30 protein-coding genes and 1 tRNA gene (1 of these 31 cut by a window edge) are annotated in these 47796 nt (G+C 48.8%); 17 read left to right on the plus strand and 14 right to left on the minus strand.

Features of this window, described 5'->3' with window-relative positions; genetic code table 11:
• Positions 1-194: the start of a DUF1559 domain-containing protein gene (locus tag AAC022_RS21705; protein WP_339734384.1), read on the minus strand. 796 nt of this gene lie to the left of the window's left edge; the window shows 194 of its 990 coding nt (coding positions 1-194); the start codon lies at positions 192-194; the stop codon falls past the left edge of the window.
• Positions 195-895: 701 nt separating this feature from the next.
• Between AAC022_RS21705 and AAC022_RS21710 the strand changes: the two genes are divergently transcribed.
• Positions 896-2215, plus strand: coding sequence for a PQQ-binding-like beta-propeller repeat protein (locus tag AAC022_RS21710; RefSeq protein WP_339734386.1), 1320 nt, complete (start codon positions 896-898; stop codon positions 2213-2215).
• Positions 2216-2418: 203 nt separating this feature from the next.
• On the opposite strand, the gene AAC022_RS21715 is transcribed toward AAC022_RS21710, so the two are convergent.
• The 9 genes from AAC022_RS21715 to AAC022_RS21755 all read right to left on the minus strand — a co-directional run bounded on the left by AAC022_RS21715 (position 2419) and on the right by AAC022_RS21755 (position 16639).
• Complete coding sequence (locus tag AAC022_RS21715; protein ID WP_339734388.1) at positions 2419-3267, minus strand: DUF2262 domain-containing protein; 849 nt, start codon at positions 3265-3267, stop codon at positions 2419-2421.
• 113 nt (positions 3268-3380) lie between these two features.
• Positions 3381-6563 (minus strand): efflux RND transporter permease subunit, encoded by a 3183-nt coding sequence (locus AAC022_RS21720; RefSeq protein ID WP_339734390.1) that lies wholly within the window; start codon positions 6561-6563, stop codon positions 3381-3383.
• An 80-nt stretch (positions 6564-6643) separates the two neighbouring features.
• On the minus strand, positions 6644-7921 hold the full coding sequence (locus AAC022_RS21725) for an efflux RND transporter periplasmic adaptor subunit (RefSeq protein ID WP_339734392.1): 1278 nt from the start codon (positions 7919-7921) through the stop codon (positions 6644-6646).
• A gap of 51 nt (positions 7922-7972) precedes the next feature.
• Positions 7973-8728, minus strand: coding sequence for a TetR/AcrR family transcriptional regulator (locus tag AAC022_RS21730; RefSeq protein WP_339734394.1), 756 nt, complete (start codon positions 8726-8728; stop codon positions 7973-7975).
• A gap of 305 nt (positions 8729-9033) precedes the next feature.
• Positions 9034-10467, minus strand: a complete 1434-nt coding sequence (locus tag AAC022_RS21735; RefSeq protein ID WP_339734396.1) for a sigma-54 dependent transcriptional regulator — start codon at positions 10465-10467, stop codon at positions 9034-9036.
• Between the two features lie 178 nt (positions 10468-10645).
• The gene (locus tag AAC022_RS21740; RefSeq protein ID WP_339734398.1) at positions 10646-11380 is read right to left on the minus strand and encodes an ATP-binding protein; all 735 of its coding nucleotides are present in this window, start codon (positions 11378-11380) and stop codon (positions 10646-10648) included.
• Between the two features lie 159 nt (positions 11381-11539).
• Positions 11540-13675 carry a polyribonucleotide nucleotidyltransferase gene (gene pnp / locus AAC022_RS21745; RefSeq protein ID WP_339734400.1) on the minus strand — a complete coding sequence of 712 codons (2136 nt, stop codon included), beginning with the start codon at positions 13673-13675 and terminating at the stop codon, positions 11540-11542.
• Between the two features lie 55 nt (positions 13676-13730).
• Positions 13731-14000 (minus strand): 30S ribosomal protein S15, encoded by a 270-nt coding sequence (gene rpsO / locus AAC022_RS21750; protein ID WP_339734402.1) that lies wholly within the window; start codon positions 13998-14000, stop codon positions 13731-13733.
• Between the two features lie 326 nt (positions 14001-14326).
• Positions 14327-16639 (minus strand): NfeD family protein, encoded by a 2313-nt coding sequence (locus AAC022_RS21755; protein ID WP_339734404.1) that lies wholly within the window; start codon positions 16637-16639, stop codon positions 14327-14329.
• Positions 16640-17119: 480 nt separating this feature from the next.
• Between AAC022_RS21755 and AAC022_RS21760 the strand changes: the two genes are divergently transcribed.
• From AAC022_RS21760 to csrA, 13 genes are all read left to right on the plus strand, one after another.
• On the plus strand, positions 17120-21715 hold the full coding sequence (locus tag AAC022_RS21760; RefSeq protein ID WP_339734406.1) for a DEAD/DEAH box helicase: 4596 nt from the start codon (positions 17120-17122) through the stop codon (positions 21713-21715).
• 48 nt (positions 21716-21763) lie between these two features.
• The gene (locus tag AAC022_RS21765; RefSeq protein WP_339734408.1) at positions 21764-24724 is read left to right on the plus strand and encodes a tetratricopeptide repeat protein; all 2961 of its coding nucleotides are present in this window, start codon (positions 21764-21766) and stop codon (positions 24722-24724) included.
• A gap of 66 nt (positions 24725-24790) precedes the next feature.
• Positions 24791-25159 (plus strand): MazG nucleotide pyrophosphohydrolase domain-containing protein, encoded by a 369-nt coding sequence (locus AAC022_RS21770; protein ID WP_339734410.1) that lies wholly within the window; start codon positions 24791-24793, stop codon positions 25157-25159.
• A 221-nt stretch (positions 25160-25380) separates the two neighbouring features.
• Positions 25381-27081, plus strand: a complete 1701-nt coding sequence (locus AAC022_RS21775) for a HEAT repeat domain-containing protein (protein WP_339734412.1) — start codon at positions 25381-25383, stop codon at positions 27079-27081.
• Positions 27082-27126: 45 nt separating this feature from the next.
• Complete coding sequence (locus AAC022_RS21780) at positions 27127-28026, plus strand: hypothetical protein (RefSeq protein ID WP_339734414.1); 900 nt, start codon at positions 27127-27129, stop codon at positions 28024-28026.
• Positions 28027-28046: 20 nt separating this feature from the next.
• Positions 28047-28703 (plus strand): MotA/TolQ/ExbB proton channel family protein, encoded by a 657-nt coding sequence (locus AAC022_RS21785; protein WP_339734416.1) that lies wholly within the window; start codon positions 28047-28049, stop codon positions 28701-28703.
• Between the two features lie 21 nt (positions 28704-28724).
• Positions 28725-29204 carry a biopolymer transporter ExbD gene (locus AAC022_RS21790; protein ID WP_339734418.1) on the plus strand — a complete coding sequence of 160 codons (480 nt, stop codon included), beginning with the start codon at positions 28725-28727 and terminating at the stop codon, positions 29202-29204.
• 43 nt (positions 29205-29247) lie between these two features.
• Positions 29248-30285 carry a biopolymer transporter ExbD gene (locus AAC022_RS21795; RefSeq protein WP_339734420.1) on the plus strand — a complete coding sequence of 346 codons (1038 nt, stop codon included), beginning with the start codon at positions 29248-29250 and terminating at the stop codon, positions 30283-30285.
• Positions 30286-30375: 90 nt separating this feature from the next.
• Positions 30376-34035, plus strand: a complete 3660-nt coding sequence (locus AAC022_RS21800; protein ID WP_339734422.1) for a PQQ-binding-like beta-propeller repeat protein — start codon at positions 30376-30378, stop codon at positions 34033-34035.
• A complete protein-coding gene (locus tag AAC022_RS21805; protein ID WP_339734424.1) occupies positions 34032-36566 on the plus strand; it encodes an ABC transporter substrate-binding protein in 2535 nt (844 codons plus the stop codon). The genes AAC022_RS21800 and AAC022_RS21805 overlap by 4 nt, the downstream gene beginning before the upstream one ends.
• An 11-nt stretch (positions 36567-36577) precedes the next feature.
• Positions 36578-38200: a hypothetical protein gene (locus tag AAC022_RS21810; RefSeq protein WP_339734426.1), complete on the plus strand. Its 1623-nt coding sequence runs from the start codon at positions 36578-36580 to the stop codon at positions 38198-38200.
• A gap of 43 nt (positions 38201-38243) precedes the next feature.
• A complete protein-coding gene (locus tag AAC022_RS21815; protein ID WP_339734428.1) occupies positions 38244-39035 on the plus strand; it encodes an MOSC N-terminal beta barrel domain-containing protein in 792 nt (263 codons plus the stop codon).
• A 240-nt stretch (positions 39036-39275) separates the two neighbouring features.
• On the plus strand, positions 39276-39473 hold the full coding sequence (csrA, locus tag AAC022_RS21820; RefSeq protein WP_339734430.1) for a carbon storage regulator CsrA: 198 nt from the start codon (positions 39276-39278) through the stop codon (positions 39471-39473).
• Between the two features lie 48 nt (positions 39474-39521).
• On the opposite strand, the gene AAC022_RS21825 is transcribed toward csrA, so the two are convergent.
• Complete coding sequence (locus AAC022_RS21825; protein ID WP_339734432.1) at positions 39522-40415, minus strand: TIM barrel protein; 894 nt, start codon at positions 40413-40415, stop codon at positions 39522-39524.
• A gap of 314 nt (positions 40416-40729) precedes the next feature.
• Between AAC022_RS21825 and htpG the strand changes: the two genes are divergently transcribed.
• On the plus strand, positions 40730-42649 hold the full coding sequence (htpG, locus tag AAC022_RS21830) for a molecular chaperone HtpG (protein WP_339734434.1): 1920 nt from the start codon (positions 40730-40732) through the stop codon (positions 42647-42649).
• 16 nt (positions 42650-42665) lie between these two features.
• Here the strand turns inward: htpG and AAC022_RS21835 are convergent, their stop codons facing one another.
• On the minus strand, positions 42666-44159 hold the full coding sequence (locus tag AAC022_RS21835; RefSeq protein ID WP_339734436.1) for an FAD-dependent oxidoreductase: 1494 nt from the start codon (positions 44157-44159) through the stop codon (positions 42666-42668).
• Between the two features lie 101 nt (positions 44160-44260).
• Here AAC022_RS21835 and AAC022_RS21840 point away from each other — a divergent pair, with 101 nt between their 5' ends.
• Both AAC022_RS21840 and AAC022_RS21845 read left to right on the plus strand, forming a co-directional pair.
• Positions 44261-45844, plus strand: coding sequence for an aldehyde dehydrogenase (NADP(+)) (locus AAC022_RS21840; RefSeq protein ID WP_339734438.1), 1584 nt, complete (start codon positions 44261-44263; stop codon positions 45842-45844).
• Positions 45845-46130: 286 nt separating this feature from the next.
• Positions 46131-46203, plus strand: a tRNA-Lys gene (locus tag AAC022_RS21845).
• 800 nt (positions 46204-47003) lie between these two features.
• Here the strand turns inward: AAC022_RS21845 and AAC022_RS21850 are convergent.
• A complete protein-coding gene (locus AAC022_RS21850; protein WP_339734441.1) occupies positions 47004-47321 on the minus strand; it encodes a hypothetical protein in 318 nt (105 codons plus the stop codon).
• Positions 47302-47667 (minus strand): transposase, encoded by a 366-nt coding sequence (locus tag AAC022_RS21855; RefSeq protein WP_339734443.1) that lies wholly within the window; start codon positions 47665-47667, stop codon positions 47302-47304. Before AAC022_RS21855 ends, AAC022_RS21850 begins: the two co-directional genes overlap by 20 nt.
• Positions 47668-47796: the final 129 nt, after the last annotated feature.

Consider the following 47796-nt stretch of genomic DNA (forward strand, 5'->3'; position numbering starts at 1 on the left):
GTTTCATGATAATTATGTAACGCCAGCCCGATCTGTTTCAGATTATTCTTACAAGTACTTCGCCGGGCAGCTTCGCGCGCCTGTTGAACGGCTGGTAATAACAGGGCAATCAAGATCGCAATAATCGCGATCACAACCAACAACTCAATGAGGGTAAAACCCGCCGTACGTTTGCTCATGTTCTTGACTTGCATAAAACCTCCTAATAATTACTGAAAAAGTAGCGAAGAAAAGAAAATAACTTTCCTAAAAGAACGGCTTGATATCAAAGTGATTGAGAAAGAAATGACTGGCTAAGGTGTCAGTATTTGTTAGATTAAGAAACACTGCCAACACTCAGTAAAAACCTGTAAACTTCTAGTGTAAACTAAGACAGGGACACAGTTCCATTAATATCCACCAGTACATTTAAGCAGGTTTTTTCAATTTGTCAAAATATTTTACAAACTTCGCCATAATCCACTTAATAACAACAGCTTACATCGCCACCCCAGTATTAATTCAGATCATAGAAACTGACTCCAGACTTTGAATTGCACCTGCACCATTTACAACTTCAGTCAATAAATAAGTTAAGCTGCTAGATCGGCAGCAAGCAGAAGCGCGGCCCAAAATGACTCTATTTCAGTCTAAACTTGTGTGCCGCAAGCTCTCTTTTCGTGACACAAGTACGAGAGTCAGATTATTAACTGTCCAATCTCTGTAGCAGTTCATTACTGCTACAATGTCAGACTCTTTTTGAAATCTTCACGAACCGTTATTTTGAGTCAGTTATAATCGCAACATTGCTCATTCAGGCGTCACTCTTTACAGTAAACGGTGCGACAAACACATCGCTTTCGAATTCAAACCGCTAGACATCGCGCGCTGCCGCCAATCAAAAGGAACACTACCAATGCCCGTTCGTATCCTCTCTGCTTTCACCCTGCTGTTATTCGGTTCGGCGTTTGCGAACGCTGAGGATTGGCCTCAATGGCTGGGGCCCGATCGGGCAAGTATCTGGGATGCTTCCGACATTGTGGAGTCATTCCCCAAAGAGGGGCTCAAAGTTGAATGGCGGGTTCCCGTGGGACTGGGATACAGTGGTCCGGCAGTCGTCGATGACAAAGTTTATGTGCTGGATTACCTCAAAAACAAAGGCAAGCTGATTAACAATCCGGGAGGGGCTACAAAACTTGAGGGTGAAGAAAGAATCCAATGTTTTTCTGCCGAAACGGGAAAAGTCATCTGGGAATACAAATATAACTGCCCCTATGAAATCTCCTACGCAGCCGGCCCCCGTTGCACTCCCACTGTCGCTGATGGAAAGGTCTATACCCTGGGAGCAGAAGGAAACCTGGTCTGTCTGAACGCAGAAACGGGCAAAGTCCTTTGGAGCAAAAACTTCAAAACGGACTATAAAGCCAAAACAGCCATCTGGGGGCATTCTGCCAGCCCTCTGGTCGACGGTGATACCTTGTACTGTCTCGTGGGAGGCAAAGACGCTATGGCCGTTGCCTTTAACAAAGACACCGGCGAAGAGCTCTGGCGATCACTCGATAACGCAGAAACCGGCTACTGCCCCCCGACCATGATCACACATAATGGCATCAAACAACTTTTAATCTGGCACCCCGCTTCGCTGAATTCACTTGATCCGGAAACAGGCAAAGTCTTCTGGTCAATTCCCCTCAAACCAGCTTACGGCATGTCGGTCACTGTACCTCGCCAGCATGGCAATTTCCTCTACGTCTCCGGCATCGGCGACGAAGCTGCCTGGATTGAACTGAAAGGCGAGTCAAAACCTGCCGCCGAGGTGGTCTGGAAAGGCAAAACCCGCTCGGCCTTGTTCTGCTGTAACAGTACTCCTTTTATTGAAGGCGATACCATCTACGGCAGCGACATTCAATCGGGTGATTTCATCGCTGTCAACCTGAAGGACGGCAAACGCCTCTGGGCAACCAAAAAAGTGACGGACGCCGGTCGCCGTGATCGCCACGCCACAGCCTTCATCGTCAAACACGATGACAAGTACTTCCTGTTTACCGAAAAAGGAGACCTGATTCTTGCCGACCTGTCTCCCGACGGCTACAAAGAAATCAGCCGCTTCCATGTACTCGAACCGACCAACGAAGCTTTCGGCCGCCCCGTCGTCTGGAGCCATCCCGCGTTCGCCAATCAATCTCTCTTCGCTCGCAACGACAAAGAACTCGTTCGCGTGAGTCTGAAGAAATAAAGTAGCAACTTCTATGATGCAACAAATGCCTCTGGTCATTTTCAGCCGAAAGACCAGAGGCATTTTCATTGAATGGGCTAGAAAATGATTCACTTCGATGAGTACTTATTGCTTTCCCCTTACTCTTAAATAGTTGGAAAGCATTAGTCTCAAGAGTATCGAACAGACAACCAGACTCTACAGGCCAATTCGAGAACTAGCAGCTATCCCAAGCAAGCGTCGAACAAACCACTTTCGAAATCTCCTCTAAAGAAGATCATGTGGTATCCAAACATTTCTCCATCGTCAAACCAAAACTCAAATGAGTCATTAGAACTCACCACAATACCTTCCAGGTTCATCTTAGAAAGAAAGTCTTTTGCCGACAATTTTTGTTCGCCGTCATCAAGCCAACTGTCGTTCTTAATAGGCAACATTTCCTGTACAGCATAATCAAGAATACGTTGATTCCACTCCACCTGACGCTTCCACAGTTGATGTGCTGTAGAAAGCAGCTCCTGAATCTCCTCAACCTCTCCCACGACTAACGTCAGCTCAATTTTCTGACTGCCCCAAAGAGTTTCAGCCATGAACACATCATGGTCCCTATCCAGAGTGAAGATCCCTAATTCTGAATCTTGATAGGTTACAGGCTTTTGCAGCTCAATCAGACTTTGATTTAACTCGTCATCTGACGTCTCAATCCCCAGTAACTCAATCAGCCGGGCGTCATTATAATCAAACTCTTCAGAAGCAAACAGGACACGTGCATGAAAGCGATAAACGGTATATGGTGTTAACAATTTGCGGAATGCATCGCATTGATCACGACTGGATGTAAAATCGACATAAAGCGTTTCAGTTCGTAGTTCCCCATTCGAGACTTTCCATACGGGAATATCAAGTGACATGCTAAATTGGCCATCTTCCTTGTTATGACCACCTCCACCTTTTAAAAAAATCCCTGTCAATTCGACGATGGGACTGGCTGCAAACATTTCCTCACGTTTTCGTCTTCGATCAGCAAACGGATCTTCTGGGTCAGAGATATTGGAATCCTGATTCGACATCATTGGAACTTTCTACTAACTTTGAACACAGCAGACTTACATAATCAGGATATATATTTATAACAACACAGTAACCCAAGATCGTACGCACCAGCTTTTTATATTGAAAGACACCATTACCGCAATACAGGCAGGCGTTCTTTGAGTTTCGAGAGCAGTGTGGCACCGCGTTCCTCGCTCACTGGTTCGCCCGCGGTCGCCCGTAGCGGGCAGTTACGGCACATCACCAGAATATAAGCCGAAGGGATATAATACAGCGCCAGTAATGTGGCGCCTCCCACGCCGCCGGCAATCGTAATCGCCAATGGAGGCCAGAAACCGCCCCCCGCAAGGACTAACGGCACAAAGCCAGCCACCGTCGTCAGCGAAGTCGCCACCACATGCCGGGTTGACCTCAATACGACATCGCGCACGACAACCCGGTTGCCTTTCCGTGCTTCTGGATTCGCCCGTAATTCCGCCAGCACGACGATCGCATCATTAATCGCAACGCCCGCCAGGCCCATCGAACCGACGATCGCCATAAAGCCAAACGGAAACCCAAACAACCACAGCATGCCCAGTCCCAGGCCAATCGACAGTATTCCCACCGTCCCCACCAGAGCCGCTACTCGAAACGAGGAAAACGACAGTACCAGCGTCGCTACCATCAGCACCATCAACACGCCCACATTCACCATCAGGTTTCCCACAGCGTCATCCCGTTTCGAAGCTTCGCCCCCCCACTCCAGTCGATAACCGGGCGGCAGCTCAAAACCCGCCTGTTTCATATTCGCCTGGAAGTCGGCCAACACCTTCGCCGGAAGGACGCCCGCTTTGATATAAGCCTGAACCTCATTCATTCGCTCACCGTTGAAGTGAGAAATCGCCGCGACTTCAGACGACATCTGCACCTGGGCAATCGCGGTCAAAGGCACAAACTGAGCCTGCCCATCACTCGTCTTTTTACTGGAAATCAATTGCAGTGAGGCAATGTCATTGATCGAGCCCCGTCGATCATGGGGCACACGAATCCGAACCGGAAGTTCCTCGGTCTCTTCTAGAATACTCCCCCCCAGTGCCCCTTCCAGCGCGGCATCCAACTGACGAGAGATTTCTGCATGATCCAGCCCTGCCAGCCGTGCTTGCTCTTCATCAATTTTCAAAGTCAGCTTGGGAAGTGGGTCCGCCAGTTCAGCTTTGTGATGTAACACATCAGGGGTCTTGCTCAAAATCGTTCGCAGTTCATCACCACTCTGACTTAACTGATGCAGATCAGGACCAAACAACCGAACTTCAATCGGCGCATCAAAGGGAGGCCCCTGCTCTAACTGTCTGACCAATACTCGCGAATGCGATACCTTCCGGTCAAGCTCCCGCTGCAACTCATGAATCAGCTCCTGCCCTCCTGACGCTGAATTGAGCTGCACTAATGCCTGTGCATAATTGGAAGCGTTCTCACGCTTGGCAATGATGTTGTAATAAAACTGTGGCGCACTTTCGCCTAGAAACCATTCGATTCCTTTAACCCGAGGATGCTCTAATACCACACGACGAATCGTTTCAATCGTCTCCTGTGTCTCTGCCAGCGAGGCATGCGCATTTAATTCCAACTCAATATTTATCTGATCGCGATCTGCGGGAGGAAAGAACTGTTCGGGCAGCGAACCTGCTACTAGAAAACCGCACACAGGCAATACGGCCCCTACCGCCACACCTAAGAGCGGACGTGAAAACAGAAAGTCCAACGACTTCCGATATGCGGAACGCATTCCCACATGGCTGAAACCGACTTGCCACCAGTGTGCATTGAGCGGATCTTCTTCCGGATCTGCAAACAGAGCAGCAATCGCCGGAATCACTGTCATCGCCAGGAAAAATGAGCTGCAGATTGCCAGAATCACGCTAACGGCAATTGAACCGACAAATTCTCCCGCCGGACCAGGCATCAGCGCAATCGGGGCAAAGGCCAACACCGTGGTTAACGTCGACCCGAGTAAGGGAACTGCCAAATGTCGGACCGTAGAGACGACCGCATCATCGGGCGCCATCCCGGAATGTAATTTCGACCGCACTTCATCGACGACCACAATCGCATTATCGATCAACAGTCCCAACGCAATAATCAGTCCTGTGACCGACATCTGATGAATGGGAATATCCAGAAAACGTAACCCCGCTAGAACCATAAAGGCCGACAAAGGCAGCGCCGTTCCAATTACCAGTGCATTCCGCCAGCCCATCATGAACACGATGACCGCGATGACAGCCAATCCACCAAACAACAGATTCCATACCAGACCATTCAACCGTGCTTCCACATAACGATTCTGATCGAACAACGTCTGCACCATCACGTCATCGGCCAGTGTCTGTTCAAATTCTTTGATGGCGGCTTTCGCGGACTGGCTCCAGTGATCAATCCTCACACTATCTCGTACGAACATGCCGAGTGTGACCGCTGGCTTCCCGTCTGCAATCACCAGACTGTTCAGAGGCAGCGCAACTCCCTTTCTGATCGTAGCAATATCTCCCAACTGCACTGAATGCCCCTCTGCACCAAACTGAACTGGTGTATTGGCAATCCGCGACAGAGAATCCAGTTCGGAATCCACGTCGATCAACAGATCACTTTTGCGACCGCGCAATATGCCTGCCGTCAGTTTGGCATCCGACGATTCCACCTGATCCGCAATTTGCTGGACGCTTAAACCAAGTGCGGCAATTTGATCGGGCTGAATTTCCACATTGATTTCTTCATCGGGATCGCCAAACGTATCGATGTCTTCCGTCCCGGAGATGGCGCGCAAGCGATCTTCCAGTTGTTTCGCTGTCCGCCTTAACACAGCGTAATTCACGTCATTCGGGTTATCCCAAACCAAAGCCACAATCAGGGCATACGCTTTGACTTCCAGTTCTTCAAAATCGGGTTCCTCTGCGCCAGCTGGAAACTCCACACGCGCATCGTCAATTTTATCCCGGATTCGCGACCAGACCTCATCAACTTCATACACGTCATCCCGCAGCTCAATCGTCATCGATGACATGCCGGTCCGAGAGATGGAACGCAGCTCTTTGATCTCATCGATCTCTCTGAGTTCCTCTTCGAGCTTTTCAGAAACCAGTGATTCCACTCGCGTCGCATCTGCACCGGGAAATCGTGTATTCACCCGCGCCACCCGCTGAGTCAGAACAGGGTCTTCCATCCGCGGCAGCACATAATAACTGGAAAGACCAGCCACCGTGATCAACGCCATCGTCAAGATCAATAAGCGACGATTTCGATAGAATAAACCTTCCAGCATAATTGAATACCCCATTGATTCCCTGAAAGGTTTTCCTCTGTTTTGAAAGATGCAGCGCTGCTGAATTTTGTTTCAACATCACGTCATCACGTCTTCTAACGAACCGCCTTTACCACCACCGGCTGCCTGTTGGCCAGCTTATGGATACCATCCACAACGATCCGGTCGCCTGTCTGGAGTGTTCCTCGTACCAGTACCCGATCCCCCTCCGTGTGTAACACTTCAATTTGTCGTTTCTCTAACACGATCTCCCCCTGCTGTTTTCCATCGATCACAGCATAGGCAGACCATAGCCCGCGTTCTCCACGAGCCAAAGCACTCAAAGGCAGCCAGAAGCCCTGCATCTGCACCGAATCAGAAATCGCAATACGAATGACCTGACCGGGAACCAGAGACTGCGATGCCTCAGAATTCAACGCCAGTACCACCTCCTGGGTCCGAGTCACCGGATCGAGTTCCGGTAAAATCGCCTTCAGAGTTGCCTCATAGGTTTTCCCATTCAGCTGGACTTTCTGCTGCGTTCCTCGTTCTAAGTTTTGAGCCATCTCTACAGGAACCCCGATATGCGCTTCCAGTTTCTGATCTTCCACCAATCGGAATAAAGGCGTATTGGGAGAGATGACCGTTCCTTCGTCTGCATAACGTTTAGAAATCCGCCCACTGAAAGGCGCCTTTAAGACAGCGTCGTCCAAGTCGACCTGATTATCTGCCAGCGACGCATCCAAATTCGCAACAACTGCCTTTTGACCAGCGATCTGCTCTTTGCGCGTTCCTTCCTGTAGCTCTGACAAGCGACTTTGCGCCGCATCTAACTGCGCCTGTTGCTGTTCCACATCATACTGAGACTCTTCAAATACCGATTTGGAAATCGCGTTCCGCTTGAGCAACTCCTCGTTACGTGTATGGTCGGCTTTCAGATTTTTGAGTTTAGCAGACAGCTGTCTGACTTCCGCTTCCGCAACCGCGATCGTCTGGAGACGTGGCCCCGCTTTCAATTCATCGAACTTGGCCTGTGCTGCCGCCCTTTCTGCCTGAAGCTGTAATCGCACTACCTCCAGATGCCGGGTATTCAAATTAGCCAGTACCATATCTTCCTGAACCGAATCCCCCTCATCCACGGTCACGTTGATCAGTTTTCCGCTTCGTTCAAATGCCAGTTCACTGGTCCGTGCGGCTGACACTCGACCTGTATAACTTCGCTGCCGCATAAACGAATCGACGGGCTTCAGTTTGACAACTTCAACGGGAACGCCCGCCTGTGCTGTACTCGTATCCGCGACTTCTGTTGAAAAGGCAACTCTGGAAAATCCCCAGGATACCCCAAGCAAGCCGATCAGAACTAAAGTGAATAGCAGAAGTCGAAAGTGTTTCATAAGGACCACTCTTTTTGACGAAACGTCATTTTACTGTCAAAAAAACACAACTTAAACAGGGATCTGTGAAAGCACATTTCCAAAGACCTCCTGACTCACTCGATCAAAAACTGCGTCATAATCGACTTCGGAACTTAGCGGCTGCCACTGAATTCCATCCAGAAAACGATTGTAATTTCGACGTACCATTCGAAAGGGGTCAGACATTCCTAACTCACCCAGCGAATTACTGGTGGTAATAATTGAATATCCGCCAACTGAAAGCGACCACAGTCCAAATACGATTTCTTCGGGAGTGGCATTCTCACCTAGCTGGACGTCCCCTCTGGCAATTCCATCACGCACAATTCCACCCACAATGCCAATACAGCGATGCTCGTAATTCGACATCATTTTACGGCGTTCTTCGGATGTTTTATCCCAGATCGAGTCGAGACGAATTGTCTGCTCCACACAAAAATGGTCTGGATAAGTCTTCACAAACAACTCAGCTGCCGTTCCGATCGCAGCAATCCGCTCACGCGATGTTCCTTGAAACAAAGCCGCTTTTTCAAACATCGCCAAACGTTTTTCCAACGTCTGAATCGCCAGCGTAATGATGATTTCTTCTTTGCAGGAAAAGTGGTTATAAATCGTCCCTTTGGAATATTCGAGCATACTCGTCAAACGATCCATATTCAGGCCGTTATAACCACCTTCGATAAACATAGGACGCGCGCATTCCAAAATCTTGGCTTCGCGTTCCTTAATTTCACGTTGTTTGCGATCACTGGTTTTCATAGCACTACCATTTTGACGCTTCGTCATTTCATGTCAACATATTAATCTAATTTAGTTGAATTTCCTCATAGATTCCCCAATCGAATTACAGGTTTCCCACCGGGAATGCCGCCAGGCCATTGACGTTACCTATTTCTACAACGCAACTTAACGACCTTGCATTACTTTCCACTCAGTCAATGGTGAGCTTCATCTCGCAGCGCCTGCCGACTTCGCTGGTATTCGACAGTTGTATATCCACAACGTCATTTTGGCGTAAGCTAAGTGGCTGCATCGAAGGCGCGCCATGTAAGAAGGTCAGGTGCAGAGCTCAGCTTTTATAGCCTGACTGCTTATGTGCTCTGCTCTTCTTTTTGCTTCTGATATTCTTTGAGTTTGCGGTAGAGAGTCCGTTCGCCGATGCCCAACATCTTCGCGGCTTCTTCGCGCTTGCCGTCCGCCAGATCCAGGGCCCGTTCGATATAATAACGTTCCACTTCCGCGAAGGGACGGCCAATCAGAAAGTCAGCTCCGGAACGATCTGAGGTATAACTACTGTCGCCTTCCGGTCCTCCCAATGGGACAATTTCTTCAGGCAAATCATCTAAATCCAGAATACCATCAGTATCAAGGACCAGCATTCGTTCCGCCGCGTTTCGCAATTGGCGAATATTCCCAGGCCAGTCATACGCCATGAGAGCGCGGCGGGCAGCCCGAGAAACCCCATCGTAAGTTTTGCTGTACTGTGAGGAAAGTTCCTTCAGAAAATGATCGGTGAGCAAAGGAATGTCCCCCCTGCGTTCGCGTAGAGGAGGCAGCTCAATTTTCACCACCGACAAGCGGTAGTAGAGGTCTTGGCGAAACGATCCCTGCTTGACCATCTCCAGCAGGTCGGCATTGGTGGCTGCCACCAGTCGCACATTCAGAGTGATTTCTTCATTGTTTCCAAGTCGGGCAATTTTACGGTCTTCCAACACGCGCAACAACTTGATTTGAGTCTGCATCGGCATCTCGCCGACTTCATCGAGAAACAGCGTTCCCCCGTTCGCATGCTCAAACTTACCAATCCGTTTACCGACTGCCCCAGTGAACGCCCCTTGTTCATGCCCAAAGAGTTCACTTTCCAGAATACTGTCAGGTAAAGCAGAAATATTCAGCGGCACAAAGGGTTTACTTTTACGTTCGCTGTTTTGATGAATCGCACGCGCGACCAGTTCTTTACCAGTCCCACTCTCACCTTCTATCAAAACCGTACTGTTGGTTGACGCCACACTCTTCAACTTTTCCACGATTTTGTGTACTTGAGGTGCGTTACCAATCACCCCTTCAAAGCCAAATTTTTCATCGAGTCGACGATGTAACTCTGCATTCCGCCGCATCAATCGCACGCGTGTCGAGGCCTTCTCGACTGCATTACGGAGTTCACTAATATCAAGCGGCTTGGTCAGATAAGTATAAGCGCCCAGTTGCATCGCCGTCACGGCAGAATTAATGGAACCATGTCCGGTCAGTACGATTACTTCTGCATCGGGTAGCTCTTCCTTGGCTGTTCGCAAAATCGATAAACCATCAACTACATCCATTCGTAAATCGGTGATGACAATATCAGCCGTCTCACGTTCGATCAGCTTGGCCCCCTGCTCTCCAGAGGTCGCAATCTTACATTCGCACCCCACACGCTCCAAGCTCTCTGCCACAGCCTGTGCATGGGCTTCATCGTCATCAATAATCAAAACTCGAATCACAATTGATTCCAGGTCTGTATCCTTAGGGTCTTTCGAGCTCATCGAGCAGACTCTCAGCCTTTACTGATTCAAAGAAGAAGGTCACGCCCCCGCTGGGAGCGCCTGTTTCACAAGATAAATTACTCTGAAACGGGTAAATACCACCTCGCACAGGCTACATTTGATTCCAGCACGAAGATTCCAGTACGAAAAATAAATCTCTTCGTACAAGAATGCGCTTTCAGCATACCGGAAAAGAGATCGTAAAGCGAGTTCCCCGCCCTGGTTCACTTTCACATTCAATCGTCCCGTGGTGCGCATCGATGATTTTTTTTACCGTGGGCAAGCCTAAACCACTCCCGCCGGATTTTGTGGAAAAGAAGGTGTCAAACATCCGCGATTTCACTTTTTCATCAATGCCTTTACCATTATCAATCAGATCGAGATAAACCATCCCCTCTTTGTGATAGGTCTGCAGTTCAATCAGGCCTCCATCGGGCATGGCCTGAATCACATTCAGAGCCAGATTCATCAGTACCTGTCGAAACAAAGCCTGATCTACCTGAATCGACGGTAAATCTGCATCAAAATGCGGGCTGATTTCAATATTCGCCTCGCGTGCCTGCGGTCTGAAAAAATCAATAAAGTCGCTGACCAAGTCATTCAGGCTGGCCTCACTCAGCGCCAGTTTACCGACTCTTGCAAACTGCAAAAACGCATCCAGAATATCCTGCAGGTGTTTACATTCACGCTGCACACTTTCGACTTTTTTCAACATCCGATGTTTCGCCGGAACATCGAGGGAATCCAAATCTTCGGTAAGTAACTCCAGATTCATACTCATTGTCGAAAGGGGATTCTTGATTTCGTGAGCCAAGCCGCCAGCGAGGGTCGCGATTTCCGAATACTGCGCTTCAAATTTTTCGCGTTCACCAACGCTTAACGGGCTCTCATTCATTGCAGATGTTCTCGACATTGAATCTTCCCAACCGTTTGTTCAATCAAACTGCCAACGGCTCACAGTTCGATTGAATTATGCATTACCATTCTCATATATAAAAACAAAACGATGAAGTCATCTCAAGTCGAGCTCCTTCATCGCTTTTGTTTTTATCAGATCAAAGACTAACGTCTTTTAGTTTTCTTCAGTGGCTGCTTCAGCATCACCGTTGCTTTCAGCGGCCTGTTCCGCCAAAACAACTTTGCGGGAAAGTTTGACACGATTCTGATCATCAACGGCGATGACCTTCACCTGCAAACGGTCCCCAATTTTGCAGATATCACCGACCGATTTGACGAATCCGTCAGACAGTTCGCTGATATGGCACAGGCCATCTTTACCAGGAGCAATTTCGATAAACGCGCCAAATTCTTTGATCGAACTAACCACACCATCATAAACTCGACCCACACGAATTTCTTCGGTAAGTGCTTCGATGTGTGCCATGGCCTTTTCGACAATTGTAACATTTCCGCCGGAAACCGTTACAGTACCATCATCCTGAATATCAATCGAAGCACCAGTATCTTCCTGGATTGCTCGAATTGTTTTTCCGCCAGGACCAATCAGTAAACCGATCTTTTCAGGATTGATCTTAGTCTGATGCAAACGAGGTGCATAAGCCGAAATCTCTGCACGAGGTCGGCGAATGGCTGTTAACATGGTTCGCAGCAATTCCAGACGGGCAATCTTGGCTTTTTCGAGAGTTTCTCGAATGATTTCCTCACTGATCCCCTCATTTTTGAGATCCAGCTGAATACCAGTAATCCCTCTTTGAGTTCCGGCAACCTTAAAGTCCATATCGCAGAAATGGTCTTCATCACCAATGATGTCAGTCAAAACTTTGAACTTATCACCATCTGCTACTAGACCAATCGAGATACCAGCGACAGGTTGACGCAATGGAACTCCAGCATCCATTAAGGCTAATGTTGCCGAACAAACAGATGCCATTGAGCTACTTCCGTTGGATTCCAGAATGTCTGAAATCACACGGATCGTATAAGGAAAATCTTCTTCACTCGGTAAGACAGGAGCTACTGAACGCTCAGCCAAACAACCGTGACCAATTTCGCGGCGTCCTGGTCCTCTGATCGGTCGGCATTCACCTACTGAAAAAGAAGGGAAGTAATAATGCAACATGAATCGCTGCAGTTCTTCTTCGAACAGACCATCCACTCTCTGCTTATCACGGGAGGTACCCAGTGTAATCGTCGCTAACGACTGTGTTTCACCACGTGTAAACAAGGCAGAACCATGAACACGTGGGATATTTCCTGTTTCGCAAGAAACGTCCCGCAGTGCATCAGGAGTACGACCATCCAAGCGTCGTCCGGCCATTGCGAGTTCGCGTACGGCTTTTGCTTCAAGATCGTGGAACGCTTCCTTAAATTGCCCGCGAGTTGCTCCTTCTTCTGTCGTAGCAGCATCTTCAGGGAAGAACTTTTCGACCAGCTCATCGCGAATCGTTTTAATTCCTTCACGACGTTCTGCTTTGACAGTGCTCTGCATTGCAGTGCTCAGACGCTTGTAGAGTGCATCATCCAGCTTAGCAATGAAAGGATTTTCTGCAGGTGTTTCATACTCAAAGGGTTTGATGCCTGCTTTATCCCGCAGTTCCAATTGCATCTGACAAATCTTGCCCAGTTCCTTGTGTGCAAACATAATGGCGGTAGCCATTTCGTCTTCAGGAATCTGATCTCCGAATCCTTCGATCATCAAAACCGACTCAACGGTTCCGGCGACAATCAGATCCAGGTCACTTTCAGCAATTTGTTCCCGTGTCGGGAATGGGATCAATTCACCATTGATCCGGCCAACTCGGACAGCACCAATCGGTCCCTGAAACGGAACAGGCGATAAGCATAAAGCAGCACTGGCTGCGTTAATGGAAAGCACATCCGGGTCATTCACGCCATCGCATGACATGACATTTGACTGGATTTGCAATTCGTCATTAAACGCTTTGGGGAAAAGCGGACGAATCGGACGGTCAGTTAACCGTGCCGTCAAAATTTCTTTGGTAGTAGGCCGCCCTTCGCGTTTTAAAAACCCACCTGGGAATTTACCTGATGCGGCAGAGCGTTCCCGATAATCGACCGTTAATGGGAAAAAATCAATCCCGGGTCTTGCTGGTCCTGTTGCAGCAGCAACAAACACAACTGTTTCACCATATTGAATCAATACAGAGCCTGCGGCCTGCTTCGCTAACTGACCAGTTGTAAGACTTAGTTTCTGTCCGCCAACCTCACATTCAACAACTACTTTCACAATAATTTCCTAATTCTTTTTCCGACAAACCGACTCAGGTCAGCGAACACCGAAACTATTTTCGAATGTTTAACCGACCCAGAATTTCCCTGTAGCTTTCTGCATTCTTCGTGTGCAAATAATCAAGTAGAGCACGTCGGCGACTTACCATCTGCAGTAAGCCTCTACGACTGGCATGATCTTTTGAATTCGATCGTAAATGCTCTGTTAGATTAACAATCCGTTCTGTAAGTACAGCAATCTGCACTTCAGCAGATCCGGTATCCCCTGTTTTGGACTGATATTCTTGAATCAATTCTGCTCTTCGTTCCTGTGTGACTGACATTCTTCTAACCTAAACCTTGTAAAACAAACTACATGACAAACAGAGAAGATCGGGGATAACCCAATGCTAAAAGATAGCCACTACGATCCGTGTCTTGACTTTTTAGACTGGTAATGGCGAGAGAAAACCAAGCTATTACGCTAGCTTTCAGGGCATTATAAGGTAACTAATGTAGCAATTTGAATAGATTATTCAATGGATACGCTACCTCAAAAAACGAAAACCTCTCTGAATAGAATCAGTTGGGTCAATTCTAATCAGAATCGCCCCAGAAAAATATACATTAGAACACTCGCATTGGCGAGCAAGCAATGCCATGACCACCATCACACAATCTCACGGACGACCACCACGTTTCCGTAAATTTTAGCAATTTCGACTTCTGTCCCCGACTGAATAAACGGGCCATCACTAATGACATCCACCCAAACTCCTTCGACTTCAATCCGCCCCGCAGGCCTGAGCACAGAACCAGTCACACCTTGCATCCCTACTTTCAAATCGAGTCCCTGCAGCTGTAAAGTCTCTGAATTTTTGAGCAACTCCGGATCCAACTGAATCGTATGTGTACTTGCTCCTCCACCATCCCCTGGAGGTGCCAGGATGATGGAACTCAGCAGACGCGACTCGGGCAGAAACCGATTCAAGGCAATCGCCAGGACGATCACAGTCACTAGTGAAGCACTCAAAGTACTGACTGTGTTGGTCATCGTCGTGAAATCAGAACCGGGATGTAATGTGTTAAAATCACCAAACGTCTGGCTGGCCAGAATAATCGAGGAAAAGATCAACAAGCCCCCAGAAACCCCGAAAACACCAAAACCGGGAATCACCAGAATTTCAAGCAAAAGACAAATTAACCCCATCCCAAAAAGAACAATTTCTAAATATCCGGCAGTTCCCCCCAGCATATGACTCCAGAAAAACAGGCCAAAACAAACTCCCGACATAATTCCAAACAGACCAGTCAAGGTATAGAGTTCCAGATAGACAAACATAAACCCCAGCGCCAGGATTAAACCGGTCACAAAGGAAGAGTTCAGAATATAAACCAGCGTATCAACCCAGGTCCGTCCGACGGCAATCAGCTTTGTATCGACGGGAATCCCCAGTCGCTGCTTCAATTCTTCCATGTCCCGTACCGGAGGCTCTGCGATTTTCAAGGTATGGGCGCGGATTCCGTTGACAGTTAACAGGTTCGCTTTTCGGGATTCGCGTACCACAGGCCCTTTAATCCATTCACCATTCGACTCATGAATTTCTTCTGCCGTCATATACCAAATCTGCCCGGTCTTACTATTGTTGACTTCAAAGATTTCGAGATCTTTATCTGACATGGCTTCGCAGACTGCTGCGGGCCTCCCTTTTTTCTCTGCCAATTCCTTTAAAGTTACGCGTAAGGGACTCAAAATCTTTTCGGGAACATGCTCAAACTGCCCCCCCTCTTTCATTTCAATCGGGCCGGCATCTCCGATCTGAGCATCTGGTTTGAGAAAGATTTCGTCACACCCCAGCGCGATAATCGCGGCACTGCTCATCGCATATTCCGGAACATAGGCCACAGTCCTCACCTGACGGGACTCCAGGTCCGCAATCATATTTGCCAGATTGGTTCCCGAGATTAAATAGCCCCCACCGGAAGTAATTTCAAACACCAGCATGTTCGCACCGGAATTGACGGCACGATTAATCTGGCGTTCAATAAAGGCTTCCAGAATTGGCTCAATCATTCCATCCACTTTAATCAGCATGGTTTTAGGAGCTTCTCCCAGTGTGGGATCATCGCGTAACTTTTCACGCGGAATTCCGTATAATTCTGCCAAATCCCCCCGATTATGAGCCAGTTGCTGAACCAGTACATCCAGAGCCCGCGCTTTGCTTCCGGAAAAAACCCCCAGTGAACCCACTTCCTTGATGGTTTCCACGTCAACAATCACAGCCATATTATCTTGGAGCCGCTTTAATTCTTCGGGAGTCACGATGCGGGATTCAACCTGTTTGTTATCCCCTTCCCCCTGTTGAATCTTGACTTTCAAAACCGCCTGCTGGGGGTCCATCATCCCCAAAGCCAAAGCGCGGCTCAGCTTGTTGTTATGACGTTTTCCCACTGTCGAAAGCACAAATTCCCGTTCATCTCGATCCACGGCTTTTCCATATCCGATATCTCCCAGTTCCGCATCGGGATGCATCACAATCTCATTACAGGCCAGCGCTAAAACAACATTGTTGCCAATCACTGTTTCCGGAATCCAGGCAATCGTTTTTAAATTTGACAACTTCGACGATGCTATAAATTTGGCTAACCCCTGCACTTGATGAAAAGGACTGGAGCCAGGAGATATTTTCAGAATGAGATATCCCGTTTCATTACTCTGTGCAGCCTCGTTCTGTAATGCGAGCGCAGCATTGGTCACCCGGCCGTATGTCACTTCGCCGACAGGACTGTCAATCGTCATAAACAAAGCAGGTTGGGACGGGGGCTCATCCTGATTTGCAGCGGGTGCTTTTTTCGCATTCTGCGGCTGTTTCGGAGCCGGCTTCGGCTTAGGCTGTGCTGGATCAGCCTGTACCGACGAAGTTCCATTGAGCACCAAAAGTCCCAGAATAAAGGCCAGTAACATCTGGTTGATATTGTTCATTATGTGACTTTCACCATTGTCAGAAGAAGAAATGCAAAGCGTGAAAACTCAGCCCCCGCTGACCACCTCTCGCGATCAGCAAGATTCATTGCCTGACGATACTCTGAAATTAACAGACACTGATCAACTGGTGTACTCTTTTTAACGAGATTTTACACCACACAGATCATTTCATTTTATAAAATTATAGTCGATTTCCAGAGTGGAAATAAGGTTTTGATTTAATCGGGGTCATTTACGTGATAAATCTGCCTAATTCGTCCGTTTTCCGAATTGACAATCTCACAGCCTGAGATGTTCAAAACGGGACTGGAACTCCCTGAAACCAGACTTTCCAAACAAATCGCCTCACTCCCCGCACCGTATCCCAAACCCTCGATTCACCGCGCCCCGCAGAATTTCATAGAAAACCAGTTAAATTTTACGCGTGACCCACTTACAATACAGTGGCAAATCTTACAAACACACCAAAGGGCAGTTATGTCATTTTACGGCTATCACCCGATCATTGAAAAATGGTTCCATAATCGCTTCCAAGGTCCGACAGAACCGCAACAGCAAGGCTGGCCCTGTATCAATCGTGGTGAGCACACACTAATCTCGGCCCCCACCGGCAGTGGTAAAACATTAACAGCATTTCTATCCGTGATTGATCGTCTGGTAAAACGCTCGCTGGACGGTGATCTTGAGAATGAAATCTCAGTGATCTATGTCTCCCCGTTACGGGCGCTTTCAAATGATATGCATCGCAATCTGATGGAGCCCCTGGAGGAAATATCACTGTTAATGGAAGAGGAAGGTTATACATTCACTCCCATTCGTGTCGGTCTCCGCACAGGAGACACCCCTGCATCGAAACGAGCGGCACTCGTCCGTCGGCCTCCTCATATTGTGGTCACCACTCCGGAATCGCTCTATTTAATGCTGACCGGACCTAAAAGCCGAGAAACTCTCAGAACAGTCGAAACCGTCATCGTGGATGAAATTCACGCATTGCTACGGGATAAACGCGGCTCACACTGGTCGCTCACCATGGAGCGTCTCGAAGCGTTAGTTAAGCATCCTCTGCAACGGATCGGCCTGTCCGCCACTCAAAAACCGCTGGACCGGGTGGCACAATATCTGGTCGGAAATCGTTCTGAAATTGAAATCACCGAGGAGCCACCTGACTCATCGGACAATGAAATCCCCGAACAAACCTGCCGCATCGTCAACATCGGTCACTCCCGAACTCTGGATGTGGCCATTCAGGTCCCCCCGTCCGAATTGAGCGCGATTTGCACTCACGAACAATGGGCCGAAGTCCTGGAACAGATCATCGAACTGATTCAGTCACATCACAGCACTCTGATCTTTGTCAACACGCGGCGTCTGGCCGAACGCATCACGCATCAGCTAACCGAGCGTCTAGGCGAAGACGTCGTCGGCAGCCATCACGGCTCCCTCTCTGCAAAAATTCGGCATCGCACCGAACAAAAACTGAAAAGCGGCGATCTGAAAGCCGTCATCGCGACTGCATCGCTGGAACTGGGAATTGACGTCGGCTACATCGATCTGGTCGTGCAAATCGGCTCTCCACGCGGCATAGCTACTTTTCTCCAGCGGATCGGACGCTCAGGGCATTCGCTAGGCCTGGTTCCCAAAGGACGCATCTTTGCCCTTTCGCGTGACGAACTCCTGGAAAGCATGGCGCTGGTCCGATCGATTAAACAAGGCATCCTCGATACCGTTCGCATGCCTGAAGCCCCCATTGATATCCTGGCACAACAAATCACAGCCGAGGTCGCCTGCGAAGAATGGAATACAGATCAATTATTCGATACGGTTACCCGCGCGTATTCATTTCGAAATCTGAAACGGGCCGACTTTGACAGCACCCTTCATTTTCTGAGTGAAGGCATCAGCACCACTACCGGCCGCAGTCGCGTCTATTTGCATCACGATCAAGTTCAGAACCGCGTCCGCAGCAGAAAAAATGCCCGTCTAGTCTCCACGATGAATGGAGGTGCGATTCCGGAAATCGCCTCGTATCGCGTCGTTACAGAAGATGACAAGACCGTTGTCGGCTCAGTCGATGAAGACTTTGCCGTCGAAAGCATGGCGGGCGACATTTTTCTCCTCGGCAACACATCCTGGCAAATTCGGTATGTCCGTGGCGGCGATGTCACCGTGGTGGACGCCAACGGCGCCCCCCCTTCCATCCCCTTCTGGTTTGGTGAAGCCCCAGGGCGCTCCCTCGAACTCTCGACCGAAATTTCACATCTGCGTGAAGAACTCGAGCGACAGATCGAAAACCCGGAGCAAGCCATTTCCTGGCTGAGCCGAGAAACCAACACGGACGAATGGGGCAGCAAACAGATTGTCGAATACTTTCAGGCAGAAAAGGCAGCACTGGGCATTATCCCAACCCAAAAGCGAATTGTCTTCGAACGCTTCTTCGATGAATCGGGGGGCATGCAACTGGTCATTCACGCTCCCTTTGGTGGCGATATCAATCGCGCCTGGGGCTATACCATGCGGAAACGTTTCTGCCGTTCTTATAATTTTGAACTGCAGGCGACCGCCGACGACAATGGCATCATCCTCTCACTGGGACCGCAACACAGCTTTCCTCTGGAGAGCCTGTTTACGATGTTGAATTCTAGAAACGTGCAACAACTCTCGGAACAGGCAATTCTGGATCATCCCATGTTTCATGTACGCTGGCGTTGGAACGTCACCCGCGCACTGTTGGTTTCGCGGATGCAGAACGGGAAAAAAGTTCCGCCGCCGCTTCAACGCTTTCGCGCCGAAGATCTGCTCACGGCCGTCTTCCCACGCCTGACGGGTTGTCCCGAAAATGAAATTGGGGAAATCGTCCGCCCCGATCACATCCTGGTAGACCAGACACTGTATGACTGCCTGAATGAGCAACTCGATATCGAAGGCTTCAAAACCGTTCTTCAGGAAATCGAACAGGGAACCATCAAACTGATTCCCCGCGATACCAGAGAACCTTCGCCCTTTTGTTACGAGTTACTCAACTCCAGCCCATATACGTTTCTGGATGGTGGTGAAGCACAGGAACGCCGTGCTCGTGCCGTCGCGACGCGACACACGCTCTCCATCGAAAGCGTGGAAGACCTGGGCAGACTCTCCCCCGAAGCCATTGCGCAGGTCTGCCAGGAAGCACAACCGCTCGTGCGAAACGCCGACGAATTCCATGACTTGTTGCTGGGCCGCATTCATCTGCCGATCAATGAACAACCAGACTGGGGCGACTGGTATCAGGAACTGGAATCAACGGGCCGGGCGACAACCTTACAGAGAACAGAAAAGCAATCAGAAAACCGCTGCACCAAAAGCTGGGTGGCCACCGAACGCCTGCCGGCGGCATTAGCCGCGTTTCCGAAGAGCCAGCATCACCCGCCCGTCACCGTTCCCTCTGGAGTGCGTCAGGAATGGGAATCGACAGAAGCCCGCACAGCCATCATTCGCGGCCTGCTTGATACCTGCGGCCCTTTGACAGTAGCAGAAATTGCAAATTTCGCAGGAATGACCGATTCGCAAACCGAAGCAGCACTCATGGCGTTGGAAGGTGAAGGCATCGCCATGCAGGGTTTCTTCCGCGTCAAAGATCCGAACTGGGACCAAAGTACAGACGACTCTGTCACCGAAAAACAAACAACATCTACTGACGTCACTCCTAAAGAGTGGTGTCACCGCCGTTTGCTGGCACGAATTCACAGACTCACTCTGCAAGGCCTGCGTGCTCAGGTTCAACCGGTCGATACCAGCGTGTTCATCCAATACCTGACACGGCTTCACGGCATGGCGGGTGAAGACAAACGATCCGGGACAAACGGACTGTTTGAAATTCTCTCCATGTTACAGGGAATCGACATCCCGGCGATTTGCTGGGAACGCGACATCCTGTCGGCCCGTCTCTCAAATTATCAGAGCAATCAACTCGATGAACTCTGCTTCACGGGTGAAATTGGCTGGGGGCGTCTCTATCCTCCCAAACGAACCGCTGATCAGGGCAAACCGATGACCGGCATTACACGTAATGCACCGGTCTCCTTCTTTTTGCGAGAAGATATCCCCTGGCTAACTTATTTCAGTGAAGCATCAACGCAGAATACCGAAGACTCGAATTATTTGAGCAGCCCGGCTGTGGAACTCCAGGAATTGCTCACACAACAAGGTGCTCTGTTTGCCACCGACTTAATGGCCGCCACGGAATCGCTCCCCACTCAAGTCGCCGATGCCTTGGGCGAACTCATCTCCCGCGGGCTGGTAACCTCCGACAGTTTCTCTGGTATGCGTCAGTTTACCGAAGATCGTTCCACCAAAAACCGCCGTGCTGCCCGCAAGTCAAGAATCGGCCTGGTTCGCAAACGCAGCACGCCCAACAATACAGGACGCTGGTCGATCTGGCGCCGTGAAAATACCACTGAGATCGAAGAACGCAGCCTGCAATACTACGAGTATGTTGAACAATGGGCCTGGCAACTGTTGCGACGCTGGGGAGTTATATTCCGTGATTTACTCGTCAAGGAATCGGGTGCCCCGCGCTGGTTTGAATTACTGCAGATTTACCGACGTCTCGAAGCCCGGGGAGAAATTCGCGGCGGACGTTTTATATCAGGTGTCGCGGGAGAACAATTTGCGATGTCGGGAACGATTCAGGACTTGCGAAAGCTCCGTGATGAATCAACGACCGATGAACTGACCATTCTCTCAGCGGCCGACCCGCTGAACCTCGTGGGAATCTTAACCAAACAGTCCCGGGTCACCAGTACGGCGAATAACCGGCTCGCTTACTGGAATGGCAACCTGATTGCCTATTCCAAGAGTGAGGAACTGTACCTACTTGCAAACGTCAATGAAAAAACAACACGCGAACTGATTTTAGGATTTGGGCTGCCCATTCATGGTACAATTATTAATGAAGCAACCACAACAGGTTCAAAACCGATGTTGGAACTACAGGAGCAGATTCCATCCACGATAACGGATGACGCCGTGTTAATCCCCAGCGATGAGCCCCCTGACACAGATGTGAAAAAATCGCCACGCCCTTCCTTTCTCTAGCATTTGAATATAAATCGTCCCTGTTTTATCACTTACTTGGAATCAAGAATGTCAAACGGTCTATTCAGGAATATCAGATTCACGCTTTGCCTGCTGGCGGTAATGCTACCACTTCAGGCTGGTAAAACGAGTCTGGTCGCAGCAGAAGAAAAGCAGGTAGAATCGAGTAAGCTGCTACTAAAGACAGCTCACGAACACAAACAGCACGGCCGTTATGCAGAAGCCCGCGAAGTCTACGAACAGGTGGAAAAACAACTCGCAGAATCCGAACAGAAAAACGCCGATCACCAGTGGCAATTGCTTCGCGGTCTGATTCAAATCGACATCGCTACAGGCCAGACAAAATCGGCATTGAATCGTTTGAACGAAGGCCTGGAACAAATGCCCGCTAGTGCAGACCTGCATGCACTGGCCGCAAAGCTGTATTATGAAACGGGAGACTATCCCAACGCCGACAAACACACAACGAAAGCACTTTCTTTCAATCCAGACCAAGCTCTGGCACATCTGATCCAGGCTCACCTGCTCACAGTCACCGGAAAAATCGAAGAAGCGAATGAAGCTTATCGCTGGTTCGTCCGTTTTTATAACCGGGCGCAACCCGAAGACGCGGAAACGCTATTGGCGATTGCCGAAGGGGCAACGCAATACGCGCGCTGGAACAGTGTTTCGCAAATTTTCAACTTTGTCATTAATACAGTCTGCCCCGATGCACTTAAAGCAGACCCCCTGGCCTGGGAAGCGTCCTACTTGAGTGGCTCCATTCTGCAGGAAAAATACAATCGCCCCCAAGCCGCTGATGAATTTACTGCCGCCCTTAAAACGAATTCGCAGGCTGCGATTGTCTATGTGGCATTATCACGATCCGCCATCGAAGTCCATGAATTCGACAAGAGTATCGAGCTCATTAACCGTGCCCTGAAAATCAATCCGCAGTTAATCGAAGCCTTACTGCTACGGTGTGATTTACACCTGATTAATGGACAATACTTAAAAGCACTGGTAACCGCTGAGAATGCCGCCGCTCTCAACAATCGCGATCAATCCGTCCTGGCCAGAAAAGCAGCCTGCTACCTGCTACTGGATGGCGTACCGGATACAGAAACACTGACGCTGCTGTTTGACACTTCAGTAGCACCTGATCAGTCAAAAACAACAAGTGCAGATTCATCCCGCTTCGTAAAGCTCGTTTTAACGTTATTGAACGAAAACCCCAAGCCGGGTTATTTCTTATACGAACTGGGCCATCTGATGGAAATGAAACGCCAGTTCGCCTTCGCTGAGTTCGCGTATCTAAAAACCAAAACGCTGATGCCTCAACTTTCCGGCCCCAAAACATCGCTGGGCATGCTGTATATGCAAATGGGAAAAACAGACCTTGCCCTGCAGACCCTGAATGAAGCATTCCAGGCCGATCCGTATCATGTTCGTGTCAGTAACATGCGCAAAGTGCTCGGGGTTCTTGAATCCTACGGAGCCATCGTGACGGATCACTTTGTGATTCGCTACGACTCCAAAGCCGACTACATTCTCGGCCGTTATATGTCCGATTACCTGGAACAGATTTATCCCGAACTCGTACAACAGTTCGGCTATGAACCGCCGGGCAAAACTCAGTTTGAAATTTATCACAACGCGAAAGGTCTAGCAGCCCACCAATGGTTCAGCGCCCGCATGATTGGCCTGCCTTGGATCCAGACCATTGGTGCTTCTACCGGTGCTGTCGTTGCATTAACTTCACCCACCGCGATGGAAGAGCCTTATAACTGGGCGGCTGTCTTAAAACACGAACTGGTGCATGTTTTTACTCTACAACAGACGAAATACAAAATCCCACACTGGTTTACAGAAGCACTCGCCGTCAGAAGCGAAGGTAAAGCGCGCCCCCAACAATTTAATCAACTGCTCATCGAACGGGTTCCTAAAAGAGAGATCTATACTCTAGATGAACTGGACGGCGTATTCGTCCGCCCTAAATCGTCAGACAACTGGAACTTCGCATACTGCCAGAGCCTGCTCTGTGCCGACTTCATGGTCGCGGAATTTGGCGACGACGCCTTAAAAAAGTTATTAACCGCTTACCAGAATCAACGTGCAACACAGACAGCAATCCAAGAATGTTTTCAGATCAATCAGGACGAATTCGAGAAACGCTATCATCGCTATCTGGAAAAGCTGACTGCAACACTCAAAGGTTATCCCACCGTATCTCCGCTCAGTTTCCGTGAACTACAAAAGAAATACGAACAGAATCCGGATGATCTGAACATCGCCGGGCAATATGCATCGCGTCTGCTAAGATTTCGCAAAAAACAGGAAGCACGAAAGATCGCCCGCGCGGTTTTAAGCAAACAGCCTGAGCAGGCACAAGCCGCCTTAACCATCGCCCGACTGGAACTCCTGTCGGAAGACCTGGAAGCCGCGCATGTGGTGCTCGAACCGGCGCTCAACGTTGAGTCGCCTGATATGGAAGTCCTGGAACTGGCCGGCAAGATCCTGCTGAAACAGGAAAAGTTCAACGATGCGGTCAAAGTCTATGAACGCGGCCATTTAAAATATCCGTACCAGACGGAATGGCTACAAGGCCTGGCAATGATCTACCAGCATAATGATGATACAAAAAAACTGGAAACCACATTGCTGAAGCTGGTTCATCTGGACCCCGCCAACGCAGACAGCCTGAAACTGCTGACCAAGATCTACTTCGAGCAGAAACAGTGGGAGCAAGCCCTGCACTGGGGACAGGAAGCGCTCTATGTTGATGTACTCGATCCGGAAACGCACCAGCAACTTGCAGAAACAGCTCTGAAACTGGACCGGACTGAACTGGCGATCCGCGAATTAAAAATGGTGTTACACCTGGATGATAAAAATGAAGAGGTTCGTTTCTTACTCACAAAAACATTACTGGATTCCGGAAATAAACAGGAAGCCATCACCGAACTCGATCGCTTACTACAACAGAATCCCGGGCACGTTCAAGCGCTTGAATTAAAACAAAAGCTTTAACTTCGTTCTGTTCCAGCCACGTTAAATCAAACCAGAATCCGCTTTCATTTCTGACAAGGATCCCAAGTGACGAATCAACCATTAGATGCTTCCACTCCCAAATCAAACAGTACACAACAGGACACGAACGGATTAACCTTAACGCAATTCCAATCGGTTATTCACACAATGTTCTTCGAAAAAGATCAGTCCCGAGGAATCGAAGGCACTTTCATGTGGTTCATGGAGGAAGTAGGCGAGCTGGCATCGGCACTCAGGGATAATAATGATCGAGAGAATCTTGCAGAAGAATTTGCTGATGTTCTGGCTTGGTTAGCGACAATGGCAAATGTTGCCGGCATTGATCTTGAGCAAGCAGTTACCCGAAAATATGTTCAAGGGTGCCCTCGCTGCCATCAGACCGTCTGTACCTGTGACCTCTCCCGCAAACCATGACACGTAAATGCGATTCCTGTCAAGATTTGAGGCATATAGATTGACACTGCTTGACTCCTGAATTTAGACTGGTGTAATGCGGTGGAGCTTTAGCTTCAATTTCCTTTCAGCAATATTCTCTCATCTCAGATTGCTAACGCATCAATATGGAAATTTATTGCGCTGATCATACTTTGTTTTCGGCTTGCAGACATGTCCGTCTTTCTTTCGGATCGTGCCTGATGGCACTGATTCTGTTCTTTACGATTCAAGGCAACGCATATTCACAGGCCCCACAAGCAGAAATTGATGCAGCGATCAAACGCGGTGCTGCTTTTCTGAAAAAAAGATCAGACTACGGCCGCACTGGAATGAATGCCTTTGTCGCTTACACCTTATTGAAATCAGGGGAATCGCCGGAATCGCCTTACATCCAGAATTGTGTGAAAAACATCCTGGCTGATCATAAACAAAAAAATGACGACGGAGAACTGATCTATAAACCAAGCGGCGATTATAACTATTGCGCTGGGGTTCAGTTGATGGTTCTGGAAGCGATCAGTCCTGAACTATATTATGCGGAAATTCGCGCAACGACCGATTTTCTGATTAGCACACAACTCCCCGGCGGCGGTTGGTTTTACCCGCAAGACACACCCAATAACGGCGATACTAGTATTTCTCAATACGCCATCCTGGGACTGTGGGCCGCTCAGCGTGCCGGTGTCACTATCCCCACAACAGTCTGGGACAAAGCGGCGCGCTGGCATTTGACAACTCAACTACCCAATGGTGCTTTTAGTTACCATCCCGGAGATCGGGCCGGTAGCGCTCCCAAACACACCATGTCAGTTGCCGGCACAGGCAGCATCTATATCATTTCGATGCAACTTTATCCGGACGGCAAAATGAGTTCTGGTTCAGTTACAAAACAGGGGGGCCCATCCAAAAAACGATTTGGTTTCCTTGAAAAAATAGAGCTTACGGAAAAAGCAAAAGGAGAAGCCGAAAAAAACATTCTTACCAAACCAACAATCAGCTACACCGCGCTACAGGGTGGTAAGACAAAAGGAACCAATTGGGTCATCAATAACTATAATATTCGAAACCCGACAGGCTGGCCTAACTATTATCTATACGGAATTGAAAGAATTGCCGCACTCGCTGACGCTAAAAAGCTAGGACCTCACGACTGGTACGCAGACGGTGCTCGACGACTTCTTACCTTGCAGCGAGAAGACGGAAGCTGGAAAGGAGCCGGAAACATACCCGCAGCCACCTGCCTGGCAGTAATCTTTCTGTCAAAAGCAACGGTGAAAACTCTGGGCCGTAGATATGAACCAGAACCCGTTGGTTCGGGTCTCTTAGCAGGCGGCAGAGGTCTCCCTAAAAACCTGGCTGAAGTCCAGATGAGGAACGGGAAAGTCGAAAGCAAAAAACTCTCCGGCGATTTGAGCGAATTGCTCGCACAACTGGAAAACTCCGCGGAGACTGACTTGGATACAACTCAGGAAACACTGGTGGAAACCATCACTTTAGGAAATCGCGAGCAACTCATTCAACAGAAAGATCGCGTTTTAAAACTCATCGATGCCAAATCTCCGGATGTTCGCAGAACCGCAATCTGGGCGCTGTCGCGGACCAATGATTTTCGAATGGCCCCGCACCTGATTCGTGCATTAAAAGACCCTGACTTAGGCGTACGGATCGAAGCCCGAAATGGCTTATGTACACTCAGTCGAAAAGTCCGGGGGCTGGGAATGCCCGCAGATCCTCTGGCCGATGCTCCTGAGAATCTCCCTGAAGCGGAGCGTCTAAAACTGGTAGAAGCCTGGTCAGATGAAGCAACCAAACGCTGGCATAAATGGTACAACAGCATTAAACCCTTCGAAGAAAAATTTGACCTCTATGAAGTACTGAATCAGCTTCCTCAATCAAAATAATAATTATTCCTCGAGATAAATTCAAAAGCAGGATCGTCAGAGATTATGGCAAAGACGACATCACAACCCGATCATCGAAAGGCACCGGTCATGCGAGTTACGCAATATGACCAGGTAAGCTCATCACTGATCGCAGTCGTGCTGGCGTTGATCATAGCCGTATTATGGCTGTCCATTGTCTGGATCACTAATCGGCTGCCTCAAACTGAAAATGAAGTTGCTCTCGAAATGATCGATCTGGCAGGAGGGGCAGAAGATGGTTCACCTGACGAATCCTTACTGGTTGAGTCGCCGGAAGACCCTGTAGACGATCCCTCCCAGATTGATACCCCAGAAGAAGAAAATCAGGTAGAGGAAATGCTGGATAGTGTCGTCGAACTCTCTGACAAAGCGACTCAACAGGTTCAACAACAGACCCAAACCGACCTGACCAACTCGGGCAAAGTCGGAAGTGCTGCGGGCACAGGAAAACGCGCCTTGGGGTTTGGCTCCGGTAAAAAAGGACTTCCGAGAGAACAGCGCTGGTTCATCAAATTTTCTGATCGCGGTTCACTGATCGATTACGCGAAACAACTTGACTACTTCAAAATCGAATTGGGAGCCTTATTGAGAAGTGGTCAGATGATTTACCTGTCGAATGCTTCATCTGAGAAACCGGTCACACGGACTGCTTCTTCCGGGGCAAATGAAAAACGACTCTATATGACCTGGCAAGGAGGCGAGCGCAAAACCAGTGACCTCAGTCTGTTCAAAAAAGCAGGCCATGATGTCACAGGGGCCATTCTGTTTCACTTTTATCCGAAGGAAACAGAAAACAGACTGCTCTTGATGGAAAAAAAATATAGAAACAAGAATTTCGATGAAATTCGTCGTACTTATTTTACAGTACGCGGTGATCGTCAAGGATATAATTTCGAAGTGACTCGTCAAACTTATTTTCGCTAACGTCGTAATAGCAGGCACCTATGAACTACTCACTCGCTCCGATATTAAACGTTGCCGGAATCGCTATCTATATCGCCTTGGGATTAACTGCTTTGTACGGCGTTTTTTGTGTGATTCTTCTGGTCAGACAAATCTCTCAAAAACGGTTCTTAACACAAAATGCTGCCAATGAATTTCTCGATCAGATCCACGAAGATATCGAGAAAAAAGACTATGAATCGGTTGTCAATCTTTGTGATTCCCCCCCTTACTGGAGCAAAGCGGTTCCGCAATTGATCCTGGTCGCCATGGCCAATATGGAACGCCCGGCGAAAAAACTCAGACAGATGCTCGCCGAAAAATTTGAACGGGATATTCTATCCGAACTGGAATATCGAGTCTCCTGGATCAGCACAATTGTAAAAAGTGCTCCGATGCTTGGACTGTTGGGAACGGTGATCGGGATGATCAACGCTTTTGACAAAATTGGTAGCATGCAGGAATCTGGTGGAGATCCCAGTCAACTGGCTGGCGAGATCAGTTTTGCATTATTCACCACTGCAGCAGGCCTGGCGGTCGCGATCCCTCTGGTGATGGCCGGCGCTTTAATTCACGTTCGTATTGGAAAGCTGCAGGATTCCGTTCAAGAACACACAGGTGACTTTCTAGATATTCTCGAAACCTCGCGCAAGTCATGATTCTGGTAAGGTAAATCGAACATGGCTAACAAAAAAACATTATTTAATTCAGATGGCAATGGCTGGAAAAAAAAGTCCACATCAGGTGGAGCGGCAGACGATCTGGACATCACCCCGATGATTGATGTCACCTTCCTACTCCTCATTTTTTTCATGGTGACTTCCACCATGCAGGCCACACAGGACTCCGACGTCCCGGTGGCACGACACGGAGTCGGCGTTGATACCCGCGGATCGACAATGGTACTGGTTCATAACGATGGAAATGGTTTAAACGGAACCAGCGTTGTCGAATTGAAAGAAGCAAGCGGCACGACAGAAGTAACACTGGCAGAACTGACGGCACATATCCGTGAACGATTTCAGGCTGGTGTCGTGGATGTAATTATTAAAGCAGATCGTGGTGTACCCCATGGATTCGTCCAGGAAGTCACTCGGGCTGTAACGGAAGTCGACGGAGTTAAATTTTATATCGGAATTGAAGAGAAGAAAAACAATTGAGAATCAATATCCCTCAACAAGATAGTGAGATCCTGATTTAGCAATGCCTATCAAGTTTTATTGTAATCAATGTGGTCAGAAATTAAGCGTAGCCAGCAAGAAAGCAGGAAAGTCCGTTTCCTGCCCTGCGTGCCACGGCCAGATTACGATTCCATCCGAAAGCCAATCCCGTCGCTCAGAACAGACGAAAAACACACCAGCACCGCCTACGGAAGCAGACCTGACTCCCAAGGGAATCACGCCGCTGGATCAGGACCAGAATCAACTTCTTGACGATCTGGATAATTTAGGGCCACTCGGAGAAAGCTGGGATGAACTCCTCGAAGAAGACTGGGAAGAGGCAGCTGTCGAAGAAACAAAGCAGCCCGCTGTTACTGATGCTCTGGAAGAGCAGCTAGAAAAGCCGCACACAGCCAAAGCCACTCCGCCCGAGATACAGGAACCCAGCTCGGAAGAGGGGCCCCCTCTCGAAGAACCCATTACTTCTTCTAAATCAGAATCCCCTGAACCCGCTACCCCTGTCAGTGAAACAGAAGTAAAGAAACCGACAGCCACAGCGTCTAATGCGCCAACCGTCGCCACACTGGGATTTGAAGATGAAGATGACGACGACGACGATGATGATGATGATGATGGATTTTCAATCCGATCTGCAGACTCAGATTTTGAAGAGATGGACCTGACTCCGATGGTCGATGTCACCTTTCTCTTACTGATCTTTTTCATGATCACCGCATCGTTCAGTCTGCAAAAAAGCATTCAGGTGCCACCCCCGAATCCCGACGAAGATGGCGTTTCACAGTCACTGCAAACACTCGATGATTTCCGCGATGAATCGATTATCGTCGAAATTGATAATAATAATGCAATTTACGTTGATGACACCAGACTTTCGAATCCGTCCGAAATTGTTCAGGCAATTTTAGACCGTCGCGATCAAGATGGAAAACCCAAACGGGAATTAGTACTTAGCGCGCATAAAGCAGCCCGGCATGAAACAGTTGTTGCTGTCGTTGATGCTGCCAACGAAGTCGGTATGCAGAAAATCAGACTCGCCACCTATCGCGGTCCTGAAGACTGACACCTGGCAGGAATCTGATTTCCGCATCATTCGCTTCACGATCTTCTGTTAAGATAAGTAATTGAAATGGCCAGTTTAGAAATATCATTCTTGTCCGGAAATACTCAGGTAATTGAGCTATCCAAGCAACAGCCTGTTTCAATCGGCAGTCATTCTTCAAATGATCTTCAGATTGAAGATGCTGGCGTCGCTTCAATGCAATGCCGTATCAGTTGGAATAAAAAAGGATATGAGGCCTTAGCAGCAACCAGTGATGGGATCGAAATCAATGGTACCATGTCCGGACGGACGCTTTTGAACGATGGCGATTTAATTCGCATCGGAGAAGCAGACATCCTGTTTGTGGATGAAGTTGACCTACTGGATCTAAACGCGCCGCTGCCCGATGTCACAGGCGATCAGGAAAGTTCCATGTATGATCTGAAACCGGTCAGCCAGGATGAGCTTGAACTCGCACTGCGCCCGCCTGTGGAACTCAAAGAAACAACAGAAGCAAGTTCAAAATCGGCCAGGGAACCCTCAGCTAAAACAGATTCAAAATCGAAAAAGAAGAAATCGTCCAAAACGAGAAAAGAGAAAACATCACCAAAGCCAGAGGTAATACCGGAAGAAGAACTGGTCCCCGATGATGATCTGGACCTGGAATCGGCGGCAGAACTCCTTGGGGAGACCGAACCCGATAAGCCAGCGTCCCCCGCCCCGAAACAATTTTTGTCTCGCTCCAGCGAGCATGCATCTGATGAACCGGACGAGTCTGAGACATCTACAAGAACGAACAAAAACAGCACTCTCTCGCTCAAAGATCGGATTCGACACCGCTCGTCCCGAAATGCAGTTCGCCCGGGAGAACGCCAAATCGTGCGCTCACCACTGGTGCTCTCACTTACCGGCGGCACCGTACTTTTGGCTCTGACAGCACTCACATTCTGGTTTATCATCGGACGTGATACGGCAAAACGTCACTTTGACGCCGCCGTCCAGGAAATGGAAGCAGGAAAATACGCGCAGGCGATTCAACTCTTCGAGCATTTCCAGGAAAATTATAATAAGAGCGATTACGCAGACGAAGCACGCATTTTATTAAGCAAATCCTTTGTTGAAAAAGAGATCTCCGGTTCAACACCTGCCTGGAATGCGGGGCTGGAGGCAACCAACAAATTCATCAAAAAACACCGTGATGATGCGAACTTCAAAGAACTCTATCCGACACTCGTTGATTACGGTCAGCGTATCGCACTTGGCGCAGTGGAAACAGCCAGCCGCACGAAGGAACGTGAGTTGTTAACCGTTTCCAAAAATGCTGAAAGTATTCTCACCCGTTACAGCCCGCAGGATGCTCCCCCTACTGAAACGTTAATCAAAATCAAAGCCGGTTATGATAAAGCAGAAGCGGAGATCATGCGGAAAGAAGTCTTTGACGTCGCCGTCAAAGAAATTGAACAGGCCATCAAACAAAAAAATACACTCCAGGCAATCAAACGGAGACGCCATCTGCTGGATCGGTACCCGTACTATAAAAATGACCGCAAGATGGCAACCATCCTGCCTCAAATCCTGAATGTTGAAAAAGGACTGATTCAGGCAAACAATGAACCTGTCGCCGCTGCAACAGATGAGTACCCTGAAACCTTTCCACAATCAGTCACACTGGCACTCCATACCCAATCTCGATCGAACGAAGTATCTGACGGGCGGAATATTTTCGCTCTGGCCAACGGTAGTTGTTTTGGAATCGATTCGGTAACGGGCGATCCCATCTGGCGACGTCCGGTTGGCTTGGATGTTCCCTTTGCTCCCATCACGTTCTCGGGCAATAAACCTTCCTTACTGCTCTATGATACGCGGCATCAGGAACTCTTGTGTGTGACTCAAAAAGACGGGAAGTTAGTCTGGCGGCAAAAAATGCCAGCCCCCCCTTCAGGAAAACCATTGATTCACCAGGGGTTGATTATCGTTTCCTGCAATTCAGGCGATTTATTAAATATCGATTTACTCACTGGCAATATTAATTCACAACTCAAATTTGCCCAACCGTTGGTCGGCGCCCCCGGTCTAGTCTACGGAGAACAAGCGGTCGCCGTCGCCGGATATGAATCCGTCGTATACATGGTCTCTCTACGTCCTTTCGAATGCCGGAAAGTCACTTCTCTGGGTCACCGACCTGGGACAGTGAAGATCCCCATTATTTCCATGGGAAAATTACTTCTGGTGTGTGAAAATGACCGCGCTGACTCTGCCCTGCTACATGTCCTGGATGGAAACGGAGAAAACGCGTCACTAAGCGAACTGGAACAATTTCGAATCAAAGGACACGTGCAAAGCATGCCTGTCCTTCGGGGTAAGCAGTTATTTTTCCCCACCGTTCCCGAACGCATTACCGCATTTACTGTCACCGATGAAGAAGGCAAACGAAAATTATCCGAAATTGCCTCATATCAACTACAAGACCCGCTTTCCTGCCAGAGCTACCTTTCTGCAGGTTCTGGAGGCCAACTCTGGATGAGCAGTTCGGCTCTTCGTAAATTCACGCTGCTCAATACCGGAATTAAAATGGACAAGAAAAAGATTGCAGATGGCTTAGGCGCACAACCCATGCAATTGATAGGCAATAATCTGTATCTGGCTCGCAGACTGCTTTCATCCAACTCCGTGATCTTCACAATCGCCAACCGCGATGATATGACCAGTACCTGGAAATCGATTTTAGGCACAGATATCCTCGCGACCTATCCTTATGGAGAGAAGCAAACTGATGGTTTGCTCTGCATCACATCAGATGGCGATGTCTTTCGACTTCGAAATAATGATTTTGTACCAGACGCAACAAGCTTTATAGAAAAAACGATTACCCAGTTGAAGCTTCCAGAAGGCCTCTCCACGCCACCGCAAACAACTCAATTTGCAAATGGAAAAATAGCCGTTTATTGTGGCTCTCCAGAACCGACGCTCTGGATTCTCAATTCCTTTGGTCAACTCGAACAAACCATCGAACTGAAAACCCCGTTAGATACAATGCCCGTTTTACTGGGTGACGGCATCGCGCTCCCTTTCGAGAAAAGGATCGCTGTCTTTCGGAAAGGACGAGGAATCAACACGGTTCAGGAATTCGCTCTCCCGGAAAACATTGCTAAAAACGCAAAATGGAAACAGTTAATTCCAGTCTCACAAGATCAATGCATCGCGATCACAACCAGCGGCCAGATGATCTCACTGCAGTATCGCACCACTCCCGTCCGTCATCTTGCCGTATTATCGATTGCCGACCTCAAACAGCCGATCGACTTTAATGCAGCAAAAGGAAACGATGTTCTGGCAGTCACCGACGCATCAGGACAACTGCAACTGCTCGACGCAAAAACGGCTCAAGTGAAAACAAAACTACAACTGCCATCTCCTGCAACCAATGACCTCTGGATCACTGATACTTTTCTGTTTGTCGAATCGAAACAAAATCTAAGCTGTTTCAGTATATCGAATGATCTTCAGAAAACATGGGATCTCAATCTGCCAGACACCGCTCTGGCAGGCCCTCCGTCAATGATAGACAAGCAGCTTTTGCTATCACTGCAGAATGGAGCTCTGCTGTCGATAGACCCGCAATCAGGTAAAATACAATCAGAGGCCAAAGTACCTTTGCCTGCGAGCGGATCAATTGTCAATCTGAAAAACCTCATCATCGTACCAACCGTTGATGGAAGCTTGTACCGAATTGATCAGGTCCTGCAGCAGAAAGGACAAGCAGCACTATGATTGCTTCCAAAATATTCATACTGCACGTCGGACTCTTGACCTTGCTTCTCTTCTTTGGCGGTCAGTCAATCTCTGTCGCGCAAAAACCAACTCCCGACAATAAAAAATCGGCTAAAGCGGCAGCAGATAAAAAAGATTCACCAGAAACCGCTCCCCCGGAAGAAGAAAAAGAGCCCCCCTTACCCAAAATTGAAGAGATGCAGATCCCGACGGTTGAAGAACTGCTGAAAAAACCGCCCGTCGACTGGATCGTACTCGAAAACGATTATGTACTGATCGTAGAACCCATCTATCCGCGTCCGGATACACTGGGGCAACTCGATGTCGCAATGAAAGAAAGTTATAACTGGCCCAAACCTAAAAGCAAAGCAGAAATAGATGAGCAACGCAAAATGCGAGCAGCATATAACTTCCTCCTATTGACGCTCGTGAACGATAAAGAGAACCCTGAATACCGCATCCAGAGAAAAAACGTCAAACAAGTCATCCATCATGAAGATCAAATCCTGAAGCGGATCGATGAGCTATTGAAGTTAAACGATTTAAAGACCGCGTTTGAACTGTTGCTGATCCTCGACCGCAAGCATCGTGACTGGCCCGGATTTGACCAGCGCCAACAGCGGTTGCTGCTCTTGGAAGCCAGGGACAAACAGAAATCACAACAATACGATAACGCGCTGGCTTTCATCGATGATTTACACGGCCGCTCACCGGAATATCCGGGTTTAAGTAAACTGGCAGGCGAAGTAATAGATGTCATTATCACTCAAGCAGTGAAAGAGGGCGCGTTTCGAAAGGCGCATTTCTACTTGAAACGTCTTTCCACAATGTTTCCCAGACAACAAACCGTTACCAAATGGAAAGAGTCTTTACTGAGTCAGTCTGATACCATCTTGAACCAGGCAGAGCAGGAAGCAAAGCAAAATCAGTACCAGCAAGCGATTCAGTTAGTCTCCCAGGCATCAACTGTCTGGCCAGCTAACCCTCGACTTCGCGAATTATTGCTCCGCTATCATAATCGTTATCCGGTACTCAATGTCGGTGTCCTCGAAACAGGGTTGGAGAAAAGCCCGTTCTTTCTGGAACGAAATCCAACCCGCCGTCATCAAAAGCTGACGCAAATCCCATTATTTGAGGTCGGTCGCGTCGATCAAACTCCCCAATACCAGAGTCGCTTCTTTGAACTGTGGGAACCAACCGATCTGGGACGCCGTGCCGATTTTGTTCTGCGACATTCCTATGCCACCTGGGAATCACACCCAATGTTAATGGCTGCCGACATCACTCAATTCCTGCAAAATAAAATCACTCCGGGAAATAGTCAATACGACGAACGTTTTGACAGTTATGTGCGGTCGGTTTCAACCACGGCCCCCTTTGCATTCAGTATTTATTTTGATCAGGTTCCCTTACGTACGGAATGGTTATTGTCGCTGCCCATTCAGGCCGCCCCCATCTGGGAAAACGTCGCTGTCGATTCGGAAAGCAATCCACAAAAACCAGAGAGATTCGTCTCGAGTCGATTTATTGTGGATCAGGATACTCCAAGACAGGTTTCATATGCACGTGCGGTTCCGGAGCCTTCTGATCTGCGGGATTATAACATTGCCCAAATCAACGAAATCAGATACCCCAGTTTTGAAAAATCATTCCAGGCTTTATTACTTGGCGAAGTCTCTGCGCTCCCCTTCTTGCCTGCCAAACTGGTTTCGTTTTTCCAGGATCAGGAAGAATACAATGTTGTACAAAGCGAAATCCCCTTATCACATGTGCTGCAGTTTAACCCGGAAAGCAATCCTCTGAAAATCGTGGAGTTGCGTCGGGCTCTCGCTTATGCGATTGATCGAAAGAAAATCCTCACAGAAACCCTGTTGCACGAATCGAAACTCTTAAACGGCCGATTGATAACCGCCCCGTATTACACCGGGCTACAGGCCTACAATCAACAGGTTCCCCAGCGCGAATATAATTTTCCCTTAGCCGTTGCGTTATCGGTCGCATCACAAAAGAAACTGGGTGGAAATTTCCCACCGTTACACATGCTCTGCGATCCCAACCCGGAAGCACAGGAAGCTGCACAAGAATTAATCAAAGCCTGGGCTAGAATTGGGGTCCAGGTCACTCTGATCCCCAATACCGCAGAAGAAGCAGAAAAGAAGAATTTAAAATGGGATATTGTCTACCGCACTGTAACCATAACAGAACCGGTCATGGAGCTCTGGCCTTTTCTGACTGTGGGAAAGGGCGCGCAGATCGAATCGCTAAAAATCTTCCCAGACTGGATGCGACAGAAATTAATTGAACTGGATGAAGCAACCGACTGGGAAACAGCAACAGCACTCATCAAGAAACTACAGCAGCAACTCTATTCCATGGCACATATTGTCCCCTTGTGGGAAATCGACCAGTTCCATGTGTTCCGGACAAATATTAAAGGTTACGCAGACCGGCCTTTGAATTTCTACGACAATGTGGAGCAATGGATTACAACGCCCCGCTATCCGAATGTGGAATCGTTCACTTATAAATAGCGAGACGCGAGATGGCCATATTAATAGGAAAGACTGATATTGGTAAAATAATGCGTGTGTTCGATGATTTCAAAATCTGCCTGGCTGCCACTCTGCTCTGGGGACTTGTTCTGTCCCCAGTGTCTTCTGCCGTTGCGCAATCGGAACAGACATCAGCCCCATCAATCGAGTCACGGCATATCAGCCTCAGGCCCTACCGCATCAGAATCGAAATTGCCTACGCTCCGAATTCACGCTTGAATCCTGAATACCGATCACAGCTGCAAGAAAAGCTCCAACAGGTCATTGAGCGGTCGGTCGGTGAAAAATGGATCCTGTCCCAAGCAGAGCAAAGTGAAGCTAAGGCAGAAACAGCCGTCGGGATCTATGAGAATGACTGGCTGCCTCTTGCTTCCAGTGAGGGATTAGTGCGTTTAGAGACAGAGGACATCATGAAACGCTATCCCCAACAATCGTTTGAAAAGCTGTTCCTGTTAGTGATCGAGCCAAATGGCATTGGATATCAGGTTTCCGCAAGAGAGTTCGATTCACTCTCACAACGACTCAGTCCGCTGGAAAAACAGAAAACGTATGAAAAGTCATTTCTTGCTGACACCATTTTTGATTCCATTCGCGATTTATTTTCGTCGATCATTACAATTGAGAATGTGAACGGAGAGCTGGTCACCGTCAGCGAGCAAGGCAGCCAGTATTTAACGCCCGACCCCAGCGTCAGCACTTTAGAGAAAGACTTCTATTTCCACCCCTTCCTCCGATACCTGAATCGAGATCGGGAAGTCAAAAACATTCAGTTTATTCCCTGGACGTATCTGATTCTGGAAGACATCAATCGCAAATATGCCACCTGTTCCATTTCTTCAGGCCTGCGTGGCATTTTAAGCGGAAGCCGACGCAGAGTAGAAACGCTCGCTCTGCATGTAAAACCCAGGTACCCACAAACCAATCTATCATTGATCCCGCGCAGAACTTCCACTCAATCCTACGCGGGGATGCGAGTCCAAACATCACTACTGGCCCCTCAGGAAGTCCGGCAACGGCAAATCGAAGCAAAAAAACAAAAAGAGAAAGACAAAACCGCTCAACCAAATACTAAAAGTTATATTCTCGACGAATCTTTAACGAACCGTAGTGGAACAGTCACTCTGCACACTGATCCACAACATCCCCTCATCTGGTTGTATGTGCGCAGCGGAAAAGCACTGGTCGCCAACGTCCCTTACATCCCGGGAATCGCCCCCGAGGTCACCATTCAAATTCCCGATGATCGCATTCGTTTGAATGTTGAAGGGGAACTGGCTGTATTAAATGGAGAGCTGATCGAAGCCGTCGCCTCACTTTCCATGGAAATGTCCCGCATCAGAAAATGGGCGAAAAATAAGGAATGGAAAAAAGTCGACGAAGGAGTCAGGAAACTGGAAAGTGGGATTTCGCCTCAACAGATCTACCAGGACAAATTGAGCGTAATTCGTGTGTCGGCTATCAAAGCCGCTCAGCAGCAGAACAATAGAGCCGCCCAGTCACGCATTGCCAGCCTGTGTCGAGATACTGCAGACCGAATCGACCGTTTCCTGGATCCGACTGGAATTATTGATTTCAAAATAGAAATACAAGACCTGAAACAATTACTACAGTAGGATGCCCCACGTTAACCCTCATCATGGAGCAGAGACCAAAGAAATGTGGACTCTTTCCCGAATCGCCTTATATCCAATTAAATCCCTGGATCCGGTTTTTGTTGAACAGGCAGAGATACTGCCCGGCGGCGCGCTGTCTGGAGACCGACAATTTGCTTTGTTCGATCAGTCAGAAAATGTAATCAACGCAAAAAAAAATCCGGCCATTCATCGAATCCGTTCGGTATTTGATTTAGCACAGCAGTCAGTCACACTCTCCGCTCCGGAGACATCACCAACAACGCTTTCATTCCATCTGATTGAACAAAAAACAGAACTGGAAAATTGGTTCAGCGAATACTTCAACCAGCGAGTCACATTAAAAGAGAATACGATATCGGGTTTTCCCGATGATCTTGAAGCACCAGGACCAACCATCATTAGCACACAAACCTATGCAGAGCTGAGCCGCTGGTTCCCGGAAATCACCGTCGATGAACTCAGGCTTCGTTTCCGCGCTAATCTCGAATTCACAGGTGATCTCCCGTTTTGTGAAGACCGACTCTACTCAGCCATGGAGCCACCAGTCTTGTTCCAGATCGGCCCCGTCACCCTGGCAGGCTCTAATCCCTGTAAACGGTGCGTTGTCCCCTCCCGCAATCCGTTCACAGGAGACACAGACGCTAAGTTTATGAAAGAATTCATTCGAAAACGAAAAGAGACATTCCCAGCCTGGGCACCACTCGATTTATTCCAGAATATGTACCGCCTTGCCGTCAACACCAGGCTTTCTAAACTCCCCGATGAGACATCCTCTACCATCCAGGTGGGTGCTCCGGTCAGCATTCTGGCCTGATGAGTGAGGCTGATCACTGACAGCCTGCTGGATTATCAGGCCAGACCAAATGGAATAATCGTTACAATTGACCATTTGCGCGAATCGGTTACCAGATATCCTTCCTTTTTTTTCAGATCAAAGCAGACACCCCAAAACAGTACGCTAAGTTTCAAGTGTCGCTTTTTCAAAACATGTTGTTTTACATAATCAGAAAAAGCCTGTAACAAAGATGTCCCCACTTATTCGCAGGGAATCGCGATGCTTGTACTCAGCCGAAAAAAAGATGAAAAAATCATTATTGGAGATTCGATCACATTGATGGTGATCGAAATCAAGAACGATAAGGTCCGCCTCGGAATTGATGCGCCGAAAGACATTACCGTTCATCGTGAAGAAGTCTATGCCGCAATCAAAGAACAGAATGCGCACGGCAATTCAAACTGTGAGTCTCCTTAAGCAGATATTCTCTCAGACACTCGCAGTTCGAAATTCCGCTGAAAGCGTTTAGCTGTCTTGCGCCTGCGCCCACATCTGATCGAATACTTTACGCTGCTCTGCTAAAGCTGCAACAGTATCCTGCTTAGGAAGCTTCCCTTCTTCGAGCATCAACCACCCGGTATAATTCGCACCTGCCATCAATTCAAAGAACCGCTTGTGGGGATAAGGATTGTGGATCAGATCGTGAATGTGCGTCGTGTTTCCTAACCGATCTTTGACCATCGCAAAATTGGCATCTAGACCGGCCCCTTCCAGATCCTGCTTATTGCAGTTCCAGCAAATCGCCACATTGGGGTGATCTGCGACATCCAGAATTTTCCGAATCGTTGGCAGATGAGCACACTTGCCGTGGACTTCCAACCGAATCTGCTGCCCCCAGTCGGCACCATATTTCCCAACCTGATTCAAAGAACGACCAATCTGTTCAATCGTCTCTTCTTCTGAAACACCTTTGTGAAATGAATCGGGCTTCACTTTGACTCCCGTGCCCCCCACATCATGACTCAGTTTGATGAAATCCTGTGTATCAGCAATCGATTTCTTCAGAACGGCCGCATCGGGATTATCAAATCGCTCATTACTGCCCATTCCTACCAGCGTAACCGGACTATCGGCAAATTGCTTCGCGACTTCTTTGCGTTCCGTATTACTGAGTGTTCGCTCGACGCCATGTTTATGAGTCGTTCGTAGCTCGACACCCAGCACATTTGCAGTTTTACAGTTTTTCAATAAGCTCGGCAAATCCCAATCCTTGGCCCACTGATACGTCACCAGACCATACTGTGCCTGTTTCGCTGGTTTTTTCTCACCGAAGACAGAACCCGTCAGGCCGCCCCCCAATGCCAGAGCACCACCCAGAGCAGAAGTTTTCAAAAAATCACGACGTGAATAAAATTCCATGAGCGAGGTCTCCGTGAGATGTCTAATATTGTATAGTAAGAATCTGCCTATGCAGTCCTATTTCATAAAATCCCCGGGGATTCCGCCCCGAGCTCAAACATCTTATTATTACTCAGTCAACCAGCAGATTACAAATGTCTTTTACGAGGATTTCTTTTCAGTAGCCACCATGAGTTGGACTGGGCAACTTTACAATAAATGCCATTCCATTTATAAACAGGTCAGAACCCACGTGATTTACAGAACATTCACCGCCTCTTTGACGAGGCTCTCAATATTTAGTTCACTTTATTTATACGATTTAGAGCAAGGCAATGAACGAAAAAACAACATCCGAAAAATTCACATTTCAAGCTGAAATCAAGAAACTCTTGGATTTGCTCTCGCACTCACTCTACCAAAACCGGGAAATTGCCATCCGGGAGTTGATATCCAATGCCTCCGATGCGTTAGATAAATATCGATTCATCTCTCTCACAGATGAATCGATCAAAGATGACAATCCTTTAGAAATTCGCCTGGAACCGGATACAGAAAACCGCATTCTGGGAATCTGCGACAATGGTGTCGGCATGACACATGCAGAACTGATCGAAAATATCGGTACGATCGCACATAGTGGCTCGCTCGACTTTTTGAAAAACGCATCCGGAGACGAAAAGGAAGAAGTCTCACTGATCGGCAAGTTTGGCGTCGGATTTTACTCGGCTTTCATGCTGGCAGACAAAGTCGAAGTTTTTACCCGCAGCTATCAGGAAGAAACCGGCTGGAAGTGGGAATCCGATGGAACCGGCTCCTTTACCATCGAGCCTCAAGAAGATCTTGAACGGGGAACCTCCATTCGTCTGCATCTCCGCAAAGAGCTGGACGAATTCACAAACGACACGCGCCTGAAATTCATCCTGAATAAATATTCCACGTTCGTCCCCTATCCCATTAAGCTCGGCGAAGAACTCGTCAACGACCAGCCACCCATCTGGCTGGAGCCCAAAACTCAACTCACCCAGGAACAATACGACGGGTTCTATCAATACCTGGCACATAACGGTGAAGAACAGGCACGCTGGCATCTGCACCTGAGCAGTGACTCACCGTTTCAGTTCCACAGTATCCTATACTGCCCGCAGACCAATCTGGAATTGATGGGTTTCGGACGTACAGAACACGGCATCAGCCTCTGTGCCAAACGCATCCTCGTCCAGAACGATAACCGCGATTTATTACCCGAATACCTTCGCTTCGTTTACGGTCTTGTTGATTCCGCAGACCTGCCGCTCAACATCTCCCGTGAGTCTCTGCAGGACAATACGATCTTCCGCAAGATCCAAAAAGTATTGACCAAACGTGTCCTCTCACACTTGGCATCGATGGTGAAAGACAGTGAAGAAAACTATCTCGATTTCTACCGTCAATTCGGCAGCAGCCTGCGAGAAGGAATCGGTACCGACTTCGAAAATCGTGATGCCCTTGCCAAGCTCCTGCGATTCCCCTCTTCCCAGGGAACTTCTGAGAACGAACTGGTTTCACTGGAAGCCTACCTCGAACGGGCCGATGAAAGTCAGAAACAAATTTATTATCTCGGCGGGAACGATTACAACACCATCGCCAAAAACCCGAACTTGGAAATCTTCCGTAAAAAAGGAATCGAAGTTCTCTACCTGCCAGATCCCATGGATGAAATCGTCCTCTCCAATCTGGCGAATTTTGAAGACCACACTATTATCTCGATCGATTCTTCCGAAGTGAAACTGCCCGGTGAATCAGAAAAAACTGAAACCGATTCAGAATCAGAAGAGAATTCAGAAACCAAAGCAGAGCAACAGGAACCGCTCTCTCCTGAATTTGAAAAAGTACTTTCGCTCATTCAGGAAGAACTCAAAGATGAGGTCGAATCGGTCACCAAATCAGACCGCTTGACTGACAGCCCCTGTTGTCTCGTGATGCCGGAAGGTGCCATCAGCTCACAACTGCAAAAAGTCTTGAGCATGAATAACAAGGATTTCCCAACCACCAAACGCATTCTGGAAATCAACCCCGATGCGGAATTGGTCAAACGCCTGTGTACACTTTCGTCAAACGCAGATCAGCACGCGTTTATCAAACAGTGTGGTCGGCAGCTCTTCTGGAACGCCTCTCTCATGACGGGAATCGCCACCAGTCCGGAAGAAATCACGGCCAACATTCAGACGATGATGGAAGAACTCGCCGAGAAACGTTCTCCCATTATCACTTAAAACGGATACGGTATACTCACCGTGGCTCTGACTCTGGAGCCGCGGTGTAGTAATACATATTCGGAATCGCAGGCTCAAATAAACCCACTCGATTCCACGGTTTCAACAATGTTTTAGCCCTTTCAATGGCCTGATCGACGTCTGTTGCATCACAGTCATTACGATCCTGGCACGGTGAAACCAGATCCAGCCACGCACGCACCACTTGTCTGAAGTGAGAATCATCCGCGCACAAAAACAGTGGCTTCCTTCCCTCATCACATCGCAGCTGCTCAAAACTGGTCGCCGCAGCAAAATAAAACAGGGTACTCGCCGTGAATAAATCAAAATGCGGCAAACTCCGATAACAGCCGGCAACCAGTGAATCGATCAAAGCCAGCTCAACCTGAATCGATTCCGAATAATCACACATCGCTTGCTTCATTTCGGTTTTACCCCAGCATCGTTTCAGGGAATCAACCAGGCGTTCAATCCCACATAACGTATGCGCAATCCCGGTGCTGTGGAGTGGATCAATAAATCCCGCTGTATGCGGCAACAGCGCCCAGTTCTTTCCAGCACATTTTTTCCAGCCTCGCTGTAATCGATTCGTAGAAACAAGCCCCCCTTCAGGTGCCACCAGCGATGCACCCGCAAACTGTGCAGCGAGGGATGGATAACATTCTAACAGCTGCCCCCAGGCTTCTTCTCCCACTTCAGTTTGCTGATCCCCGTTCAACACAAACCCGGCGCTCGTAATCCCATTATTGAATCGCAACTGCCACATCCACCCTTCGCGTAACACCTGATGCAGCGCCGCGTGATCGCAGTCAAACGGATAATCAGATCGATCAACGTGACTCTGCTCTAACATCTCTGCCCACGGCACAACATTCTCAAAATGCCCATAGACGGCCGATGAATTCGTTAGAAACTTAGACTGAGGTTCTATCCCCAACGCATTCGGTACGATCCCCGCCGCCCCTGTCGCATCAATCACAAATGCCGCCTGAAGCGCAACCGGTTCCCCTTTTCTTGTTCCCGTAATCTCCCAATCTTCTGACTGCTGTAGCATCACCTCAGTCTGATCCAGATATACCACGTTTGATTTCCGAACTTCTTCAGTAAAAAATGCATCAACGTCGGCCCGATACCAGTGCGTCTCCGCCAGGGAATCACTTAAATTCGCCGTCACCAGCAATTCACTGGCATGACGCGGTTTCGCTTCAAACTGTTGATGTGGCTCATGCGAAAAATAACTGAAACCACGCTTGATACCACAGGCCAAGTCGGGATAGTCCTGCTGCCATGTCCCATACTTGCAAAATGGCTGAAATTGTGGAAGATCATACTGTTCAGAGAGTGACCGGAGCAGATACCCGGCGGCGGGTGTCGATGATTCTCCGATCGCAAAACGGGGATGCGTTCCGCGATCAATCAAAGCGACCGACAAACCGATGCGGTCCAGCAACAGCGCCGTCAGGCTGCCACCAAAACCGGCTCCCAAAATCACGATATCAAATTGCTGCATTAGAGTGGATGGATTCTTCTTTGATCAGATATTGTTACACTATTATCAAACACACATATTAACCGATTGCCAACCTAAAGGCAGGTTCAGAAGGATAGATCATGCAGATACAACCGGTTCTCATTAACGGCCAATGGATTACTTCCACAGCTTCCAAAACTTTTCAAGCCGTCAATCCGGCGACCGCAGAAGCCCTGGAATCACAGTTTCCCGTCAGCCCCTGGGACGAAATTGAATCCGCCGTCCAGGCAGCCTCCGCCGCTTCCAAAGAAATGCGTGGCTGGTCCGGAGAACGGTATGCCGCGTTCCTCGAAGCATATGCCGAAGAAATCGAAAAACGAGCCGACGCGCTAGTCGAGACTGCGAATCAGGAAACAGGCTATCCCGAATCGCCGCGATTAAGAGACGGCGAACTTCCCCGTACCACCAACCAGTTGAGACAAGCAGCCACGCACGCACGCGAAGGTTCCTGGGCTCAGCCGATAATCGACACGGGTGCTGGCATCGGCTCCCTCTTTGGCCCGATCGGTCCCGTCGCCGTCTTCGGCCCCAACAATTTCCCATTCGCATTCAACAGTATCGCAGGAGGCGACTTCGCTGCCGCCGTCGCAGCCGGTAACCCGGTCATCGCCAAAGGGCATTCGTCTCATCCTAAAACAACTCAGATCTTCGCCGAAGCCGCAGACGCAGCAGCCAAAGCAACCAACATGCCAGCTGGTTTCATCCAGCTCATTTATCGCACGAGCCATGAAGACGGCTGCCGCCTGGTCTCGCATCCACTGATGGGAGCCATCGGCTACACTGGCGGACGCAGTGCCGGTTTAACCATCAAAGAAGCCGCCGACAAAGCTGGCAAACCCGTGTATCTCGAACTCTCCAGCATCAACCCGGTTTTCATTCTCCCCGAAGCATTAACAGAACGAAGCGCCGAGATTGCAGAAGAATTCAAAGGCAGCTGCCTGATGGGGACCGGCCAATTCTGTACGAACCCGGGAATGGTCGCCCTCAAAGCCGGCGAAGATGCTGACGCATTCATCGAACAGGTGAAACAAAAATTCGAAGCGGCCCCCGCCGGCATTCTGTTAGGCGAAGGCGTCCAGAAAGGCTTCCTCTCTGGAATCGCCGCCATTCAAACCGCCGGCGCCACTCTCGTCACAGGCGGCTCAGCCTCAGACAACCCCGGTTTCTCTTGTGCCAATACCCTGTTGAAAGTCAGTGCCAGCCAGTTCATCGAAAACCCGGAAGCACTACAGGAAGAAGCCTTCGGAAACGCGTCGCTCTTCGTAGTCGCCGAATCCGACGAAGAGTTGGCTCAAATCGCAGAATACCTCGAAGGAAATCTTACCGGCTGTATTTATAGTCATACCGGCGGCAAAGACGACTCGCTCTACGAACAAGTTGCCCCCGCTTTACGACAAAAAGTAGGTCGGCTCCTGAACGACAAAATGCCCACCGGCGTCGCTGTCAGCCCCGCAATGAATCATGGTGGCCCCTTCCCTTCAACGGGCCACCCAGTCTTCACATCGGTCGGCATTCCCGCGGCCATTCATCGTTTTTCAATGCTGCAGTGTTACGATAATGTCCGCTCCCACCGCCTGCCGGAATCCTTACAACCGAAAAATCCCAACTCCGACATGTGGCGCTATATTGACGGAATGTACACACAAAGCGACTACGATGCCTGATTCCAATTCAACGTTTCTGAGTCAGATTGACTGGTTTTTGGGGAAATTCAGTGCTCAAAATCAATCTGACTCAAGATTCCGCGAACCCAGTCAGGCGAAACCACGTCTGTATGACTAAGGCTAGAGAAAATATGAATTTACAATGATTTTTTTTGCCCGTAATGTTGTGAAATCATTGTGCTTATTGCTATTATCCTGACTCAGTCATCAATCGGCCCTGTCGAGAACGTGAACCGAAACCCATCGATTCAATTTTCCAGCCGAATCAGATACAGTAAGAACTAATGAGGGCGTAGCTCAGCTGGTAGAGCAACGGACTTTTAATCCGTAGGTCCAGGGTTCGAGCCCCTGCGCCCTCATTTTCTTACTTTCTTCCCCGACAACGCTTTGCCGCGTGTCACGTCTTCACTCTATTCAGCCCCCTTTCTGATGTGATGCTTCATCATCACTGCTGAATTCCCGTAACCACCTGCTGAAAATATCTGTCTTGACCGTGTCATGGCATTTCAAATAATTCCCTGTTACCTGCGTCACGCGCGAGAACACTACTGGTTCAGCTGAAGTCCTCGAACCTCTGAGGAAATCAGCACTATAAAACCGGCTCGTTTCAGCAAGATTTGCAAAAACACTGCTCGCCCGCACCTCAGTTATCAAACGACATCGCAGCACTTCACACCGCCTTCGCTTACTTTCACAATAACTTCCCGAGCGATCACGTGTCGTTCGCAAGAAAAATAAACGACTCCCCATTGACGCCCCCACGCACTTGTCGAAGATCTGCATCACAAACAATCGCATAAAGAAACGGGGCAGCGATTTCAAATGCCTGATCACATAATCAAGGGGAGCCCCGAATGCACATTCAAGCCGAGCGCAGCGAGTAGAAAATGGACAAATCAGTTCACAAAAACAGAGCACGAAACTATCCTCACAAAAAGTAGGGGCGGCACCCATGTGTCCGCCCGCAGAGTCACTGCGCCCCAACCAGAAACACGATCCAGGACTTTCAGAATTCCACTAATCATGAGCGGCTCGGCGCCAGCCGCCGTTTCGAACCAGAGTGCGAAAACAAACTAACGGCAAACAAATCCTACCAGATATCACCGGCACCCTCTCAGATGAACTTTCAACACCTGATGCTCGTTTGCAAGAGCCAGGTCTATTGTTCCAGACGCGGCCGCCCGCGGGGCCGCGTGGTGCTTTCCAAAGAGAGTCTCACGGCCGTGTTGCTGATCCATTTGTCACCGCCGAAGGGAGTGCCTCTGACGATGCATTTCCTGACGGCGGCCAGCTCGGCGTTGGACTGTGGTTTGTTGACCAGCGCCCGCCAATTTCGCGGTAGCGATGGTCTCTTTGGTGTCGCCAGCCATTCCAGAGTGGCCTGTTTCTGCTGCAGGGCCCAAGCAGAGCCGTACGCCCACTCCTCTGTTTTCGTGACTATGTTCGCCCGCAAGGGGTTACGTTCGACGTAACGCATGACCGTCAGTAAATGGTCGTCTGATTGAATCGGGAATGCCCTGGTAGACGTGACCGGAGCCGGTGCTCTTGCGATGGGCGTGCCAGCGTTGGGTGTGGGTTAGCGTGAGCCAGCCTGTGAAGTGGGAGAGTTGGCCGTCTTCGCTAGGATAGACGACCAGTTGCCAATGGTGGGGCATCACACAATAACTGAGCAGCTGCATCTCAAACCGCTCGACCGCTTCCAACAAAATCCGCTCAAACGCGGCATAGTCTTCATCGCTCTCGAAAATCGTCATCCGAGCATTCGCCCGATTGAGAACATGATAAATGAATCCAGCTTGAGCCGCGCGTTTTGGTCTACCCATAATCACTGATTTTAACACGATGGAACTGGAAAGTCAACAAAAAGGTTCCTGACACGAATGGCACTGTCGAGTCGTAACATGTTTCAATTGGTATTGTTGCGTAAATGGTCTCTGAGTACTTGTCTTGAC

Source organism: uncultured Gimesia sp. (assembly GCF_963976445.1).
Lineage (GTDB): Bacteria > Planctomycetota > Planctomycetia > Planctomycetales > Planctomycetaceae > Gimesia.

What these genes read in the sequence shown, in the direction of transcription:
- AAC022_RS21710 (WP_339734386.1), top strand. Translation starts at nt 896, where the DNA reads ATGCCCGTTCGTATCCTCTCTGCTTTCACCCTGCTGTTATTCGGTTCG.
- AAC022_RS21715 (WP_339734388.1), bottom strand. Translation starts at nt 3,267, where the DNA reads ATGATGTCGAATCAGGATTCCAATATCTCTGACCCAGAAGATCCGTTT.
- AAC022_RS21720 (WP_339734390.1), bottom strand. Translation starts at nt 6,563, where the DNA reads ATGGGGTATTCAATTATGCTGGAAGGTTTATTCTATCGAAATCGTCGC.
- AAC022_RS21725 (WP_339734392.1), bottom strand. Translation starts at nt 7,921, where the DNA reads ATGAAACACTTTCGACTTCTGCTATTCACTTTAGTTCTGATCGGCTTG.
- AAC022_RS21730 (WP_339734394.1), bottom strand. Translation starts at nt 8,728, where the DNA reads ATGACGAAGCGTCAAAATGGTAGTGCTATGAAAACCAGTGATCGCAAA.
- AAC022_RS21735 (WP_339734396.1), bottom strand. Translation starts at nt 10,467, where the DNA reads ATGAGCTCGAAAGACCCTAAGGATACAGACCTGGAATCAATTGTGATT.
- AAC022_RS21740 (WP_339734398.1), bottom strand. Translation starts at nt 11,380, where the DNA reads ATGTCGAGAACATCTGCAATGAATGAGAGCCCGTTAAGCGTTGGTGAA.
- rpsO (WP_339734402.1), bottom strand. Translation starts at nt 14,000, where the DNA reads ATGTCAGTCACACAGGAACGAAGAGCAGAATTGATTCAAGAATATCAG.
- AAC022_RS21755 (WP_339734404.1), bottom strand. Translation starts at nt 16,639, where the DNA reads ATGAACAATATCAACCAGATGTTACTGGCCTTTATTCTGGGACTTTTG.
- AAC022_RS21760 (WP_339734406.1), top strand. Translation starts at nt 17,120, where the DNA reads ATGTCATTTTACGGCTATCACCCGATCATTGAAAAATGGTTCCATAAT.
- AAC022_RS21765 (WP_339734408.1), top strand. Translation starts at nt 21,764, where the DNA reads ATGTCAAACGGTCTATTCAGGAATATCAGATTCACGCTTTGCCTGCTG.
- AAC022_RS21775 (WP_339734412.1), top strand. Translation starts at nt 25,381, where the DNA reads ATGGCACTGATTCTGTTCTTTACGATTCAAGGCAACGCATATTCACAG.
- AAC022_RS21780 (WP_339734414.1), top strand. Translation starts at nt 27,127, where the DNA reads ATGGCAAAGACGACATCACAACCCGATCATCGAAAGGCACCGGTCATG.
- AAC022_RS21785 (WP_339734416.1), top strand. Translation starts at nt 28,047, where the DNA reads ATGAACTACTCACTCGCTCCGATATTAAACGTTGCCGGAATCGCTATC.
- AAC022_RS21790 (WP_339734418.1), top strand. Translation starts at nt 28,725, where the DNA reads ATGGCTAACAAAAAAACATTATTTAATTCAGATGGCAATGGCTGGAAA.
- AAC022_RS21795 (WP_339734420.1), top strand. Translation starts at nt 29,248, where the DNA reads ATGCCTATCAAGTTTTATTGTAATCAATGTGGTCAGAAATTAAGCGTA.
- AAC022_RS21805 (WP_339734424.1), top strand. Translation starts at nt 34,032, where the DNA reads ATGATTGCTTCCAAAATATTCATACTGCACGTCGGACTCTTGACCTTG.
- AAC022_RS21810 (WP_339734426.1), top strand. Translation starts at nt 36,578, where the DNA reads ATGGCCATATTAATAGGAAAGACTGATATTGGTAAAATAATGCGTGTG.
- AAC022_RS21815 (WP_339734428.1), top strand. Translation starts at nt 38,244, where the DNA reads ATGTGGACTCTTTCCCGAATCGCCTTATATCCAATTAAATCCCTGGAT.
- csrA (WP_339734430.1), top strand. Translation starts at nt 39,276, where the DNA reads ATGCTTGTACTCAGCCGAAAAAAAGATGAAAAAATCATTATTGGAGAT.
- AAC022_RS21825 (WP_339734432.1), bottom strand. Translation starts at nt 40,415, where the DNA reads ATGGAATTTTATTCACGTCGTGATTTTTTGAAAACTTCTGCTCTGGGT.
- htpG (WP_339734434.1), top strand. Translation starts at nt 40,730, where the DNA reads ATGAACGAAAAAACAACATCCGAAAAATTCACATTTCAAGCTGAAATC.
- AAC022_RS21835 (WP_339734436.1), bottom strand. Translation starts at nt 44,159, where the DNA reads ATGCAGCAATTTGATATCGTGATTTTGGGAGCCGGTTTTGGTGGCAGC.
- AAC022_RS21840 (WP_339734438.1), top strand. Translation starts at nt 44,261, where the DNA reads ATGCAGATACAACCGGTTCTCATTAACGGCCAATGGATTACTTCCACA.
- AAC022_RS21850 (WP_339734441.1), bottom strand. Translation starts at nt 47,321, where the DNA reads ATGCGTTACGTCGAACGTAACCCCTTGCGGGCGAACATAGTCACGAAA.
- AAC022_RS21855 (WP_339734443.1), bottom strand. Translation starts at nt 47,667, where the DNA reads ATGGGTAGACCAAAACGCGCGGCTCAAGCTGGATTCATTTATCATGTT.